Annotated in this window: 47 protein-coding genes and 2 pseudogenes (1 of these 49 running past the window's edge); 22 read left to right on the top strand and 27 right to left on the bottom strand. The window is 72.4% G+C overall.

The features are described from left to right. Window positions 1-116: 116 nt before the first annotated feature. Both ACIQU3_RS23025 and ACIQU3_RS23020 read right to left on the bottom strand, forming a co-directional pair. Window positions 117-353 carry a hypothetical protein gene (locus ACIQU3_RS23025; protein ID WP_234845778.1) on the bottom strand — a complete coding sequence of 79 codons (237 nt, stop codon included), beginning with the start codon at window positions 351-353 and terminating at the stop codon, window positions 117-119. A gap of 63 nt (window positions 354-416) precedes the next feature. After that, window positions 417-1,226 carry an SDR family oxidoreductase gene (locus ACIQU3_RS23020; protein WP_403927500.1) on the bottom strand — a complete coding sequence of 270 codons (810 nt, stop codon included), beginning with the start codon at window positions 1,224-1,226 and terminating at the stop codon, window positions 417-419. 122 nt (window positions 1,227-1,348) lie between these two features. On the opposite strand from ACIQU3_RS23020, the gene ACIQU3_RS23015 reads away from it, so the two are divergent. From ACIQU3_RS23015 to ACIQU3_RS23000, 4 genes are all read left to right on the top strand, one after another. Continuing rightward, on the top strand, window positions 1,349-2,392 hold the full coding sequence (locus ACIQU3_RS23015) for a PHP domain-containing protein (RefSeq protein ID WP_403735320.1): 1,044 nt from the start codon (window positions 1,349-1,351) through the stop codon (window positions 2,390-2,392). Between the two features lie 39 nt (window positions 2,393-2,431). Beyond that, window positions 2,432-3,097: an HAD family hydrolase gene (locus ACIQU3_RS23010; RefSeq protein ID WP_403735327.1), complete on the top strand. Its 666-nt coding sequence runs from the start codon at window positions 2,432-2,434 to the stop codon at window positions 3,095-3,097. Between the two features lie 109 nt (window positions 3,098-3,206). After that, the gene (locus ACIQU3_RS23005; protein WP_403735330.1) at window positions 3,207-4,454 is read left to right on the top strand and encodes an aromatic acid exporter family protein; all 1,248 of its coding nucleotides are present in this window, start codon (window positions 3,207-3,209) and stop codon (window positions 4,452-4,454) included. Window positions 4,455-4,539: 85 nt separating this feature from the next. Further along, window positions 4,540-5,568 (top strand): SDR family oxidoreductase, encoded by a 1,029-nt coding sequence (locus ACIQU3_RS23000; RefSeq protein ID WP_403927497.1) that lies wholly within the window; start codon window positions 4,540-4,542, stop codon window positions 5,566-5,568. A 99-nt stretch (window positions 5,569-5,667) separates the two neighbouring features. On the opposite strand, the gene ACIQU3_RS22995 is transcribed toward ACIQU3_RS23000, so the two are convergent. The 4 genes from ACIQU3_RS22995 to ACIQU3_RS22980 form a co-directional block, all read right to left on the bottom strand. Beyond that, window positions 5,668-5,943: a hypothetical protein gene (locus ACIQU3_RS22995; RefSeq protein WP_403927494.1), complete on the bottom strand. Its 276-nt coding sequence runs from the start codon at window positions 5,941-5,943 to the stop codon at window positions 5,668-5,670. Between the two features lie 61 nt (window positions 5,944-6,004). After that, complete coding sequence (locus tag ACIQU3_RS22990) at window positions 6,005-7,294, bottom strand: ROK family protein (RefSeq protein WP_403927491.1); 1,290 nt, start codon at window positions 7,292-7,294, stop codon at window positions 6,005-6,007. 141 nt (window positions 7,295-7,435) lie between these two features. Continuing rightward, window positions 7,436-8,398, bottom strand: coding sequence for a phosphotransferase family protein (locus ACIQU3_RS22985; protein WP_403927488.1), 963 nt, complete (start codon window positions 8,396-8,398; stop codon window positions 7,436-7,438). A 30-nt stretch (window positions 8,399-8,428) separates the two neighbouring features. After that, complete coding sequence (locus ACIQU3_RS22980) at window positions 8,429-11,611, bottom strand: cytochrome P450 (protein WP_403927485.1); 3,183 nt, start codon at window positions 11,609-11,611, stop codon at window positions 8,429-8,431. A 153-nt stretch (window positions 11,612-11,764) separates the two neighbouring features. On the opposite strand from ACIQU3_RS22980, the gene ACIQU3_RS22975 reads away from it, so the two are divergent. From ACIQU3_RS22975 to ACIQU3_RS22955, 5 genes are all read left to right on the top strand, one after another. Continuing rightward, complete coding sequence (locus tag ACIQU3_RS22975; protein WP_403735345.1) at window positions 11,765-12,466, top strand: PAS domain-containing protein; 702 nt, start codon at window positions 11,765-11,767, stop codon at window positions 12,464-12,466. A gap of 158 nt (window positions 12,467-12,624) precedes the next feature. After that, the gene (locus ACIQU3_RS22970) at window positions 12,625-13,119 is read left to right on the top strand and encodes an FBP domain-containing protein (RefSeq protein WP_403927483.1); all 495 of its coding nucleotides are present in this window, start codon (window positions 12,625-12,627) and stop codon (window positions 13,117-13,119) included. A gap of 119 nt (window positions 13,120-13,238) precedes the next feature. Continuing rightward, the gene (locus ACIQU3_RS22965; RefSeq protein WP_403735352.1) at window positions 13,239-14,492 is read left to right on the top strand and encodes an FUSC family protein; all 1,254 of its coding nucleotides are present in this window, start codon (window positions 13,239-13,241) and stop codon (window positions 14,490-14,492) included. A gap of 46 nt (window positions 14,493-14,538) precedes the next feature. Beyond that, on the top strand, window positions 14,539-15,732 hold the full coding sequence (locus ACIQU3_RS22960) for a hypothetical protein (RefSeq protein ID WP_403735354.1): 1,194 nt from the start codon (window positions 14,539-14,541) through the stop codon (window positions 15,730-15,732). Between the two features lie 109 nt (window positions 15,733-15,841). Continuing rightward, window positions 15,842-17,035: a lactonase family protein gene (locus ACIQU3_RS22955; protein WP_403927522.1), complete on the top strand. Its 1,194-nt coding sequence runs from the start codon at window positions 15,842-15,844 to the stop codon at window positions 17,033-17,035. On the opposite strand, the gene ACIQU3_RS22950 is transcribed toward ACIQU3_RS22955, so the two are convergent. Together ACIQU3_RS22950 and ACIQU3_RS22945 are read right to left on the bottom strand one after the other, a co-directional pair. Then, window positions 17,003-17,731 carry a DUF2470 domain-containing protein gene (locus ACIQU3_RS22950; protein ID WP_403927480.1) on the bottom strand — a complete coding sequence of 243 codons (729 nt, stop codon included), beginning with the start codon at window positions 17,729-17,731 and terminating at the stop codon, window positions 17,003-17,005. The genes ACIQU3_RS22955 and ACIQU3_RS22950 overlap by 33 nt on opposite strands. 84 nt (window positions 17,732-17,815) lie before the next feature. After that, a complete protein-coding gene (locus tag ACIQU3_RS22945) occupies window positions 17,816-18,424 on the bottom strand; it encodes a TetR/AcrR family transcriptional regulator (RefSeq protein ID WP_403735364.1) in 609 nt (202 codons plus the stop codon). Between the two features lie 109 nt (window positions 18,425-18,533). Between ACIQU3_RS22945 and ACIQU3_RS22940 the strand changes: the two genes are divergently transcribed. Beyond that, window positions 18,534-20,030, top strand: a complete 1,497-nt coding sequence (locus tag ACIQU3_RS22940) for a cytochrome P450 (protein WP_403735368.1) — start codon at window positions 18,534-18,536, stop codon at window positions 20,028-20,030. Here the strand turns inward: ACIQU3_RS22940 and ACIQU3_RS22935 are convergent. From ACIQU3_RS22935 to ACIQU3_RS22885, 11 genes are all read right to left on the bottom strand, one after another. After that, window positions 19,992-20,834: a pentapeptide repeat-containing protein gene (locus ACIQU3_RS22935; protein ID WP_403735371.1), complete on the bottom strand. Its 843-nt coding sequence runs from the start codon at window positions 20,832-20,834 to the stop codon at window positions 19,992-19,994. The two genes, ACIQU3_RS22940 and ACIQU3_RS22935, sit on opposite strands and share 39 nt — an antisense overlap. Before the next feature lie 30 nt (window positions 20,835-20,864). After that, window positions 20,865-21,776 carry an RNA polymerase sigma factor SigJ gene (gene sigJ, locus ACIQU3_RS22930; protein ID WP_403735374.1) on the bottom strand — a complete coding sequence of 304 codons (912 nt, stop codon included), beginning with the start codon at window positions 21,774-21,776 and terminating at the stop codon, window positions 20,865-20,867. 33 nt (window positions 21,777-21,809) lie between these two features. Next, complete coding sequence (locus tag ACIQU3_RS22925; RefSeq protein ID WP_403735377.1) at window positions 21,810-22,544, bottom strand: PIG-L deacetylase family protein; 735 nt, start codon at window positions 22,542-22,544, stop codon at window positions 21,810-21,812. A 50-nt stretch (window positions 22,545-22,594) separates the two neighbouring features. Beyond that, a complete protein-coding gene (locus tag ACIQU3_RS22920) occupies window positions 22,595-23,896 on the bottom strand; it encodes an alpha/beta fold hydrolase (protein ID WP_403927477.1) in 1,302 nt (433 codons plus the stop codon). Window positions 23,897-24,004: 108 nt separating this feature from the next. Next, window positions 24,005-25,030 carry a LacI family DNA-binding transcriptional regulator gene (locus tag ACIQU3_RS22915; protein WP_403927474.1) on the bottom strand — a complete coding sequence of 342 codons (1,026 nt, stop codon included), beginning with the start codon at window positions 25,028-25,030 and terminating at the stop codon, window positions 24,005-24,007. Between the two features lie 88 nt (window positions 25,031-25,118). Beyond that, entirely contained in the window at window positions 25,119-26,543 is a 1,425-nt protein-coding gene (locus ACIQU3_RS22910) for a BNR repeat-containing protein (protein WP_403927472.1), read from the bottom strand. Between the two features lie 16 nt (window positions 26,544-26,559). After that, window positions 26,560-26,880 carry an L-rhamnose mutarotase gene (locus tag ACIQU3_RS22905; RefSeq protein WP_403735388.1) on the bottom strand — a complete coding sequence of 107 codons (321 nt, stop codon included), beginning with the start codon at window positions 26,878-26,880 and terminating at the stop codon, window positions 26,560-26,562. A 16-nt stretch (window positions 26,881-26,896) separates the two neighbouring features. Then, the gene (rhaS, locus tag ACIQU3_RS22900) at window positions 26,897-27,979 is read right to left on the bottom strand and encodes a rhamnose ABC transporter substrate-binding protein (RefSeq protein ID WP_403735391.1); all 1,083 of its coding nucleotides are present in this window, start codon (window positions 27,977-27,979) and stop codon (window positions 26,897-26,899) included. A 78-nt stretch (window positions 27,980-28,057) separates the two neighbouring features. Next, window positions 28,058-29,032, bottom strand: coding sequence for an ABC transporter permease (locus ACIQU3_RS22895; RefSeq protein ID WP_403927470.1), 975 nt, complete (start codon window positions 29,030-29,032; stop codon window positions 28,058-28,060). Then, on the bottom strand, window positions 29,025-30,065 hold the full coding sequence (locus tag ACIQU3_RS22890; protein ID WP_403927467.1) for an ABC transporter permease: 1,041 nt from the start codon (window positions 30,063-30,065) through the stop codon (window positions 29,025-29,027). The genes ACIQU3_RS22895 and ACIQU3_RS22890 overlap by 8 nt, the downstream gene beginning before the upstream one ends. Then, window positions 30,062-31,579 carry a sugar ABC transporter ATP-binding protein gene (locus ACIQU3_RS22885; protein ID WP_403927464.1) on the bottom strand — a complete coding sequence of 506 codons (1,518 nt, stop codon included), beginning with the start codon at window positions 31,577-31,579 and terminating at the stop codon, window positions 30,062-30,064. Before ACIQU3_RS22885 ends, ACIQU3_RS22890 begins: the two co-directional genes overlap by 4 nt. Before the next feature lie 272 nt (window positions 31,580-31,851). Here ACIQU3_RS22885 and rhaI point away from each other — a divergent pair, with 272 nt between their 5' ends. The 6 genes from rhaI (at window position 31,852) to ACIQU3_RS22855 (ending at window position 39,595) form a co-directional block, all read left to right on the top strand. Beyond that, window positions 31,852-33,012 carry an L-rhamnose isomerase gene (gene rhaI / locus ACIQU3_RS22880; protein WP_403927461.1) on the top strand — a complete coding sequence of 387 codons (1,161 nt, stop codon included), beginning with the start codon at window positions 31,852-31,854 and terminating at the stop codon, window positions 33,010-33,012. A 116-nt stretch (window positions 33,013-33,128) separates the two neighbouring features. Continuing rightward, on the top strand, window positions 33,129-35,168 hold the full coding sequence (locus ACIQU3_RS22875; RefSeq protein ID WP_403735408.1) for a bifunctional aldolase/short-chain dehydrogenase: 2,040 nt from the start codon (window positions 33,129-33,131) through the stop codon (window positions 35,166-35,168). Continuing rightward, the gene (locus ACIQU3_RS22870) at window positions 35,165-36,613 is read left to right on the top strand and encodes a rhamnulokinase family protein (protein ID WP_403927458.1); all 1,449 of its coding nucleotides are present in this window, start codon (window positions 35,165-35,167) and stop codon (window positions 36,611-36,613) included. The genes ACIQU3_RS22875 and ACIQU3_RS22870 overlap by 4 nt, the downstream gene beginning before the upstream one ends. A 104-nt stretch (window positions 36,614-36,717) precedes the next feature. Beyond that, window positions 36,718-37,473 carry a (Fe-S)-binding protein gene (locus tag ACIQU3_RS22865; protein ID WP_403927455.1) on the top strand — a complete coding sequence of 252 codons (756 nt, stop codon included), beginning with the start codon at window positions 36,718-36,720 and terminating at the stop codon, window positions 37,471-37,473. Further along, entirely contained in the window at window positions 37,470-38,948 is a 1,479-nt protein-coding gene (locus ACIQU3_RS22860) for a LutB/LldF family L-lactate oxidation iron-sulfur protein (RefSeq protein WP_403927452.1), read from the top strand. The genes ACIQU3_RS22865 and ACIQU3_RS22860 overlap by 4 nt, the downstream gene beginning before the upstream one ends. Then, on the top strand, window positions 38,945-39,595 hold the full coding sequence (locus tag ACIQU3_RS22855; protein WP_403735421.1) for a lactate utilization protein C: 651 nt from the start codon (window positions 38,945-38,947) through the stop codon (window positions 39,593-39,595). The genes ACIQU3_RS22860 and ACIQU3_RS22855 overlap by 4 nt, the downstream gene beginning before the upstream one ends. On the opposite strand, the pseudogene ACIQU3_RS22850 reads toward ACIQU3_RS22855, so the two are convergent. Continuing rightward, window positions 39,571-39,681, bottom strand: a pseudogene (locus tag ACIQU3_RS22850) (oxidoreductase); the annotation flags it as partial. The gene ACIQU3_RS22855 and the pseudogene ACIQU3_RS22850 sit on opposite strands and share 25 nt — an antisense overlap. A 97-nt stretch (window positions 39,682-39,778) precedes the next feature. Further along, window positions 39,779-40,351, bottom strand: coding sequence for a TetR/AcrR family transcriptional regulator (locus ACIQU3_RS22845; RefSeq protein ID WP_403735424.1), 573 nt, complete (start codon window positions 40,349-40,351; stop codon window positions 39,779-39,781). A gap of 147 nt (window positions 40,352-40,498) precedes the next feature. On the opposite strand from ACIQU3_RS22845, the gene ACIQU3_RS22840 reads away from it, so the two are divergent. Continuing rightward, window positions 40,499-41,356, top strand: a complete 858-nt coding sequence (locus tag ACIQU3_RS22840) for an AAA family ATPase (RefSeq protein ID WP_403735427.1) — start codon at window positions 40,499-40,501, stop codon at window positions 41,354-41,356. Continuing rightward, window positions 41,353-42,711 carry a VWA domain-containing protein gene (locus tag ACIQU3_RS22835; protein ID WP_403927449.1) on the top strand — a complete coding sequence of 453 codons (1,359 nt, stop codon included), beginning with the start codon at window positions 41,353-41,355 and terminating at the stop codon, window positions 42,709-42,711. Before ACIQU3_RS22840 ends, ACIQU3_RS22835 begins: the two co-directional genes overlap by 4 nt. Here the strand turns inward: ACIQU3_RS22835 and ACIQU3_RS22830 are convergent, their stop codons facing one another. The 4 genes from ACIQU3_RS22830 to ACIQU3_RS22815 all read right to left on the bottom strand — a co-directional run bounded on the left by ACIQU3_RS22830 (window position 42,712) and on the right by ACIQU3_RS22815 (window position 45,655). After that, complete coding sequence (locus tag ACIQU3_RS22830) at window positions 42,712-43,413, bottom strand: SDR family oxidoreductase (protein ID WP_403927446.1); 702 nt, start codon at window positions 43,411-43,413, stop codon at window positions 42,712-42,714. Between the two features lie 164 nt (window positions 43,414-43,577). Further along, window positions 43,578-43,937: a cupin domain-containing protein gene (locus ACIQU3_RS22825; protein WP_366716075.1), complete on the bottom strand. Its 360-nt coding sequence runs from the start codon at window positions 43,935-43,937 to the stop codon at window positions 43,578-43,580. 60 nt (window positions 43,938-43,997) lie between these two features. Beyond that, a complete protein-coding gene (locus ACIQU3_RS22820; protein ID WP_403927443.1) occupies window positions 43,998-44,978 on the bottom strand; it encodes a pyridoxal-phosphate dependent enzyme in 981 nt (326 codons plus the stop codon). Further along, window positions 44,975-45,655, bottom strand: a complete 681-nt coding sequence (locus ACIQU3_RS22815) for a transcriptional regulator (protein WP_403927441.1) — start codon at window positions 45,653-45,655, stop codon at window positions 44,975-44,977. Before ACIQU3_RS22815 ends, ACIQU3_RS22820 begins: the two co-directional genes overlap by 4 nt. Before the next feature lie 184 nt (window positions 45,656-45,839). On the opposite strand from ACIQU3_RS22815, the gene ACIQU3_RS22810 reads away from it, so the two are divergent. Genes ACIQU3_RS22810 through ACIQU3_RS22800 form a run of 3 tightly spaced genes read left to right on the top strand, consistent with a single transcriptional unit; the run spans window position 45,840 to window position 48,507 of the window. Continuing rightward, a complete protein-coding gene (locus ACIQU3_RS22810) occupies window positions 45,840-46,760 on the top strand; it encodes a metal ABC transporter solute-binding protein, Zn/Mn family (protein ID WP_403735442.1) in 921 nt (306 codons plus the stop codon). Then, the gene (locus ACIQU3_RS22805; RefSeq protein WP_403927438.1) at window positions 46,757-47,629 is read left to right on the top strand and encodes a metal ABC transporter ATP-binding protein; all 873 of its coding nucleotides are present in this window, start codon (window positions 46,757-46,759) and stop codon (window positions 47,627-47,629) included. The genes ACIQU3_RS22810 and ACIQU3_RS22805 overlap by 4 nt, the downstream gene beginning before the upstream one ends. After that, window positions 47,626-48,507, top strand: a complete 882-nt coding sequence (locus ACIQU3_RS22800; protein WP_403927435.1) for a metal ABC transporter permease — start codon at window positions 47,626-47,628, stop codon at window positions 48,505-48,507. Before ACIQU3_RS22805 ends, ACIQU3_RS22800 begins: the two co-directional genes overlap by 4 nt. Before the next feature lie 10 nt (window positions 48,508-48,517). Here ACIQU3_RS22800 and ACIQU3_RS22795 read toward each other — a convergent pair whose 3' ends face one another. Continuing rightward, complete coding sequence (locus ACIQU3_RS22795) at window positions 48,518-48,913, bottom strand: amidohydrolase family protein (RefSeq protein WP_403927519.1); 396 nt, start codon at window positions 48,911-48,913, stop codon at window positions 48,518-48,520. A gap of 21 nt (window positions 48,914-48,934) precedes the next feature. On the opposite strand from ACIQU3_RS22795, the pseudogene ACIQU3_RS22790 reads away from it, so the two are divergent. After that, a pseudogene (locus ACIQU3_RS22790) lies at window positions 48,935-49,150 on the top strand (cytochrome P450); the annotation flags it as partial. Between the two features lie 117 nt (window positions 49,151-49,267). Here the strand turns inward: ACIQU3_RS22790 and ACIQU3_RS22785 are convergent. After that, on the bottom strand, window positions 49,268-49,464 hold the final stretch of the coding sequence (locus tag ACIQU3_RS22785; RefSeq protein WP_403735454.1) for a sigma-70 family RNA polymerase sigma factor. 439 nt of this gene lie beyond the right edge of the window; the window shows 197 of its 636 coding nt (coding positions 440-636); its start codon lies beyond the right edge, outside the window — the gene reads right to left on this strand; its stop codon occupies window positions 49,268-49,270.

The raw sequence follows: 49,464 nt of genomic DNA, 5'->3' as shown, positions 1-49,464 counted from the left end.
GCTGGACTGGTACAACTACCACCGACCCCACACCGGAATCAGCGGCCACACCCCAGCCAGCCGCGTCACCAACCTGTCCGGTCAGCACACCTAGGTCGTGTCCGCGCGCGACGGTCTCAGTGCAGGGTCCAGGTGAACTTGTCCCCGCCCACCCAGCGGACCACGTCCGGATCGTCCATGTCGTGCACGGGGATGCCGTACGCGGCCGCGGCCGCCAGGACGTCGGTGACGGCCCGGGCCTCCCCGACCACCTGGCCGTCGATCTGGACGATCCGGAACGGCGGTGTGCCCGGCTGGACCCCGAGCACCAGGATCCGCGGGTGGGATATGTACGGGCTCGCGCTTTCGGTCATGCATCGAGCGTAGAACGCAACCGGCCCTGGCGCGGGTCCAGGATCCGGAGGACCGGCGGCCGCTCAGGGGCGGCGCCAGTCGTGACCGGTCAGGTGGGAACCGGCCTGCGGACCCATCCGCAGCATGCCGCCGTCGACGCTCCACGAGGCGCCGGTGACGTACGAGGCGTCCGGACCGGCGAGGAAGGCGACGACCGCGGCGACCTCTCGGGCGTCACCCGGACGGCCGAGCGGGATGCCGGGGCGGCTCTCGGTGTGCGGGTCGGTGTCCTCCTGCCCGGTCATGGGCGTGGAGATCTCCCCGGGCGCGACCGCGTTGACGGTGATCCGGTGCTCGGCCAGTTCGAGGGCCATGACCTGGGTCAGCAGCCCGAGCCCCCCTTTGGCGGCACAGTACGGTGCGGCACCCACACGCGGCTGGTGCTCGTGGACGGACGTGACGTTGATGATCCGGCCCCCCTCACCGTGCCCGATCATGTGCCGGGCCGCCTTCTGCCCGCACAGGAACGGCCCGACGAGATCCACGTCGAGGACCTCGCGCACATCGGTCGGTTCCAGGTCGAGGAAGGGCGTCATGGTGCCGGTACCGGCGTTGTTGACCAGCACGTCGATGCGGCCCAGCCGCTCGCACAGCTCGTCGACGGTGTCCGCCGCGTCGGGCAGCCGGGTGAGGTCCATCCGGGCGACCTCGGCGCGCCGCCCGTGCGCGCGCACCTCGTCGGCCGTCTCCTCCGCGCCCCTGCGGTCGGTGTGATAGGTGATGCCGACGTCCATGCCGGCCCGCGCCAGGTGGACGGCGGTGGCACGGCCGATGCCGGAGTCGGCGCCGGTGATCACGGCGACCTTGCCCGTGGGCGCGGTGGGGTCGGACATGGCGGGCCTCCTCGTCGAGGGATGGGGGCGAGGCATCGCAGTACCCGGGGGCCCACCGGGCAAACCGCGCGCCCGTCGTGCGGCCCGCCGGGCGCTGGGGAACCCTTGAGGTGGAGGTGGCGATGGATCCCGTCGAGGCACTGGACCGGATCGCCTTCCTGCTGGAGCGGTCCCTGGCACCGACCTACCGCGTGCGCGCCTTCCGTACGGCGGCCCGCGTACTGAAGGACCTGGGCGGGGACGAGGTGCGCCGGCGGACGGCGGACGGTTCGCTGGAGAGGCTCAAGGGCGTCGGTCCGAAGACCGCCCAGGTCGTGCGGGAGGCGCTGGCCGGCGAGGTCCCCGGCTATCTGGACAAGCTGGAGGGCGAGGCCGAGAACGCACGCCCGGTCGTCCGGGGCGGGGAGAAGCTGCGGGCGCTGCTGCGCGGGGACTGCCATCTGCACTCCGACTGGTCGGACGGCGGCAGCCCGATCGAGGAGATGGGCAAGGCGGCCGCCGAGCTGGGCCACGACTGGGCGGCGCTGACCGACCACTCGCCACGGCTGACGGTGGCTCGCGGGCTGTCCCCCGAGCGGCTGCGGGAGCAACTGGACGTGGTGGCGGAGCTCAACGAGACCTGGGCGCCGTTCCGGCTGCTGACCGGCATCGAGTGCGACATCCTCGAGGACGGCGCGCTCGACCAGGAGCCCGAGCTGCTGGACCGGCTCGACGTGGTGGTGGTGTCGGTGCACTCCAAGCTGCGCATGGACGCGCGGTCGATGACCCGGCGGATGGTGGCCGCCGTGCGGGATCCGCACTCGGACGTGCTCGGGCACTGCACGGGGCGGCTGGTGACCGGGCGGGGGCGGCCGGAGTCGGAGTTCGACGCGGACGAGGTGTTCGCCGCGCTCGCGGAGACGGGCACGGCCCTGGAGATCAACAGCAGGCCGGAGCGGCTGGACCCGCCGCGGCGGCTGCTGCGCCGCGCCGTGGACGCCGGGGTGCTGTTCTCCATCGACACCGACGCACACGCGCCGGGGCAGCTGGACTGGCAGATCAACGGGTGCGCGCGGGCCGAGGAGTGCGGGGTGCCACCCGAGCGGGTGGTGACGACCTGGTCCCTCGAGGAGCTGCTGGCCTGGACCCGTGAGCGGCGGGTGCCGTCCGGCGTGGCGGGCGGCTGACGTGGTACCCGCGCGGCCGGAGAGAAAGGGACTGTACCTATGGGACGCGCGGAACGGGCGGCCGTGTTCGATGTCGACGGCACGCTGGTCGATACCAACCATCTGCATGTCGTGACCTGGTGGGAGGCCTTCCGGCAGGCGGGCCACCAAGTGCCGATGCACGCCATCCACCGGGCCGTGGGCCTGCCGTCGACCGACCTGGTCGCCCATCTGCTGGGCGACGACCGGGACACGGACCAGGACGCGGACATCAGTGCCGGGCACAAGGCGCTGTACGGGCAGTACTTCGACCGGCTGCCCGCGCTGCCGGAGGCCGGGGCACTGCTGCGGCGGCTGCACCGGGACGGCTGGACGGTGGTGCTGGCCACCTCGGCGGGGGGCGCGGAGCTGAGCGCGCTGCGCCGGGCGATCGACGCGGACGAGGCCATCGCCGCCACCGCCAGCGCCGACGACGTCAACGAGGGCAAACCCGCCCCGGAGCCGGTCGAGCACGCCCTGGAGCTGGCCGGGGTGCCGGCCCGGCGGGCGGTGTTCGTCGGCGACACCGTGTGGGACATGCAGGCGGGCAGCAGGGCCGGGGTGCGCTGTGTGGGCGTCCTGTGCGGCGGCATCCCGCGCGCCGACCTCGCGGAGTCCGGCGCGGACGCGGTCTACGCCGACCCCGCGCACCTGCTGTCCGCCCTCGGCGACAGCCCACTGGCATGAAGGGACGTGAAACCGCCGGTCAGACGGATACCCGCTGCGTATGACGCGTGTGACGCGTGTGACGAGTGCGATACGGCGGAGGGCGGGCGCCTTCCGCCGGGGGAGGGACATGAACGGAGAGACGGGGGCGGCCCCGGACGCGCGGCCCCGGGGAACAGCCGGGGACCAGGGGCGGATCGGACAACTGCAGCAGGGCACACGAAGGGTGCGGCCGGTGGACGCCGTGCGGCGGGACTCGCGGTCGGCCCGGGAGGCCGTGCGGGCGGCGTGGCGCGGGCCGGGGCGGGAGCGGGACCTGGTCGTTCAGTCGCTGAAGGCGGCCGGGGCTGCCGTGCTCGCCTGGGTGGTGGGCGGCGTCTGGATGGGCGACCCGCTGGCGCTGATGGCGCCCTGGGTGGCGCTGGTGCTGGTGCAGGCCACCGTCTTCAGCTCCCTGGTGCAGGGGGCGCGGCAGTTCGGGGCGATCTGCGTCGGCACGCTCGTGGCCTCGGGGGCCCAGGCGATCACCGACGACACGCTCGGCGCGATCGCGCTGTCCGTACCGGTACTGATGCTGCTGGCGAACTGGCCGCGCTTCGGCGACCAGGGCATCTACGCGGCGACCACGGCGCTGTTCACCATTTCCTCGGGCATGGTGAGCCTGTCGGCCGTCGGGCACCGGGTGGGCCAGGCTGCGATCGGCGCCGTCATCGGCGTCGCCGTCAACGCGCTCGTCCTGCCCCCGATCCACCTGCGGGACGTACGGGAGAACCTGGCGGCGCTCGCCCGGGAGGCGGGGGAGGTGCTGCACACCGTCGCCGGCGATCTGCACGAGGGCGAGTGGGACGCGCAGACCGCCGCCGGCTGGGTGAGTGCCTCGAACCGGCTGGACCACCGGCTGAAGGCGTTGCGTTCGGCGCGCCGATGGAGCCAGGAGAGCCTGCGCCTGACCTACGGACCGCTGCGCGCCCTGCACCGCGTACCGCACCGCGGTGTACTGCCGGCGGTGGACGAGGACGAGCGGCTCGCCCGGGTCACCGGACATGTCGCGACGCTCACCCGGGCCCTCGCTGTGTCCGTGGACGACAACCGGTCCCCCGCCCCGCCGGAGGGCCCGGCCCTGCGCTCGTACGCGCGGCTGCTGGAGCTGATCGGAGACGCCTTGTGCGCCGAGGCCGACAGTCTGCTCGACGGCAGCGTGATCGCCCGTCCGGACGACGAGACGCAGAAGGCGATGCGGGAACTGCAGGAGGAGTTGCAGGAGAAGCTGCGCCGGCACGCCGGGGAGGGCGCCGCCCACACGGCGGTCCTGGGCACCCTGTTGCTCCAGGCGGAGAACCTCTGGGCGGAGACGGTCCCGGGCGACGAGGACCGGTGAGTACCCCGGTGGTCAGGGGTCCGGGACATGGAACCCGGGTACTCGGTCACCTCTCGTGGAACCAGGTGGCCGAGAGGAGCTCGCAGTGAGCAGCGGAACGGGCAAGAGGATCGTCGTCACGGGGGCCACCGGCAACGTCGGCACGAGCGTGGTGCGTCTGCTGTCGGAGGACCCGCGGATCGCCTCCGTGCTGGGGCTGGCCCGGCGGATCCCCGACTGGTCGCCGCCGAAGACGGACTGGGCCGCCGTCGATCTGGCCGCCGAGGGGTCCGGCCTCGCGGAGCAGTTCTCCGGCGCCGACGCGGTGGTCCATCTGGCCTGGGCGTTCCAGCCGACGCACGACCCGGCGGCGACCTGGCGCACCAACGTGCTCGGTAGCATGCGGGTCTTCGAGGCGGTGGCCACCACCGGCGTACCGGTGCTGGTGCACGCCTCGTCGGTCGGCGCGTACTCGCCCGGCCCGAAGGACGAGGCGGTGGACGAGTCCTGGCCGACGCACGGGTGGCCGGATGCCGCGTACTGCCGGGAGAAGGCCTATCTGGAGCGGGCGCTGGACACCTTCGAGCGCGACCACCCCGCAACGCGCGTGGTGCGGATGCGGCCCGCCTTCCTGTTCCAACGGGAGTCCGCGAGCGAACAGCGCCGCATCTTCGGCGGCAGGTTCCTGCCCGGCCCGGCGGCGCGCCCCGAGCTGCTGCCCGTGCTGCCCGACATCCCGGGGCTGCGGATGCAGGCCCTGCACACGGACGACGCGGCGAACGCCTACCGGCTCGCGCTGCACTCCGATGTCCGGGGCGCCTTCAACCTGGCGGCGGACCCGCCGGTCGACGTGCGGCTGCTGGGCGAGATGTTCGACGCGCGTCCGGTGCGGCTGTCGCGCACCGTGGCCCGGTCGGCGATCGCCGCCGCCTGGGGTCTGCATCTGCTGCCCGCCTCACCGCATCTGTTCGACGCGGTCCTGCGGCTGCCGCTCATGGACTGCACGCGGGCGCGTACGGAGCTGGGCTGGCGGCCGGAGCACACGGCTCCAGAGGTGCTGGAGGAGTTCCTGCTGGGCCTGCGGCAGGGTGCGGGAGCGCGGACGGAGCCGCTGCGCGGACGCAAGGTGGGCTGAAGCGGCAGGCTGCACCTGGCCAGGGCCCGCCCCAGGACATGCCCGAGGGCCGCAGCCGACCCCCACAGCCGGCTGCGGCCCTCGGTTGGGATGCCCTCCTCAGGCGGAGGGCTCGTCCGGCACCGGGTGATCGGTCTGCACCGTCCCCGAGCGCGGTGCTCCTTGCCGGCCCGTCCCCGCTTCGTCCGTGTCGGGGACGTCACCGGCGGGCTCGTCGGACTGGTCGTCTCCTTGGCGCTCTTCCTTCTCGCCGGTGCCCGTGAAGCGCGGGGCGACCTCCCACGGGTCCTCGCCGTCGTCGGCCTGCTGGTCCGGCATGTCCCGCGGGATGGGCTCACCGTTCTCGCCGGGTCCTTCGAGGCGGTGGTCGGTCACGGCGTGCTCCCTTCTGTGGTCCGGGCGCCACGCGAGTACCTCCGCGCCGATCGCCGAAACCTCAGCGCGGGGTCCGCTCCTGGAGTGCCGTGCGCCACGCGGGGAGCGGATACTCCGGTGCCGGTTCGGGGCGCCGTCCGCCGCGGGCGAAGAAGTCTGCGAGCGGCAGGATCGCGGCACCGACGGTGACCGCGTCGGGCCCGAGCCGCCCCAGGTCGACGGTCACCTTCCCGGCCGGGTGACGCAGCGCGTACGACATGGCGTGGCGGCGCACGGCGGGCAGGAAGCGCGCGCCGAGGGCCAGACCCGCCCAGCCGCCGATGAGGATGCGCTCGGGCTGGAAGAGGTTGATCAGGTCGGACAGGCCCGCTCCGAGGTATTCGGCGGTCTCCTCCAGGACGGCCAGCGCGACCGGGTCGGCCGCCGTCCCCCCGGGCGGATGGGCCGCGGCGAGCATCGTGGTGAGGGCGGTCTCCTCGTCGGCGCCCTCGGGGACCCGGCCGCCCTCCTCCTGCCAGCGAGCGAGCAGCGATTCGGCGCCCGCGTACGCCTCCAGGCAGCCGAGCGCCCCGCACCGGCAGCGGCGGCCCCGCACCCGTACGGTCAGATGTCCCCACTCGACCGCGCGGCCCTGCTCCACGTCGGGGGTGACGAGGCTGGCGCCGACACCGGAGCCGAACAGGACCACGACGGCGTTGCGGGCGCCGCGGCCGGCGCCGAACCACATCTCCGCCTGGCCGAGCGTCTTGGCGCCGTTGTCGATGAAGTACGGGACGGTGTCCGGCAGTGGGGAGCCGGCCCGGAGCAGGGCCTCCAGCGGGACGGCGTCCCAGCCGATGGTCTGCCCGTGCACGAGCGCGCCGCGCTCAGGGGTGCGTTCGACGATGCCGGGGACGCCGATGCCGACGCCGAGGAGCCGTTCGGGCGCGGGACCGGCGGTGTCCAGCACCTCGGCGATGCCGTGGCGGACGTGGTCGACGATGGCCTCGACCTCGTAGCGTTGGGGTGACAGCGGGCGCTCGGCGCGGGCGAGTTCGGTGAGGGTGAGGTCGAAGAGTTCGATCCGGACCCGCGTCTCGCCGACGTCGACGCCGATCATGTGGCCGCTGCCGGGCGCGACGCGCAGCAGGGTGCGGGGGCGGCCGCCGTCGGAGTCGACGCTGCCGGCCTCCTCGACCAGCCCGTCGGCCACCAGGTCGGCGACGACGTTGCTGACGGAACCGGAGCTCAGGCCGGTCGCCGGGCCGAGCTCGAAGCGGCTGAGCGGGCCGTCGAAGTAGAGCCTCTGGAGCACGGCCGTGCGGTTGGCCCGCCTGAGATCGCGTACCGTGCGCCCGTTCCGCGCAGCCATGTGGCTCCCTTCGCATCCCCTGCCCGACCTGCAACATACCGTCGGGGGCAGGCTCGGCGCGATATTCCCCCACCCCTTATTTCACGATGTGAGCTAACCGGTCGTCCGGTACGGCGGGGTCAGCCGTCCGGTACGGCGGAGTCAGGAGGTCTCCGCGATCTCGTCCAGGGCGGCGACGAGTTCGGGGGCGACCGTCTCCTGGACCCAGCGCCGCTGCTCCTCCCCGGCCTCACGGGGAACCGTCTCGGTCAGCATGATCAGGTACAGGTAGGCCCGGTACAGGGCCAGGCGCTGCCGGGCCGGCGTGTCGAAGCGGGCCCGGCCGCCGGCCTCCCGGTAGCCGGCCAGGAACTCCTCGTCCTTCCTGATGTCCCCGAGCAGCGCCAGGGAGACGAAGTCGGCCAGGGGGTCGCCCCAGAACATGCGCTCCCCGTCGATGAGGCCGCCGACGCGGGCCCGGCCGTCCGCACGGTCGACGAGGATGTTGCCCCGCCACAGGTCGAAGTGGACGAGGCGGGGGCGGGTCACCTCGTCCAGGGCGCCGTACGCGGACGCGGCGATGCGGGCCACCGCGTCGACGGGACGGGGCAGCCGGGCCCCGTAGCGCCTTGCGTCGTCGAGGACGGCGTCGAACATCGCCGTGAACGCGGTCCGCCAGTCGGGGGCGAGCGGGCCGAGCGCGCCGGACGGGTAACCGTGGCCGGGGCCGGTCACCTCGTGCAGCCGGGCCACGTGGCGCCCCAGCTCGGTGCGCAGGGCGGTCTGTTCCGGGTCGGTGAGGGTGCCGTCCCAGGGGGCGCCCGGCACGGCCGTCATCAGCAGGAAGTCGTCTCCCGCGAGCACTGTCCGCGGCGCGGGGACCCCGGCGTGGGCGGCCCGGCGGCAGAACTCGGCCTCCGAGACGAGCAGCCGCCTCTCGTGCCGCAGACCGGGCACGGCCGCGGCGGGCGGGATCTTCAGCACGTAGCGGCTGCCGTCGGTGAGGCGGAGTTCCTCGACGGAGTTGTAGGTGCCGCCGGTGAGGGGGGTGAGGCGGGCGAGGCGGCCGGGGTCCAGGCCCGCCGCCGCCAGGACGTGCCGGGCCCGTTCCCAGGAGTCCACCACCGTGTGCCCACCCCTCCCCCGCCGCGCCGGTCAGCCGGCCGCGTACACGTCCTCGACGTAACGCCCCTGCGCGACCAGTGCGTCGAGCCACTGCTCGGCGGCCGTCTCGTCGGCGGCCGGCGTGTGCTTTCGGTACAGGGTACGGAACGCCTCCCGCACCCCGGGCGCCATCCGGGAACCGTCACCGCAGACGTACACCCGCGCCCCGGAGTCCAGCAGGGCCCAGACCTCCTCGGCCTCGGCGGCGATGCGGTGCTGCACGAACCGCACCTCGCCCTCGGGCGCCTCGCTGAAAGCGGGGCGGAGGGAGACGGCGCCGGCGGTTTCGGCGGCGCGCAGCTCCTCGGCGTGCAGGAAGTCCGCGTCGGGGGCGTCGCAGCCGAAGTAGCAGAGAGCCGGGGCGGGTTCGGCACCGGACGCGAGGGCCGCCGTACGGTCGGCGACGGCGCCGCGGAACGGGGCGAGGCCGGTGCCCGCCGCGACCATGACGACCGGCGCCGGGTCGCCGGTGGCGTCGATGCGGAAGGCCTCGCGGCACGGCTGCACACGGGCGTACAGGGTGTCGCCGGGCCGGACGGCGGCGAGGTGGCCGGAGCCGGTGCCCCGGTAGACGCCCTTGCCGGAACGAGCGGGTGCCTCCAGCACCGAGACCATCAGGTCGACATGACCGGGGTCGACCGCGGGCGAGGAGGAGATGGAGTAGTGACGCGGGCGCAGCGGGGTGAGGAGCTCGAGCAGCTGTGGCCAGTCCAGGGCGCCGCGCAGGGCCGGGTGGTCCTCCAGGATCTCCACGAGGGTGCGGGGGTCGTCGTTGAGGGCCGCCAGGGCCGTGCGCTCCGGCGGGCACGGGTTGGCGGCGGCGAGGGCGGCCAGCTGCCCGGGACCCGGGCGCTCCTGCAGCTCCACGTGGTGGGTGAGGAGCTGCCGTACCGTCACGGGCCGGTCCACGGCGATGCCGTCGCGGCGCGGGCGGGTGGCGCGGATGTCCAGCACGGTGTCGAGGTCGGTGCCGAGCGCGGCGGCGGCGCGGTGGACGAGCTCGGGGGCGTTGGCGGGCAGCACGGTGAGGTGGTCGGCCGTGCGGTAGGTGACGCCGTCGGGAAGGGCGACACGCAGGAACCGCTTGCGGCGCGCGTAGCCGGGGGCGGTGAGGTCGCGGGCCTCGGTGACCCGCATGGGGAGGAGGCCGTGCCGTTCGGCGAGGGCGTCCAGCGGGCCGCGGGTCAGCGTGCGGACCTCGTAGGCGGTCGTGGGCTCCGGGTCCGGCGTCGTGGAGTCCGGGTCGCCGTGGCGCTCCAGGAGGGCGGTGCGCAGGGACGCCGCGAAGGCGCGGACGGTGCCGGCGAGGTCTCCGGAGGCGTCGGCGGCGGCACGATCCAGCAGCCGGTCGGCGCCGCACTCCGCGAGCCGCTCGTCGATGCGGGTGGGGACGTGCTGGTAGGTGGCGGCCCAGTTGCGGTCGCCGACGCCGAGGACGGCGTAGGTGACGCCCGCCAGGTCGTGGGTCTCCTCAAGCCGGGCGGCGAAGGCGGTGGCGTCGTCGGTGGGGCGGCCGTTGTAGGAGGCGGCGGTGATGACGACGGGCCGGTCGGTGGGCAGGCCACCCGCACAGGCGTCGAGGGGTGCCACCTCGGTCGCGCAGCCGAGGGCGGCGGCCTCGTCGGCGAGCCGGGCCGCGAAGTCGCGGCAGGTGCCGTAGTTGCTGCCGTGCAGGAAGAGGGCGGCGGTGCCGGGACGGACGCGGGCGGGCAGGTCCTGCGGCTCGGCCGTGGCGGTGTCCTGGGCCGGGGCGGCCCCGGGCAGCGGGCCGTGGACGCGGTCGGCAGGGGTGCGAGGGGTGAGCGCGAGGGTGAAGCCCTCGGGCTTGAGGGTGAGGGTCTCCTTGACGTCGAGCCGGTAGTCGGCGTGGTCGCCCATCCGGTAGCGGTGGACGAGCATGGCCAGCAGCATGGTCGCCTCGTGCAGCGCGAACTGCCGTCCGATGCAGGCCCGCTCACCCGTGCCGAACGGTTTGAAGGCGTGCACCGGCCGCTCGGCTTCCGCCTCGGCCGTGAAGCGGGAGGGGTCGAACAGCTCGGGGTTGTCGCCCCATACGGGCTGCCGGTGCAGCATCGGCGCGAGGACCAGGACGCCCTGCCCGGCACGCAGCGGGATGCGGCCCCCGAGCAGGGTGTCCTCGCGGGCCTCCCGGGAGAACACGGCGGCCGTGGGCCACAGCCGGAGCGCCTCGTTGAGGACCTGACGGGTGTAGGTCAGCCGGCCGACCTCCTCGTACGTCGGCTCGACGTCGGCCCGGTCGCCCCACAGCGCGTCGACCTCGCGCTGCACCAGGCGGAGCGTGGTCGGGTGCTTGGCGAGGTAGTACAGCGCGAAGGACATCGCGCCGGAGGTGGTCTCGTGACCGGCGATCAGGAACGTGATGACCTGGTTGCGGATGTTCGCGGTGTCGAGCGTGGTGCCGTCGTCCGGGTGCTCGGCGGTGAGCATCAGGCCGAGGAGGTCGCCGGTGTCGCTCTGGCCGGTGCCGGTGCGGGCGGCGATGACGTCGTCGACGACCTCGGCGAGGTAGGCGGAGTCCGCACGGAAGGCCGCGTCCTGCTCGGTGTAGTCCTTCCCGGGCACGCGCGCCAGGCGGGTCATGCTCCACTCCAGGCAGCGGACCATCGACTGGACGAAGGGGTGCGGCTCGGACCGTTCGAAGGAGCCGAAGTCGTAGCCGAAGCCGGCGAGTCCGATGGTGTCGAGCGTCATCCGGGTCATGTCGTCGGGCACGTTCACCGGCCGGCCGGCGCGGGCGTCGCGGTCCCAGGACGCGATGAGCCGCTGCGCCACCTCCAGCATCACGGGGTGGTACGTGCGCATCGAGCCCAGCGCGAAGGCGGGCATGAGGATGTCGTGCGCCTTGGCCCAGTTGGGCTCGTCGTTGTACGCGGTGAACAGGCCGTCGGCGGCGAACTCGCGGACGTTCTCCAGGCCGGGCCCGATGTGCTTGGCGAACCGCTGCTCGTCGGCGAGTTCGGCCACGAGGTCCAGGTCGCTCACGAACAGGGTGTCCCGCCCGTACAGCCGCCGCACGAGGACCGGCCCGTGCTCGCGCATCAGATCCATGACCTGCTGGATGGGCGCACCACCGGGTCCGGTGGCGGAGATGTCGGCGACGGGGACGCCGGGGAGGTCGTCGGCGGTCAGGGGAGTCTGTCCGGTGGGGGGCATGACGCGGCAACTGCCTTTCGCGGTACGGAAGTACTGCGATCCAGCGTGATCCACCGGGCCCGGGAGGCGGACCGGCGGCCCTACATGATTGTGTAGTGCGTGCGGCCGCGCCGCTCTTGCGCGGGAGCGGTCCGGCGTGGAAGGAGCCGATGCGTGGACCTGGCCCGACAGGAGGCCGTGACGTGGCGCAACCGCGCGCTGCTGCTGTTCGACCGGGTCGCGATGCCGGTCGCGGTGTGCGACGTGTACGGGGCGGTGCTGCTGGCCAATCCGGCGATGGCGGCGGAGTGCGGCAGGACGCCGGGGCAGCTGCGCGGACGCGATGTGCTGGACCTGTTCAGCCCGCGTGAGGCGACCCAGGTCGAGCGGATCGCCGAGGCCCTGCGCCTGCGCCGCCGCTCCCGCTATCAGGTGTCGGTGTGCTGGCGGGCCCCCGGCGGCGCGGACCGCTACGGCGAACTGACGGCGGATCCGGTCAGCGACACGGCGGAGGACACCCCGGCCCTGCTCGTGATGCTCCGGGTGGAGCCCGAGCGCGGCCCCGCCCCCGCCCCACCCGTCGATCAGGCCCGGGTCACACCGATGGAGGCCCGCGTCCTGGCGCTCCTGGCCGCCGGCGCCACCACGGCCCGGGCAGCCCGCGAGACGGGCCTCAGCACGGACGGCGTCACCTACCACCTGCGCCGCCTGTCGTCCCGCTGGGGTGCGTCCAACCGCACGGAACTGGTGGCCCGGGCGTACGCGCTGGGGGTGCTGGCGCCCGGGGTGTGGCCGCCGCAGACCGCGGGCGGCCAGGCGGATTCCGACGGATCCGCGGCGACGCCACGGGGATCCGCCGGAAGCCCTCGGGCCTGACGGACGTCCGGCCGCCCTCGGCGGCGCGACTGTCTCCGTCGGAAGCCCTCGGGCCTGACGGAAATCCGGTCGCCCCTGGGCGGCGCGACTGTCTAGTCTGGCCCGGCCCCCAAAACCTAGGACCCCTAGGTTTGCGAAGACGACTCCCTGGAGTTCCCATGCAGCCGCTCACCGAGCAGGACGTCCGCGCCTCCTTCATCAACTGCTCGAAGGGCGAGGCCAAGCGTCTGGCCGTGCCCCGGGACCTCGACGAGCGGCCCTGGGACGATCTCGACTTCCTCGGGTGGCGGGACCCGGGGGCACCCGACCGCAGCTATCTGGTGACGGAGCGGGGAGGTAGGCTCGTCGGCCTCTCGATGCGGTTCCAGGCCGCGCAGCGCGGCTTCCTGCACCGCAGCATGTGTTCGCTGTGCCTGACGACGCATCCGCGCGGCGGGGTCTCGCTGATGACCGCGCGCAAGGCGGGGCCGGCCGGCCGTGAGGGCAACTCCGTGGGCGCGTACATGTGCACCGACCTCGCCTGCTCCCTGTACGTGCGCGGGAAGAAGGCGCCTGAGGCGGGGTCCCGGTTCGAGGAGAGCCTCACCGTGGACGAACAGATCGCGCGGACCAGGAGCCTGCTGTCCGCCTTCCTCGACAAGGTGTCCGCCTGAGCCCTCGGTCGCCCGCGCTTTGCCCCGGCACTAACGTCCTTCGTGAGCGTCCTTCATGGAAGTGATGGATGCCTGCGACGGATCCGTTCGATACGCCGGGGAAGGGGAACAGCCCGAGGATGCGAGAGGTACGTGAGTGGACGGCGCACGCCGAGCGGATCGTGAGGAAGCGTCGTGATCCCGTGGTCGTCCAGACGGTGCGGTCCGCGACCGCTGCGACGATCGCGTACGTCATCGCGCTGCGGCTGAGCCCCGAGCCGGCCCCGCTCACCGCTCCCCTGACGGCACTGCTGGTCGTCCAGGTGACCCTGTACGCCACGATCACCAACGGCTTCCGCCGGGTGAACGCCGTGGTGACCGGTGTGCTCGTCGCCATCGCGTTCAGCCTGCTGGTGGGGCTCACCTGGTGGAGCCTGGCACTGCTCCTGGTGGCCTCCCTGGCGGTGGGACGGCTGGTCCGGGTGGAGGAGTACGTGCCCGAGGTCGCGATCAGCGCGATGCTCGTCCTCGGTGTCACCACCGTCGGGGACACCGCCTGGGCCCGCGTGGTGGAGACCCTGATCGGCGCCTCCGTGGGTCTGGCCTGCAACCTGCTGCTGGCTCCGCCGGTGTGGGTGGAGGAGGCCGGCGAGTCCATCGAGGGCCTCTCCCGTCGGTTGCGGCAGCTGATGCTGCGCATGGGCGAGGAGGCCGCGGGCGGCACACCCGTGGACCGCGCGGAGAGCCAGTTGCACGAGGCGCGCCGGCTGGACCACGACATCGTCGAGGTGGACGCGGCGCTGCGGCAGGCGGAGGACAGTCTGCGGCTCAACCCGCGCGTGCAGGACAGCGTGCTGCACCGGGTCGTGATGCGCACGGGCCTGGACACGCTGGAGATCTGCACGGTGGTCCTGCGTGTGCTCGCCCGCTCCCTCACCGACCTCGCGAAGGAGCGCGAGCCCGAGCCGCTGTTCGAGGCCGAGACGGGCGCCGCCCTGGAGCAGGTGCTGTCCGAGATCGCCGACGCCGTGGTGAGTTTCGCGGTGCTGGTCACCACCCATCTGAGCGCGAGCGCCGAGTCGGCGGAGGAACGTCTGGCCGCCGAACTGCGCACCGCCGCGGGCACCCGCGACAAGCTGGCCCTGCTGCTGCGCGAGGAGGCCGAGCGCTCCCCCGGGCACTGGCAGCTTCCGGGGGCCGTACTGACGGAGGTCAACCGCATCCTCGACGAGCTCGACACCGAGCACCGCACCCGCCGCCTGTTCGAGGAACTGGACCGCGTGTCGCGCGAGCAGCGGGCCCGGATGCCCCGTCTGACACGGCTGCGGGAGCGGCTGGGCGTGACGGAGCAGCTGTGGCGGAACCGCGCGGGGTTCGGTGGGCGTTCTCGCTGAGGGAAGCGCCGGCAGGGGGCCGGCGCCTGATGCGAGGGGCGGGCCGATGGCCGACGTGCGGATCGACGGGAACACTCTGCGGCTGCCGGGCGGGGTCGCCGTGCGGTTCATCCGCACACTGCGTCTGCCGGAGACGGGCACTCATCCGCTGCCGCCGGGCCTCGGCGAGTTCCCGGTGCGGCGCGTCGCGGACTACGCGGACCGGGTCCCCGGCGAGTGGCGGGCCCGCGGCGGAGTGATGCTGCCGGTGTATCTGCGCGAGGCGATGTGGCTGAGCTTCGCGGGCACCTCCGAGCCCGCCGCGCTGCAGGTCGGCGTCGGCAAGGTGTGCGCGGTCTCCGGCCGGCCCTGGAGCGACCGGCCGGCCCGCGACCCGCAGAACTACGTGGTGCTCCCCCGCCAGCCCTGGCTGGACGGCATCAACTCCGGCACGGGCACGGTCCGGCAGTTCGTGGCCGTTCCGCTCGGTCTGGGCGCCACCGTCGAGGGTCAGGTCACCGGCGAGGAGGTGTGGGGCGGCGTACAACTGCAGTCCTTCGCGCTGAACGACCGGGAGCTGGCGCGGTGGCGTGCCGAGGAGCGGCTGCGCGCGGAGCGGGAGCGCTCCGCTCCGCCGGCGAGCGGCTACGGCGCCCCGATGCCGGGCGGCCTGCCCGCGGCCGGGTCCGGTGGCTTCGGCGCCCCCATGCCCCTCGCCGCCCCGCCCGCATCCGGCGGCTACGGCGCGCCGATGCCCCCGACCGCCCCGCCCGCGCCCGGCGGCTACGGCGCGCCGATGCCCCAGGCGGCTCCGGCCGCGCCCGGGGCGGTTCCGGCGCCCGCCGGCGGTGCCGTTCCGGCGAGCCCGCCGCGTGCGGCCGCCGCGATGGGTCTGGGTGTCGGCGGCTCCCTGCGGCAGGAGGTCTACCAGGACGAACGGCCTCTCACCGACTGGTCGCGGGAACCGGCCGGGCGGGTGTTCGTGCACCTGGTGACACCGCCGGAGTGGCGCCGCATCACCGGGGAGGCCGCGCCGCCGTCGCCGGTGGACCGGGCCGCGTACACCCGGGCCGGCCTGCCCTGGTTCGACTACTTCGACCAGGACGCGGAGGACCTCGCCCCCACGGACACCCTCCAGTCCGTCAAGCCGGTCGGCGACTGGCTCGGCGACGACCACGAGCCCTGGCAGCCGCCCACGCCGGGACAGACGCAACAGCTCAAGGACGCGCCGGGCACCCCGGTCCAGGACGGCGACTGGTAGCCGGCCCGTCGCGCAACGCGCGGCACCGGCTGCCGTTGTTTGCACCCGACGGGCGGGAAACGCCAAGGTGGCTGTCACGACCGGGACGAGTGACGACCTGAGGGGCAATATGGGCAGTGGCGGCTGGAGCAGGCGCCGGTTCGTCGGCGCACTGGCGGGCGGGGCGGCCGTGGCAGCGTTGCCGTCCTGCGACGACGCACCCGCCCCGGCGACCGATCCGGCCACGGCCCCTGAGGCGAGTGCGAGCCCGTCCGGCGGGGATCGCCGCCCCTCCGGGCCCCGCCCGCTGCACCTGGGCACCTACACCTCCGCCGAGGGCGGCGGCAAAGGCATCGGCCTGGCGACGTACGACCCGGGGACGGGCCGGATCACCGGCGCCGGCACGATCGGCGGTGTCGGCGACCCGTCGTACCTGGCGGTCCACCCGGACCGCCGCACGCTGTACGCGGTGGACGAGCGCGACGACGGTGCCGTGACCGCCGTCCGGCTGTCCGACCGGAAGGTGCTGGGCAGCCGGAGCACCGGCGGGGCCGCCCCGTGTCATCTGTCGGTGCATCCGGGCGGCCGCTGGCTGCTGAGCGCGAACTACGGCTCGGGCAGCGTGGCCGTGCATCCCATCGACGCGTCGGGCGCCCTCGGTGAACGCACCGACCTCGTACGGCACTCCGCTCCGCCGCCCGGGCCGGGCCAGGAGGGCCCGCACGCCCACCAGGTCGTCACGAGCCCGGACGGCGGCCATGTGCTCGCCGTCGACCTGGGGACGGACAGCGTCCACACGTACCGGCTGGACGAGAAGGCGGGCAGGCTCACCGAGGTGGCACGGGCCCGGACCCGGCCGGGCGCGGGGCCGCGCCACCTCACGTTCCATCCCGGCGGTCGGTACGCCTACCTCGCCAACGAGGTCGACAACACCGTGGCGGTCTGCTCGTACGACAAGGCCTCCGGCCGGGTCGCCGTCGGCGAGGCGCAGTCCACGGGCACGGGCCGGGGCAGCAACTACCCGGCGCAGATCCTGGTGACCGCGAACGGCCGCTACGCCTATCTCGCCAACCGCGGCCACAACAGCCTCACCCGCTACGCCGTCGAGGCGCAGGGCGCCCGGCTGCGGCTGCTCGACACGGTGCCGGTGGGCGGGGACTTCCCCCGGCAGATCGCCTTCTCACCGGAAGGCACGCTGCTGTTCGCCGCCAACCAGAAGTCCTCCACCGTCACCGTCTTCCACGTGGACGAGACCGACGGCGGACTCCGGCGCACAGGAGAATCGTTCCCCTCACCCGTCGCCGTCTGTGCGCTGCCGCTGTAGGGTCCGCGGACACGACGCGGCGGCGGCCTGGCCCAGCAGGGCGTGCATGCGCTCGGTGAGCTGCGCGACGTCGTCGGCGGGCGTGTGGAAGGCGAGGCGCACGTCGCCGTGGGCGCGGACCCGTTCGATGCGCAGTGTCAGACCGTGCCGGTCGACGGCGAGCGGCTGGACGCGGACCGCGCCGTGCAGGCTGTCGGGACCGACGAGCCGGGTGAGCCGTTCCACGGCGTCGGCGTGGCAGTCGGCGAGGTGCGTCAGCAGCCGCGCCTCCGCCGTGGTGAGCGGGTCGGGCACGGCGGAGGCGAACTCGTCGAGGTCCACGACCACGGAGCCGGACGGCTGCCGCAGCACGACACGGGTGGGCGTGAAGGCGAGCCGCTCGCCCTCGACGGCGAACCAGCCCGCGAGCCACAGCCGGGCGCGGATCCGGTCCCGGACCGGAACGGGTGCGGCGTCGGCGAACTCCAGCACCGCGGACGGCTCACCGCGGGGCGCGCAGATCGCGGCCGCGAGCAGGGCGCTGTCCTCGGGCACGTGCACGAGCACACGGCCGTCCTCGCCCACGGTGTGCGCGCCGACCAGTTCCTCCCGTGTGCCCTCCGCGGTCACGGAGCAGGACCACGCGGCGGCGAGCACCGAGCGCGCCCGCTCCGCCGCGGCGGGAGCCGCCGTCCAGCTGTGGCTGTCGTCACCCATCCCAGACCTCCTTAGGTAAGCCTCACCTAACCTATCGAAGATCCGGGTGTGCGCCAACCACGGCAGGTCCCCTTTGCGACACCCTCAGGGTGTGAGCACGCCCAGCAGGGCGCGTGCGCAGAGCTCGCGCACCTGCGCACGGTCCAACTCGGCGCCGCGCAGCCACTCCAGGCAGACACTCGTGGTGAACGCCAGCCAGCCGCGTACGGCCAGCCGGACCTCCGGCCGCTCCTCGAAGGCGGGGCCGAATTCGGGATCGGCGGCGAGCGCGGCGAGGATCTGCTGCTCCTGCGCGCCCAGGGCCCGCTGATAGACCCTCCGCACCGCCTGGTCCCCGGCCGCGTCGGCGCGGTGGAAGGCGCGGTAGCCGTGCGCGTGCGCCTGTACGTACTCCAGGAACGTCTCAAGACCCGCGGCGAGTTGCTCGCGGACCGGAACGCCGGGCACCGCCGCCGTCATGCGCAGCATGCGCTCGCTCTCACGCTCGACGACCGCCGCGAAGAAGTCCCGCTTCGTCGGGAAGTAGTGGTACAGCAGCCCGCGCGACACTCCGGCGATCTCGGCCACCTGCTCGATCCACACGTCGTCGTAGGGGCTCTCCGAGAACAGCCTCGCACCGACGGACAGGAGCTGCTCCCGGCGCTCCTCGGTGCTGAGCCGACGGCGCGTGCGCCCGCCCTGGTTCGCGGCCATGCCCGCACTTTACTTGACGCCGGTTCAACAACGGGCCCAGACTGAACCGCGCTATTGAACTCACGTACAACACGTGCGAACCCGCTGCCGGATCAAGGGAGATCGCGTCATGACGGAGGCGCCGACACGGACCGGGGAGCCCAAGGGGTTCCGCAGTGCCGAGCTGGGCTGGCCGGATCTGGACCGCATCCCGCACCCGCCGCGCCGGATCCCGCTGCTCGGTGACGTCCTGGGTGTCGACCGGCACACTCCGATCCAGGACTCACTGCGCTACGCCCGTCAGCTGGGCCCGGTGTTCCGGCGCAAGGCGTTCGGCAAGGAGTTCGTCTTCGTGTGGGGTGCCCGGCACGCGGCCGACCTCGCGGACGAGTCCCGGTTCGCCAAGCACGTGGGGCTCGGCGTGGCCAACCTGCGGCCGGTCGCCGGAGACGGCCTGTTCACGGCCTACAACCACGAGCCCAACTGGCAACTGGCCCACGATGTGCTCGCCCCGGGGTTCAGCCGCGACGCCATGGCCGGCTACCACCCGATGATGCTGTCGGTCGCGCGGCGGCTGACGGAACACTGGGACCGGGCGGCGGAGACGGGCCGGGTGGTGGACGTGCCCGGCGACATGACCAAGCTGACGCTGGAGACGATCGCGCGCACCGGCTTCGGCCACGACTTCGGCTCGTTCGAGCGCTCCCGGCCGCATCCCTTCGTGTCCGCGATGGTGGGCACGCTGACGTACGCCCAGCGGCTCAACACCGTGCCCTTGCCGCTGGCCCCCCTGCTGCTGCGCGGCGCGAGCCGCCGCAACGCGGCCGACATCGCCCACCTCAACCACACGGTCGACGAACTGGTCCGCGCCCGGCGCGCCACCGGCGGCGGCGACGGCGATCTGCTGGACCGCATGCTGGAGACGTCCCACCCCGACACCGGGGAACGGCTGGCGCCGCAGAACGTCCGCCGCCAGGTCATCACGTTCCTCGTGGCCGGGCACGAGACGACCTCGGGCGCGCTCTCCTTCGCCCTGCACTACCTCGCCCGCCACCCCGAGATCGCCGCCCGCGCCCGCGCCGAGGTGGACCGGGTGTGGGCGGACACCGCGGAGCCGGCCTACGAGCAGGTGGCCCGGCTGCGCTACGTCCGCCGCGTGCTGGACGAGTCGCTGCGGCTGTGGCCCACCGCGCCCGCGTTCGCCCGCGAGGCCCGGGAGGACACCGTGCTGGCCGGGGAGCACCCCATGCGGCGGGGCGCCTGGGCACTGGTGCTGACGCCGATGCTGCACCGGGACCCCGAGGTGTGGGGCGAGGACGCCGAGCGGTTCGACCCCGACCGCTTCGACGCCCGGGCCGTACGGTCCCGGCCCCCGCACACCTTCAAGCCGTTCGGGACGGGCGCACGGGCGTGCATCGGGCGGCAGTTCGCGTTGCACGAGGCCACGCTGGTGCTCGGACTGCTGCTGCGGCGCTACGAGCTGCGGGCCGACCCGGGCTACCGGCTGCGCGTGACGGAACGGCTGACGATGATGCCGGAGGGCCTGCGACTGCACCCCGAGCGCCGCACCCCGGTGCCCGAGCCGGCCTCAGACCTGCGCAGTCCAGTGCCCGGGGCGGGTGACTGACCCGGGCAGCCGCGTCCCGGCGCTGCCCCGGGCCGCGTTGAGCTGCGGCTGGGTGAGGAAGAACGCCCCGGTCAGGTCGGCGTCCGTGAGGTCCGCGTCACGCAGGTCGGCACCGATCAGGTCGGCTCCCCGCAGGTCCGCCCCGGTGAGGTCCGCGGCGATGAGGTAGGCACCGCGCAGATTCGCACCGCGCAGATCGGCGCCCTTGAGCCGGGCTCCCATGAGGTCCGCACCCCGGCGGTTCTTCCGGCGGCCCTTGAAGCCGGCCCGGGCCAGTTCACTCGACCTCAGCAGCAGGACGTTGACTTCCTGCCGGTGGGCCGCCACGTCGAGCCCGGCGAGCTCCTCGGGGCTCCCGCCGGTCAGCTCCCGGGTCTTCTCCAGGGCCTCGCGCAGCTCGGGGTGGACGGGGCGGGCCGCCTGCAGGGTGAGCGCCTCCGTCAGGTACCAGAGCAGTTCGTGCAGCTGCCGGACCACCGGGAACACCTCGAACATGCGGCGGGCGTCCTCCGGTGGCCCGGTACGCCAGTCCCGCGCGCCGAAGGTGATCTGCGAGACCTGCTGCCCCGCACCGAAGCAGTCGTACACCGTGCAGCCGGTGAATCCCTTCTGCCGGAGCCCGGCGTGGATGCCGCAGCGGTGGTCCTCACGGAGGTTGCGGCACGGTGTGCCGGCGGCCTTGTCGACCGCGAAGTCGGCCGAGGCCGCGAAGGGCAGGGCGACGCAGCACAGCCCGAAGCACCGCTCGCAGTCGCCGCGCAGCTCCGCCGGCCCGGCCTGGTGATCTCGCATGCCGTTCAGCATACGAAACGAGCGGTGACAGCCGAGTCGCGGTCATACCGTCGGCCCGGGCACCTCCAGGAGCTCCAGCCGGCCGGGGTCGGCCAGGATGTACATGCCGGTGATCCGGCCGTCGGCGATCGTGACCCCCATGACCGACTGCACCCGGCCCTCGGACACATCGATCATCCCTACCGAGCCGTTGATCAGGACCAGCTGCGCGGAGCGCACGAACGGGGCGAACATGAGCGCCTGTTCCGCCACGGCCTTGGCGCCCTGGACGACCTTGGACGCGGCCGCGCCCCGCATCAGCGTCCCCGAATCGGCCCGCAGCACCACGTCCGGGTGCAGCAGACCCAGCAGCGCCTCGAAGTCACCGCCGCGCGAGGCGGCCAGGAAGGCGTCCAGCACCTGCTGCTGCCGGCCGAGGTCCGGCTCGGGCGAGGGGGTGGCGCCCCGCACCCGGCGCCGGGCGCGGCTCGCGAGCTGCCGGGTCGCTGCGGGGCTGCGCTCCACGATCGGCGCGATGTCGTCGAACGGCACGGCGAACATGTCGTGCAGCACGAACGCCAGCCGCTCGTCGGGCGTCAGGTTCTCCAGCACGACGAGGAGGGCCAGGCCCACGGAATCGGCCTGGAGCACCTCCTCCGCCGGGTCGAGGTGCGACAGCGGCCGGAGCACCGGGTCGGGGACGAAGACGCGCGCGGTGTCCTGGGTGTCGCCCATCGGTTCCTCGCGCCGCGCGGTGCGCGAGCGCAGCAGGTCCAGGCAGACCCGGCCGGTCACCGTGGTGAGCCAGCCGCCGAGGTTGCCGATGTCGTCCACGTCGGTGCGGCCGAGCCTCAGCCAGGCCTCCTGGACGGCGTCCTCCGCCTCGGCGAGCGATCCGAGCATGCGGTAGGCCACCGCTCTGAGATGCCCCCGGTGTTCCTCGAACCGCCCGGCCAGTTCCTCGCTGTCCGTCATGCTCTCCCCCGTCGTCCGCCGGTCAACCGCTGGTCATCTGCTGAACAGTTCGAACGCCACCGCCGGCCTGCCACCGAACCGCTCCCCCGTCGCCTCGGCGTTGCGGGCCAGGAAGCCGCGTGCGTACGTCTCCGGATCCTCGCCGGTCAGCACCTCGATGTACGTGCGGTGCTCCAGCAGGGAGCGCACCGCCCGTTCCATCCCGGCCGTCGCGTCGACCGCGTGCGTGGGCGTGCTGGAGCCGGCGACCGCGACCCAGCGCACGCCGTCCCAGGGGTCGAGGCCCTGCTCGATCAGCTCGGGGAAGATCCACCGGTTGCCGGCGTCGCCGGCCGCGTCGAGTGTGGCCCGGCCGACGGCCACGTGGTCCGGGGTGTTCCAGGCGACACCGCCCCAGGTGTCCCGGTGGTTGAGCGTGATGACCAGCTCGGGCCGGTGCCGGCGGATGGCGGCGGCGATGTCGCGGCGCAGGGCGGTGCCGTACTCGATGACGCCGTCCTTGTGGTCGAGGAACTCCACCTCCGACACGCCGACCACGGCCGCGCTCGCCCGCTGCTCCTGCTCGCGCAGCGGCCCGCACCGAGCGGGGTCCAGTGTGTCGATGCCCGCCTCGCCCCGGGTCGCGAGGACGTAGGCGACCTCGCGGCCCTCGTCGGTCCAGGCGGCGATCGCCGCCGAGCAGCCGTACTCGAGGTCGTCCGGATGCGCCACGACCGCGAGGGCACGCCGCCAGTCGCCGGGCATGGGCTGCAGTTGAGTGGTCGTCATGTCAGCACACTAGTCCGCGCCACCGGCATCACCGGGTCCGCGGCACGAGATCACGCCTCGCCCCGGACGAGAGCCAGCAGCCGGTCGAGGACGCGGGGGCCGCCGGCGCGGATGCCGTCGTGCTCGAACTCGTCCGTGACCCAGGTGCGCAGACCCCGGATCGCGCGGGCGGTGCGCAGCGAATGGGCCGTGTCGACGTACATGTCGTCGTGGTAGACGGCGGCCACGACCGGCACCGTGTTGGCGGCGAGACGGGCCGGGTCGTACAGAGGCGTCCAGTCGGTGCGGGCGGCGAGCAGGTCGGCGGTCTCGCGCAGCGGGCGCAGCGCGGGGTCGCAGTCGAACATCCAGGGGTGAATCGATTCCCCGGTGAACAGCAGGGGCTCGTCGCCCGCGAGGGCCTTGGCGGCGTCGAACTGCGGGAATTCGGCGCGGACCCGCTCGGCCGACCAGGCCGTGGGCCGGGCGTCCTGGCCGTAGATCGACTCGTGGACCAGGGCGTACAGCGGGTGGCGGGCGTAGGAGAGCATGCCCTGCACCTGCTCCTGGAACGCGTCGGAGAGCGCGTGGCCCTGCGGGGTGCGGACGAAGGCGTTCTCGAGGAGGTAGTGGAGGCGGTGGCTGCCGTCGCCGGTGCCGAGGGCGATGCCGAGGGACTGGAAGGCCTCGACGGTGAGCCGGTAGCCGTTCGGCAGGACCACGTCGTGGTCGAGGAGGTGGCCGGCGATGCGCCGGGCGCGCTCGGCGTCCTCGGGGTAGCGGGCGTAGTGGGCGGTGACCTTGCGTTCGATGCGCGGGAAGGCGGCCCGGTACACGTCGTCCGCGTGCGCGTCCAGTGCGGGCAGTCCGCCGGTGATGACGGCGGTGGCCAGGCCTTCGGGGGCGAGGGACAGGTAGGAGGTCGCGCAGAAACCGCCGAAGCTCTGGCCGAGCACGGTCCAGGGCCTGCCGCCGGTGAGCTGGGTGCGGATGGCCTCGCAGTCGCGGACGATCGAGTCGGCGCGGAAGTGCGTGAGGTAGTCGGCCTGCTCGGCCGGGCCGCCGCGCAGCGGGAGCGTCTGGCGGTTCGCGGGCGTGCTGTGACCGGTGCCGCGCTGGTCGAGGAGCAGGACGCGGTACTCCTTGAGGGCCCTGCCGAGCCAGCCCGGCCTGCCGACGGAGCGGTCCGCGCCGAAGCCCGGCCCGCCCTGGAGGTAGAGGAGCCAGGGGAGGTCCTGGTGCGTCTTGTCGCTGGCGACGACCTCGCGGGCGTACAGCTCGATCGTCTCGCCGTCGGGGCGGCCGTGGTCGAGGGGGACGGTGAAGCGTCGGTCGGTGAGGACGACTCCGGGCTGGCGGTAGCTGACGGTCAACAGGGCTCCCGGGACGGACGGATTTTCGGACCGCGTCCCAGTTCATCACAGGGATCACCGGTGAGTGAGCCCTTCGATCATGAAATCTTGCTGAACCGCCGTTCAGGCTCAGCGGGCGGACAGGCTGGAGCGGCGGACCACCAGCTCGGGCTGCAGGACGACCCTGCGGTGTTCGTGTGCGCGCGCCGCGTCCTCCTCCTCCGTCTCCTCCAGCAGCAGCTCGGCGGCCATGGCGCCCATGGTGACGGCGGGCTGCCGTACCGAGGTGAGCGGGACGGCAGCGGCGGCGGCGAACTCGATGTCGTCGTAGCCGACGATGGCGAGGTCGTCGGGGACACCGACACCGGCCGCGTACATGGCTTGCAGGACACCGAGGGCGAGGAGGTCGTTGGCGCAGAACACGGCTGTGGGCCGGTCCGCCAGCCCGAGCAGCCGGGCCCCGGCGTCCCGCCCCGCGGCGACGTCCAGCCGTTCGGTCGGCAGCTCCCGCAGCGCGTCGGGGCCGAGCCCGGCCTCGGCGAGCGCTTCGAGGGCGCCGGTGCGGCGGTCGCGGACCTGGTTGAGGCCGGGCGGGCCGCTGACGTAGGCGATCGAGCGGTGCCCGGCGTCGACGAGGTGGCGTACCGCGAGCGCGCCGCCCGCGACGTCGTCGACGGATACCGAGCACTCGGTGGTGCCCTCGGCGACCCGGTCGACCAGGACGAACGGGATGCCGTGCCGGCGGAACGTCTCGATGTTGCGGCCGGTCGCGTCGGCCGGGGTGAGCAGCACGCCCCGTACCCGCTGCTCGGCGAAGAGCGACAGGTACTCGGCCTCCTCCCCGGGGTTCTGGGCGCTGTTGCAGACCATGACGCCGAGTCCGGCCTGCCGGGCGGCACGCTCGGCGCCGCGCGCGACGTCGACGAAGAAGGGGTTGCCCATGTCGAGGACGAGCAGCCCCATGATGCGGCTGCGTCCCGCGCGCAGCTGGCGCGCGGACTCGCTGCGGACGTACCCGAGCCGGTCTATCGCGGACAGCACCCGGGCCCGGGTCTCGGTCGCGACCGTGTCCGGGCGGTTGATCACGTTCGAGACCGTGCCGACGGAGACTCCGGCGACGCGGGCGACGTCCTTGATACCCACCGACTGGGCCATCGGGCAGGGACCTCCAGAGGGAGACGAGGGGGCGGCGGCCCGGAGCGGCTTCACACTACCGGCATGCCGCCCCGGGAACCGGTCGCGGTCAGGCGGGGAGCCGGAAGTCGACGACGTGCAGCGCCGAGGGGGTCGTCCCGCTGGACCTCTCCTGGTACATGAACGACAGCACCCCGTCCTGCGCGATGCGCGTCTCGTCGATGACGACCTCGCCGAAGGCGTTGAGTCCGCTGCCGTCGAAGAGGATCTTCCAGTCGGTGTGTCCGGAGGCCGCGGAGGCCCCGGCGATCCGGCCGAAGGGGAAGACCGCGTACGCGTTGTCGTACTTGTCCAGGATCAGCTTGGTGCGCTGGCTGGAGTTCAGCGGGACCGGTATCTCGGTCTTCTGCCAGGTGCCGGAGGCGTTCTTGCGGACGTGGAAGGCACGTCCGTTGGCCGTGCGGTCGGCGACGTAGTTCGTGGTGCACTGCCCGAAGCGGCCGGGCACGTAGGAGATGAGCGCGTGCGGCCGGCCCACGGAGTCGGTGAACTGGCTCTCCTGGTTCATCAGGGAGTGGTCGGGGTTGAGCGGGTCGATCACCAGGCCGGCGTCGCTCACGGACACCTTCTCGGAGCCGCCCGTCACACCCACGACGGTCCCGGCGTTGTTGCGCCAGGTGCGGCCGCGGTCGTCGGAGTAGACGTAGCCGGTGTCGTGGTTGGTGATGCCGCCACCGTTGCACATCACGGCGCCGTTCTGCTCACGCCAGGTGAAGAAGGAGTGCAGCCGGCCGCCCCGGTCGTAGTCCATGCCGTGCAGGTACATGTTGCGGGCCGTCGAGGAGCCGTGCTCGCTGGTGTACGTGCCGGTGGAGCTGGTCCACTCGCCGAGGTCGGTCCATGTGGTTCCGTCGTACTCGGCGAGGGCGTTGCGGCCGTTGCCGGAGACGGCGACGCGGTAGCTCAGCTGGAGTCTGCCGTCGGGCGTGGAGACGAACTGCGGGTAGGTGAACTGCGAGGTGAGCGCGACGCCGTCCAGGGTCGACTGGGGCGCCCCGAAGCGGCTCGCGGTCCAGCTCAGCCCCGCGGGGTTGTCCATGAGCCCGGCGACGGACTTGACGTAGGTGAAGCCGTCGCTGTGGGAGTCCATGTTGAGGTGCAGGCGGCCGTCGAGCTTGGAGACGCCCATGGAGATGACGTTGTGGGAGTCGTCGGCCTTGAGGGTGTGGCCGACCTTGACCGTGGACCAGGTGCTTCCGCCGAGGACCCGGCGGCCGACGACGGCGTTCCGGTCGGCGGTGTACCAGGCGGCGTACTGGTGGCCCTGGTAGGTCAGAAGGCCGTTCTTCTGGAAGGCGTTGTTGTTGACCAGCCCGTCGTACGAGACGAAGAAGATGGCCCGGCCGTCGAGGGTGGTGGTGCCCGTCCGGGTGACCGAGGGGCCCGGGTTCGCGGCCTGTGCGGTGCCGGAGGCCAGGGCGGGGGTCACCACGGCTCCCGTGAGGGCGGCGGCCAGCAAGGTACGTCTGTGCATCTCGTGGACTCCATCGTCATGCGAGGTGGAACACTTCGGTGAGCGGTTTCATCGCCTCGTCGGGCCGCGCGCCGTCCGGCGACTCGAAGAACGGCGCCATCTCCGCCTGCCAGCGGGCGTTGACGTCGGTGGCTTCCATGCCGGCCCGGGCTGCGGCGAAGTCCTCGGTCTCCAGGTAGCCGACGAGCAGTCCGTCCTCGCGCAGGAAGAGCGAGTAGTTGTGCCAGCCGGTCTCCGAGAGTGCCTTCAGCATCTCCGGCCACACCGCGGCGTGCCGCTCGCGGTACTCGTCGAGGCGGTCCGCCCGGACCTTCAGCAGGAAGCACACGCGCTGCATCAACGATTCTCCAGGATCAGAAGTTGAACTGGTCGATGTTCCCGGCGTCGAACACGGTGGGCTTGCCGAGGCTGATGACGCCGTCCTTGCCGATGGTGTACTCGCCCATGGAGCCGGCCTTGAAGGTCTCCCCCTCCTTGCCGGTGATCTGCCCAGAGGACAGGGCGACGGCGGTGCGGGCGGCCAGTTCGCCGAGCTTCGCCGGGTCCCACAGCTCGAACGCCTCGACGGTGCCGTTCTTGACGTACTTGCGCATGTCGTTCGGGGTGCCGAGGCCGGTCAGCTTGACCTTCCCCTTGTATTTGGAGCCCGACAGGTACTGGGCGGCGGCCTTGATGCCGACGGTGGTCGGGGAGATGATCCCCTTGAGGTTCGGGTACTCCTGGAGCAGGCCCTGGGTCTGCTGGAAGGACTGCTGGGCGTCGTCGTTGCCGTACGCGGTCCTGACCAGCTTGATGTTCTTGTACTCGGGTTTCTTCAGCTCGTCCTTCATGAAGTCGATCCAGGTGTTCTGGTTCGTCGCGGTCTGCGCGGCGGACAGGATCGCGATCTCGCCCTTGTAGTCGATCTGCTTGGCGAGCAGCTGCACCTCGGTACGGCCGAGGTCCTCGGCGGAGGCCTGCGAGACGAAGGCGTTGCGGCAGCCGGCCGTGGTGTCGGAGTCGTAGGTGACGACCTTGATGCCGTTCTTCATTGCCTGCTTGAGCGCCGTGCACAGCGCGCCCGGGTCCTGCGCGGACACGGCCATCGCGTCAACTTGCTGCTGGGTGAGCGTGTTGACGTAACTGACCTGCCCGGCGGTGTCGGTCGCGCTGGACGGCCCGACCTCCTTGTAGCTGGACCCCAGCTCCTTCAGCGCCTTCTCGCCACCCTTGTCGGCGGAGGTGAAGTACGGGTTGTTGACCTGCTTGGGCAGGAACCCGACGGTCAGGCCCTTCTTGGTGGCCGCCTTCGGATCGGCCTTGCCGGCGGTGGCGGCGCTGCCGCCCTCGTTCGCGACGTCCTTCTTGGTGGTGCCACCGCAGGCGGTGATCGCGAGGGCGAGCGAGGTGGCGGTGGCGAGAGCCGCACAGCTGCGGCGGAGAGTCGACTTACGCATGACGGATTCCTTTGAAAGAGGTTGGGGAAGCGCCGCTCAGGGGCGCGGGGAACTGCGCGACCAGCCACGAACAACGGGTCAGCCGGATGATTGAGCACGCACCACCCGGGGCCCGAGCACGGAAAGCACCAACAACACACCTGTGACGACGATCTGCGACTGCGCCGAGACGTCCTGGAGACTCATCACGTTCTGCAGCGCCCCCAGCAGGAGCACCCCCGCGATCGCGCCACCCAACGTCCCCTTTCCGCCGTCGAAGTCGATACCGCCGAGCAACACGGCCGCCACAACGGACAGTTCGAGGCCAGTGGCGTTGTCATAGCGGGCGCTGGCGTAGTGCAACGCCCAGAAGATGCCAGTGAGGGATGCCATCAACCCCGTCAGCGTGAAAAGGATCAGCTTCTGCCGCTTGACCCGGATCCCGGCGAACCGTGCGGCCTCCTCACTCGCGCCGATCGCGAACAGCGCCCGCCCGAACGGTGTGGCGTGCAGCGCGACCACGGCGATGGCGAGCAGCACGAGGAACGGCAGGAAGGCGTACGGGACGAACGATTCACCGAGCCGCCCGGACGCGAAGTCCAGGTACTGCGTGGGGAAGTCGGTCACCGCGTCGGACCCGAGCACGATCTGCGCGATGCCCCGGTAGGCCGCGAGCGTGCCGATGGTCACGGCGAGGGACGGCAGCCCCAGCCTGGTCACCAGCAGCCCGTTGACCAGCCCGCACACCACGCCCAGCAGCAGGCAGATCGGAATGATCGTCTCGATGGCCATGCCCTGGTTCCACAGGGCGCCCATGACGGCACCGGACAGACCCGCCGTGGACGCGACCGACAGGTCGATCTCCCCGGACACCACCAGCAGCGTCATCGGCAGCGCGATCAGCGCGATCGGCAGGGTGTTGCCGATCAGGAAGGACAGGTTGAGCGCGTTGCCGAAACCGTCGACGAAGCCGAAGGAGAACAGCAGGACGACCACGAGGAGTGCGCCGACGGCGGAGTCCCACCTCTTCAGGCCGGACCGGCCCGGCGCCGGACGCAGGGAGATGTCAGCCATGGCGGGCGTTCCTCTTCTTCAGTGCGGAGGCCACGCGCAGCGCGACCATCCGGTCGACCGCGATCGCGAGGATGAGCAGGATGCCGTTGATCGCGAGCACCCAGACCGAGCTGACGCCGAGGGCGGGCAGCACACTGTTGACGGAGGTCAGCAGCAGCGCGCCGAGGGCCGCGCCGTAGACACTGCCGGAGCCGCCGGTGAAGACGACGCCGCCGACCACGACCGCGCTGACGACGGTGAGTTCGTAGCCGTTGCCGGTGCCGGAGTCGACGTTGCCGAAGCGGGCCAGGTACATCGCGCCGGCGAGTCCGGCGAGGGCGCCGCAGAAGGTGTACGCGGCGAGGATCCGCCTGCGGACGGGGATGCCGGCGAGGCGGGCGGCCTCGGGGTTGGAGCCGAGCGCGTACAGTTCGCGGCCGCTGGCGAAGTGCTTGAGGTAGTAGGCGGTGGCGACGAGGACGGCCAGCGCGATCAGCGCCAGGTACGGCACCGCCGAGATGCCGCCGGAGCCGAAGTCGACGAATCCCCCGGGCAGATCGGCCGCGGTGATCTGGCGGGAGCCGACCCAGATGGAGTCGATGCCGCGGATGATGTACAGCGTGCCGAGGGTGACGACGAGCGCGGGCACCTGGCCGAGGCTGACGAGCAGTCCGTTGAGCAGTCCGAAGCCGATGCCGAGCACCACGGCAAGCGCGACCGCCACGACGGGATTTCCGCCGCCCTGGAGGTAGATTCCCGCGGCGAACGCGCTGATGCCGAGCGTGGATCCGACGGACAGGTCGACGTTGCGGGTGATGACGACGAGGGACTGGCCGGTGGCGACCAGGACCAGGATCGTCGCGTTCAGCAGCAGGTCCTTGATGCCCTGTTCGGACAGGAACTCGCTGTTGCCGGCCTGGGTGACGGCGATCATCACCAGGAAGACGACCAGGATGGCGAGTTCGCGCATCCTGAAGACGCGGTCGACCAGCCGGGTGCCGCTCGACCTGGGCACGTCGGCCACGGGGGTATCTTGCGGGGTCACGACCGTCATGCGGCGACCCTCCCGGTGGCTGCGGCCATCACGGTTTCCTCGGTGGCGTCGGAGCGCGGGATCTCGGCGGTGAGCCGGCCCTCGTGCATCACCAGCACGCGGTCGGCCATGCCGAGGATCTCGGGCAGGTCGGAGGAGATCATCAGGACGGCCACGCCGTCGGCGGCCAGCTGCGACAGCAGCCGGTGCACCTCGGCCTTGGTGCCGACGTCGATGCCGCGGGTCGGCTCGTCGACGATCAGCACCTTCGGGCCGGTGGCCAGCCACTTGGCGAGTACGACCTTCTGCTGGTTGCCGCCGGAGAGCGTGTTGACCGTGTCGGCGATCCGGGCGTACTTCACCTGGAGCCTGACGGCCCAGTCGAGGGAGCGGCTGCGCTCGGCGCCGCGGTCCATCAGCCCGGCCTTGACGGTCGTGCGCAGCCCGGTGAGGCCGATGTTCCGCTCGATGGACATGTTCATCACCAGGCCCTGGGCGCGCCGGTCCTCCGGGACCAGGGCGAGTCCGGCGGCCATGGCGGTGGAGGGCGCGCCGTTGACCAGTGCCCTGCCACGCACCCACACCTCACCGGCGTCCCAGCGGTCGATGCCGAACACGGCCCGGGCGACCTCGGTGCGTCCGGCGCCGACGAGTCCGGCCAGTCCGACGATCTCGCCGTGCCGGACGTCGAACGACACGTCGGTGAACACCCCCTCGCGGGTCAGCCGGCGCACGCTCAGGGCGACTTCGCCCGGCTTCACGTCCTGCTTGGGGTAGAGCTCGTCGAGGTCGCGGCCGACCATGCGGCGCACCAGGTCGTCCTCGGTCATGCCCTCCAGGGGCTCGCTGGCGATCCGGGCGCCGTCGCGGAGGGTGGTGACCCGCCGGCAGATGTCGAAGATCTCCTCCAGCCGGTGGGAGATGAACAGCACGGCGGCGCCCTGGTCGCGCAGGGTGCGCACGACGCCGAAGAGGCGGGCGACCTCGCTGCCGGTGAGGGCGGCGGTCGGTTCGTCCATGATCAGGACGCGGGCGTCGAAGGAGAGGGCCTTGGCGATCTCGACGATCTGCTGGTCGGCGATGGACAGACCGCGGGCGGGCCGGTCGGGGTCGAGTTCGACGCCGAGGCGCTTCATCAGGGCGGCGGTCGCGTTGTGGGTGGCCTTGTGGTCGATCCGGCCGAGGGCGCGGCGCGGTCGGCGGCCCATGTAGATGTTCTCGGCGATCGACAGGTCGGGGAAGAGCGTGGGCTCCTGGTAGATCACGGCGATGCCGGCGTCGCGGGCGTCGCCGGGTCCGTGGAAGGTGACGGGCGCACCGTCGAGCAGCACCTGGCCGGTGTCCGGGCGGTGCACGCCGGCGAGGGTCTTGATGAGGGTGGACTTGCCGGCACCGTTCTCACCGGCGAGTGCGTGCACCTCCCCGGGGAAGAGCTCCAGGGAGACGTCCCGCAGTGCGCGGACCGCGCCGAAGGACTTGGAGACGTCCCTCAGCGCGAGAACCGGGGCCGGACCCGTGGTGGACGGGTGGGTCATGAGGGCTCCTCGACGACACCGGCGGGTCGGCCCTCCCGGCGTCGTGAAAGGTTTCAACTGGGTTGCCGGGACGTTAGGCGGGCCGCGCATGTCACGTCAATGGGTTCCGGTCGAAAAAGTTTCGGGGTCCGTTCGAGGACAGAAGGTCACGCACGGGTCACGGGAAACCGTCTGCACCGGAGGGGTTGACACCCCTTCGGGACACCCATAGCTTCGCGTCCTGAATCGTTTCATTCAGTGGTCGTCACGACCCGATGTCACAGGAGCCTGACGTGACCGAGCTCGCCGCGGTGAAGGCCGCTCTCAAGACACAGGCCGTCGAGACGCCGTCCTGGGCGTACGGGAACTCGGGCACGCGGTTCAAGGTCTTCGCGCAGGAGGGCGTGCCGCGCACCCCGTTCGAGAAGGTGGACGACGCGGCGAAGGTGCACGAGTTCACCGGCATCGCCCCGACGGTGGCCCTGCACATTCCGTGGGACGAGGTCGACGACTACGCGGCGCTGGCGAAGCATGCCGAGCAGCGGGGCGTGCGGCTCGGGGCGGTCAACTCCAACACGTTCCAGGACGACGCCTACAAGCTCGGGAGCATCTGCCATCCGGAGGCCTCCGTGCGGCGCAAGGCCGTCGACCACCTGCTGGAGTGCGTCGACATCATGGATGCGACGGGCTCGACGGATCTGAAGCTGTGGTTCGCCGACGGGACGAACTATCCCGGCCAGGACGACATCCGGGGGCGGCAGGACCGGCTGGCCGAAGGTCTGGCCGAGGTCTACGAGCGGCTCGGGGACGGGCAGCGGATGCTGCTGGAGTACAAGTTCTTCGAGCCGGCGTTCTACACGACCGACGTGCCGGACTGGGGCACCGCCTACGCGCACTGCCTGAGGCTCGGCCCGAAGGCGCAGGTCGTCGTCGACACGGGGCATCACGCCCCGGGGACCAACATCGAGTTCATCGTGGCGACGCTGCTGCGCGAGGGGAAGCTCGGCGGGTTCGACTTCAACTCGCGGTTCTACGCGGACGACGACCTGATGGTCGGGGCGGCGGATCCCTTCCAGCTGTTCCGGATCATGTACGAGGTCGTGCGGGGCGGTGGGTTCACGCCCGAGGTCGCGTTCATGCTCGACCAGTGCCACAACATCGAGGCGAAGATCCCGGCGATCATCCGGTCGGTGATGAACGTGCAGGAGGCCACGGCCAAGGCGCTGCTCGTCGATGGTGACGCGTTGGGGGCGGCGCAGCGCGGCGGTGATGTGCTGGAGGCGAACGCCGTGCTGATGGACGCGTACAACACGGATGTGCGGCCGTTGCTCCGTGAGGTGCGGGAGGAGATGGGGTTGGACCCCGAGCCTCTCGCTGCGTATCGGCGGTCCGGGTGGGGTGAGCGGATCGTTGCCGAGCGGGTCGGTGGGCAGCAGGCGGGGTGGGGTGCGTAAGCGTCTGCCGAGTTCTGTGATCTGCGGAGTGCGGGTGGTCTGTGGCTGATCGCGCAGTTCCCCGCGCCCCTGAAAAGAAGGCACCTCACCCGCCCCCTCTTGAGAAGGAACCGTTCATGCCCACCCATCCCGAAGCTGCCGCTCTGCTTGCCCGATCGCACCGGCTCGGCAGCGATCCCAGGAACACGAACTACGCCGGCGGCAACGCCTCCGCCAAGGGCACCGGGACCGACCCCGTGACCGGCGGGGACGTCGAGCTGATGTGGGTCAAGGGGTCCGGCGGTGATCTCGGGACGCTGACCGAGGCCGGGCTCGCAGTACTGCGGCTGGACCGGATGCGGGCGCTCGTCGACGTCTATCCCGGTGTCGAGCGCGAGGACGAGATGGTCGCCGCCTTCGACTACTGCCTGCACGGCAAGGGCGGGGCAGCTCCGTCCATCGACACCGCCATGCACGGGCTGGTCGAGGCCGCTCACGTCGATCATCTGCACCCGGACTCGGGGATCGCGCTGGCCTGCGCCGCCGATGGGGAGAAGCTGACCGCCGAGTGCTTCGGGGACAGGGTGGTGTGGGTGCCGTGGCGGCGGCCGGGATTCCAGCTGGGGCTGGACATCGCCGCCGTGAAGAAGGCCAACCCGCAGGCCGTCGGGTGCGTGCTCGGCGGGCACGGGATCACCGCCTGGGGCGACACCGCCGAGGAGTGCGAGCGCAATTCGCTGCACATCATCCGGACCGCCGAGAGGTTCCTCGCCGAGCGGGGCACGGCCGAGCCCTTCGGGCCCGTGATCGAGGGGTACACCGCGCTGGGCGCCGCGGAGCGGCGGGAGCGGGCCGCCGCGCTCGCCCCGTACGTGCGGGCCGTCGCGTCGCAGGACCGGCCCCAGGTGGGGCACTTCGACGACTCCGAGGTCGTGCTCGGCTTCCTCGCGAGCGCCGAGCACCCGCGGCTCGCCGCACTGGGGACCTCGTGCCCGGATCACTTCCTGCGCACCAAGGTCCGGCCGCTGGTCCTGGATCTGCCGCCGAGCGCCCCGCTGGAGGAGGCCGTCGCGCGGCTGAAGGAGCTGCACGCCGAGTACCGCGAGGAGTACGCCGCCTACTACGAGCGGCACGCCGAGCCCGGCTCCCCCGCCATGCGCGGCGCCGACCCGGCGATCGTGCTGGTGCCCGGCGTGGGCATGTTCTCCTTCGGCAAGGACAAGCAGACCGCCCGGGTCGCGGGCGAGTTCTACGTCAACGCCATCAACGTGATGCGCGGGGCCGAGGCCGTGTCCACGTACGCGCCCATCGAGGAGTCCGAGAAGTTCCGCATCGAGTACTGGGCGCTGGAGGAGGCCAAGCTCCGGCGGATGCCGAAGCCCAAGGCGCTGGCGACCCGGGTGGCGCTGGTGACGGGTGCCGGGAGCGGGATCGGCAAGGCCGTCGCGCACCGACTCGTGGCCGAGGGCGCGTGCGTGGTCGTCGCCGATCTAGACGCGCAGAACGCCGCCGCCGTCGCCGAGGAGCTGGGCGGACCCGACAAGGCCGTCGCCGTGACCGTGGACGTCACCTCCGAGGAGCAGATCGCCGAGGCGTTCCGCGAGGCCGTGCTGGCCTTCGGCGGAGTGGACCTCGTCGTCAACAACGCGGGGATCTCGATCTCCAAGCCGCTGCTGGAGACCTCGGCCAGGGACTGGGACCTCCAGCACGACATCATGGCGCGCGGGTCGTTCCTCGTGTCGCGGGAGGCGGCCCGGGTGATGACCGTCCAGGGGCTGGGCGGTGACATCGTCTACATCGCCTCGAAGAACGCCGTGTTCGCCGGTCCCAACAACATCGCCTACTCCGCCACCAAGGCCGACCAGGCCCACCAGGTGCGCCTGCTCGCCGCCGAGCTGGGCGAGTACGGCATCCGGGTCAACGGGATCAACCCGGACGGTGTCGTGCGCGGTTCGGGGATCTTCGCCGGCGGGTGGGGCGCCGAGAGGGCCGCCGTGTACGGGGTCGAGGAGGAGAAGCTGGGTGAGTTCTACGCGCAGCGGACCATCCTCAAGCGGGAGGTGCTCCCCGAGCACGTGGCCAACGCCGTCTTCGCGCTGACCGGTGGGGACCTCACCCACACGACCGGTCTGCACATCCCGGTCGACGCCGGCGTCGCCGCCGCCTTCCTGCGATGAGTGTGAGCGTGAAGTCGTACGCCGCGGTCGACCTCGGCGCGTCGAGCGGGCGCGTCATGACCGGCCGGGTCGGGCTCGACTCGCTGGAGCTGAGCGAGGCCCACCGCTTCCCCAACCGTCCGGTGCGGGTGCCCGAGGGGCTGCGCTGGGACGTGCTCGGCCTGTACGCCGGAGTCCTGGACGGGCTGCGGGCAGCGGGGCAGGTCGACTCCGTCGGCATCGACAGCTGGGCCGTGGACTACGGGCTGCTGGACGCGGACGGAGCGCTGCTCGGCAATCCCGTGCACTACCGGGACGCCCGGACGGAGGGTGTCGCGGAGAAGGTGTGGGCGACGGTGCCCCCCGCGGAACTGTACGCCGCGACCGGGTTGCAGTACGCGCCCTTCAACACCCTCTACCGGCTCACCGCCGCCCGCTCCACGGCGCAGCTCGCCGAGGCCCGGCGGCTGCTGCTGATGCCGGACCTGCTGACGTACTGGCTGACCGGCGAGCAGGGCACGGAACTCACCAACGCGTCCACGACCCAGCTGATCGACCCGCGCACCCGTGACTGGGCGTACGGCGTCGCGGAGCGTCTCGGTATCGACCTCGGGCTGTTCGCTCCCCTGCGGCAGCCCGGCGATCCGGCGGGGGTGCTGCGGCCGGAGGTGCTGGAGGAGACGGGGATGAGAGGTCCCGTGCCGGTGACGGCCGTCGGGTCCCACGACACCGCCTCGGCGGTCGCCGCCGTTCCCGCGTCGGACGAACGGTTCGCCTACATCTGCACGGGCACCTGGTCGCTGGCCGGCCTGGAGCTGGACGCGCCGGTGCTGAGCGAGGAGAGCCGGGCCGCCAACTTCACCAACGAGCTGGGGCTGGACGGCACCGTCCGCTACCTGCGCAACATCATGGGGCTGTGGCTGCTCCAGGAGTGCGTACGGGCCTGGGGCGACCCGGATCTCGGTGCGCTGCTGCTGGAGGCCTCCAAGGTGCCGGCGCTGCGGTCCGTCGTGGACGCGGGGGACGCGGCGTTCCTTCCGCCCGGGCGGATGCCCGAGCGGATCGCCGAGGCGTGCGGGACCTCGGGGCAGCCCGTGCCGGAGTCGCCGGCCGAGGTGACGCGCTGCATCCTCGACTCCCTCGCCCTCGCGCACCGCAAGGCCGTCCAGGACGCCCAGCGGCTCGCCGGGCACCCGGTCGACGTGGTGCACGTGGTCGGCGGCGGCACGCGCAACGCCCTGCTGTGCCAGCTCACCGCCGACGCGTGCGGTCTGCCGGTGGTGGCCGGGCCCACCGAGGCGGCGGCGCTGGGCAACGTCCTGGTCCAGGCGCGGGCGGACGGGCTGGTCGGTGACCTGGCCGGGATGCGGCGGCTGCTGGTCAACACGCAGCCGCTCACGCGCTATGAGCCCCGGGGCGGAACCGGGCGGTGGCACGCCGCGCAGGCCCGGCTCGCCGGGCACTGACGGCGTTTCCCCGGGCCGTGAACGCCTACTGCTCCCCCACTACGCTGAACGCGTGTGGGAGGGACCCCCAGGACTCGTCCGACGATCGACCACAAGGAGCCGCGATGCGTGTCGCACTGTTCCTGACCTGCGTCAACGACACGCTCTATCCGGCCACCGGGCGCGCCGTGGTGAAACTGCTGACCAGACTGGGTGTCGAGGTCGACTTCCCGATGGCGCAGACCTGCTGCGGGCAGGCGCACTACAATACCGGATACCGCCATGAGGCCGAGCCGCTCGCCCGGCACTTCTCCGATGTCTTCGGTGAGTACGAGGCGATCGTGACGCCCTCCGGGTCGTGCGGGGCGATGGTGCGGGAGCTGTATCCGCGGATGGGCGAGCGGGCCCGGGCCGAGGGACGGGGGGACACGCTCGCGGCCACGCTGGCGCCGGTGGTGCGCAAGACATACGAGCTGACCGAGTTCGTGGTCGACGTACTGGGCGTGACGGACGTCGGGGCGTACTACCCGCACAAGGTGACCTACCACCCGACCTGCCACGGGCTGCGCGGACTCGGGCTCGGCGAGCGGCCGCGGCGGCTGCTGCAGTCGGTGAAGGGGCTGGAGCTCGTCGAGCTGCCGGGCGCGGACGAGTGCTGCGGGTTCGGTGGCACGTTCGCGCTGAAGAACGCGGACGTCTCGGCGGCGATGGGCGCGGACAAGGTGCGCAACGCCGAGTCGACCGGCGCCGAGGTGCTCTGCGCGGCCGACAACTCCTGCCTGATGCACCTCGGCGGGACCATGACCCGGCTGCGGACCGGCATGCGGCCGGTGCACATCGCGGAGATCCTGGCGAGCACGGAGGAGGAACCGGCCGTATGAGCGGGACGTATCTCGGTATGCCGGCGTTCCCGGAGGCCGCACGGGAGGCCTTGGCGAACACCACCCTGCGCGGCAATCTGCGGCATGCCACGCACACCATCCGGGCCAAGCGGGCGAAGGCCGTCGCGGAGGTCTCCGACTGGGCCGCGCTGCGCGAGGCGGGCAAGCGGATCAAGGACCACACACTGCGTCATCTCGACCGCTACCTGGTGCAGTTGGAGGAATCGGTCACCGCTGCGGGCGGCATGGTGCACTGGGCCGCGGACGCGGACGAGGCCAACGAGATCGTCACGCGGCTCGTGAAGACGACCGGCGAATCCGAGGTCGTCAAGGTCAAGTCGATGGCCACGCAGGAGATCGGTCTCAACGAGGCACTGGAGGCGGAGGGCATCCACGCCTACGAGACCGATCTGGCCGAGCTGATCGTGCAGTTGGGCGGGGACCGGCCCTCGCACATCCTGGTGCCGGCCATCCACCGCAACCGGGGCGAGATCCGGGACATCTTCGCCCGCGAGATGAGCGAGTGGGGCCGCCCCGCCCCCGAGGGACTGACCGACACCCCGGCCGAGCTCGCCGAGGCCGCCCGGCTGCACCTGCGGGAGAAGTTCCTCCGAGCCAGGGTCGGCATCTCCGGGGCCAACTTCATGGTCGCCGAGACGGGCACGCTGGTGGTCGTGGAGTCCGAGGGCAACGGCCGGATGTGCCTGACCCTGCCCGAGACGCTGATCTCGGTCGTCGGCATCGAGAAGGTGGTGCCGACTTGGCAGGACCTGGAGGTCTTCCTGCAGACCCTGCCCCGCTCCTCGACCGCGGAGCGCATGAACCCGTACACGTCGACCTGGACCGGTACCGCCGACCAGGACGGCCCGAGCACCTTCCATCTGGTACTGCTGGACAACGGCCGCACCGACACCCTCGCCGACGAGGTGGGCCGGCAGGCACTGCGCTGCATCCGCTGCTCCGCCTGCCTCAACGTGTGCCCGGTGTACGAACGGGCCGGCGGCCACGCCTACGGCTCGGTGTACCCGGGTCCGATCGGCGCGATCCTCAGTCCCCAACTGCGGGGCACAGCAAGCGAGATCGACGCCTCGCTGCCCTACGCCTCGTCGCTGTGCGGGGCGTGTTACGAGGTCTGCCCCGTGGCCATCGACATCCCCGAGGTGCTGGTGCACCTGCGGGAGCGGGTGGTGCAGGGCGGCGAGGTCACGCGGGCGGGCAACAAGGTGGTGCTGCGGCCCGCGAAGGGGCATGCCGCCGAGCGTGCGGCGATGCGCGCGGCACGCTGGGCCTTGTCGCACGCGGGCGCACTGCGCACCGGCCAGCGCGCCGTCTCCCGGACCCGTCGCTTCCATCCCCGGACGCTGCCCGGCCCGGGCAGGGCCTGGAGCGGGACCCGGGACCTGCCCCCGGTGCCCGCCGAACCGTTCCGGGACTGGTGGCAGCGCACGCACGGCGGGAAGGACGGGGCCAGGTGAGCAGCAGGGAACGGATCCTGGGGCGGGTACGGCGCGCGCTGGCGGACGCGCCGGACGACGAGGCGCCGATCGCGCGGGACTATCTGCGTGAGCACGGGCAGCGGACCGTCGCGGAGACGGTGGAGCTGCTCGCCGTGAACCTGGCGGACTACCGGGCTCTCGTGCACCGCACCGACACCGGTGGGCTGGCCGCTGTGGTCGCGGGGCTGCTGGAGAAGCACGGGTCGGCGTCGGTGCTGGTGCCGCCCGGGCTGGACGAGGGGTGGCTCGGCGCGTCCGGGGTGGCGCGGGTGGCGGACCGGGCCGGGAGCACCCCGGCCGAACTGGACCGCGTCGACAGTGTGGTGACGGCCTGTGCGGTCGCGATCGCCGAGACCGGCACCATCGTGCTGGACGGCTCACCCGATCAGGGCCGCCGTCGGATCACCCTCGTCCCGGACCACCACATCTGTGTGGTGCGGGTGCCCGATCAGGTCGTGTCGTCCGTGCCTCAGGGTCTCGAACGCCTCGACCCGGCCCGCCCGTTGACGTGGATCTCGGGTCCGTCGGCGACCAGTGACATCGAGCTGGACCGGGTCGAGGGGGTGCATGGGCCGCGCACGCTCGAAGTGGTGCTGGTGAGTCAAGGCAGGATCGAGTCCTCGTAGCCGCCGTCGGCCCGCGGGGCACCGCCCGTGGTCGCCGGGGCGTGGCCGGAGGCGAGGTGGACGACCATGTTGGCGATCTCCTCCGGCGGGGGTGATCGGGTACCCCGCGGGCGCCGCCGAGTGCGTCCTGCGCCGCGTGTTCCGCGGCCCGTGTGGTCACGCCCCCGTCCCGGCGCCCGCCCGTCAGCGGGCGCCGGACGCGTCCAGCAACGCGGTCACGGTCGTCGTGGTCAGGCCGTCCAGCGTCTCGATCCCGGCACCGGCCCGGGCGCTGGCCCCGTCGAAGACCAGCATCAGCTGACGGGCCAGCAGCTCCGCGTCCCGCGCCCCGCCCTCCTCGGCCTGCGTGCGGAAGAAGCCCCGCAGCCAGTCCTTGGCCTCGCGGGCCACGGCACTCGCCGGGTGCTCGGGGTCCTTCAGTTCGACCAGGGCGGCGAGATAGGGACAGCCCTGGTAGGCGGGCTCGGCGGAGGCCTTCTCCAGCCGTTCGAAGACGTCCAGGATCCGCTCGCGCGGGCTGCCGTCCTGTTCCCGGGGGCCCGGTGCCAGCCGCTGTTCGTACTCCGGGAGCCGCCGGGCCAGACTCGCCGCGAGGACCTCGTCCTTGCTTCCGAAGAGCTGGTACATGGACCGCTTCGAGACTCCGGCGCTGCGGCACAGCGCCTCGACACCGAGGGAGACACCCTCGCGGTAGAACAACTCGGCCGCCGCGTCGAGGAGCCGGTCCCGGGTGGACGCCTTGTCGGTTGTGGCCATACGGGCGAGGGTACCCCGCCCCGAACCCAGGGGAAACCGATCGGTTTCGACAATTGCCGGGGTCGCGATCCCGTGACAGCCTGGCTGAACAAGCGCTTAGATAGTGCCCTGTCCGTCACACCGACGCCGCCGCCCAGGAGGCCACCGTTGTTCACATCCGTCGACGACGTCTCCGTTCGCCTCGCCGAGGCCGGTTACCTCGCCTCCCGGGCCGTCGCCACGACCGTCTTCCTCGCCGACCGGCTCGGCAAGCCGCTCCTGGTGGAGGGCCCGGCCGGCGTCGGCAAGACGGAACTCGCCAAGGCCGTCGCCGAGGTCGCCGGGGCCCGGCTGGTCCGCCTCCAGTGTTACGAGGGGGTCGACGAGTCCCGCGCCCTGTACGAGTGGAACCACGCCAAGCAGCTCCTGCGTATCAGCGCGGGCCGCGACGAGACGTGGGACGAGGCCCGCACGGACATCTTCGGCGAGGAGTTCCTGCTCACCCGGCCGCTGCTGACGGCGATCCGGGGCGACGACCCCAAGGTGCTGCTGATCGACGAGACGGACAAGGCGGACGTCGAGGTGGAGGGTCTGCTGCTGGAGGTGCTCAGCGACTTCCAGGTGACCGTCCCCGAGCTGGGGACCATCACGGCGACGCGCCGCCCCTTCGTCGTCCTCACCTCCAACGCGAGCCGGGAGCTGTCCGAGGCGCTGCGCCGGCGCTGCCTCTTCCTGCACATCGGTTTCCCCGAGGAGGAGCTGGAGCGCCGGATCGTACGGCTGAAGGTGCCGGGCCTCGACGAGACGCTGGCCCGTTCGGTCGTCCGGGTCGTGGGCGCGCTGCGGGCGATGGACCTGCGCAAGGTGCCGTCGGTGGCCGAGACCGTCGACTGGGCGCACACCCTGCTGGCGCTCGGTGCCGAGTCGCTGGACGAGACCGTCGTGCGGGCCACGCTCGGCGTGCTCCTCAAGCACCAGGACGACGTCCTCAAGGCGTCCGCCAAGCTCGACCCGGACGCCCTGTGACCACGCCGTCGGGCCTCGCCGAGCGGCTGACGTCCCTGGTCGGGGCGTTGCGCGCGCACGGCGTGCGGATCGGCACCGGCGAGACGGTCGACGCGGCACGGGCCGTCGCGGAACTCGGCCTCGCCGACCGGGAGCTGCTGCGCGAGGGGCTCGCGGCGACGCTGCTGCACGGGCCCGCCCAACGGCAGGTGTTCGACTCGGTCTTCGACCTGTACTTCCCACGCGGGATCGGCGGCCCGGAGCAGCGGGCGGCGGGGCGCGAGGAACTGCGGGACCGGCTGGCCGACGCGCTGGCCGCCGACGACCGGGCGATGCTGGGCAGGCTGGCGATCGAGGCGGTCGACGGATTCGGCGGCTACGGTTCCTCGCCGGAGTCGGACGGCTGGTCGTCGTACCAGGCACTCGAACGGCTGCGGCCGCAGACGCTGCTGGCCCGCGTGCGGGACACCGTCCGGGGGCAGGGCGGCGACACGGGGTTCACGGACCGCCTGCTGGAGGACGAGATCCGGCGGCGCATCGACGCCTTCCGCGCGCTGGTGGCCGCCGAGGCACGGCGGCGGGTCGCCGAGCGGCGCGGCCGCGACGAGATCGCGCGGCGGGCGGTGGCCCCGACCGCGGACCGGGTCGACTTCCTGTTCGCCGGGCAGGACCGGCTCGCCGAGCTGCGCAGAACGGTGCAGCCCCTGGCCCGCAAGCTCGCGACCCGGCTGGCGGCCCGGCGCCGCCGTGCCGCTCGGGGCACGATCGATCTGCGGCGGACCCTGCGAGGTTCGCTGTCCACGGGCGGAGTGCCGATGAAGCCCGTGCTGCGCGCACGGCGTCCCGCCCGTCCCGAACTGGTGCTGCTGTGCGACGTGTCGGGGTCGGTCTCCGGTTTCTCCGATTTCACGATGCTGCTGGTGCAGGCGCTGCACGACCAGTTCAGCAAGGTGCGCGTGTTCGCCTTCGTCAACCGGATCGACGAGGTGACCGGGCTGCTGGAGCACGGGCGGGCCGACCCGGAAGGGCTGGGCGCCCGCATCCAGGCGGAGGCGGCGGTCACGGGCTACCACGGCAGCAGCGACTACGGGATGGCGCTGGGCGAGTTCGCGGAGCGGTACGCGGACGCGGCCGGTTCCCGCACGACGGTGTTCGTCCTCGGGGACGCCCGTACGAACCGGAGCGACCCGAATCTTCCCGCTCTGCGGCAGATCGCCGAGCGCGCCCGGCGCGTCCACTGGCTGAACCCCGAGCAGCGCGGTCGATGGGGCACGGGCGACTCCGTCGCACCCGCCTACGCCGAGCTGGTCGAGATGCACGAGTGCCGCACCGCACGGCAGTTGAGCGCGCTGGTGGCTCGGCTGCTGCCGGTGTGATCAGGCGGCGAGTTGCGGGTAGAGGGCGGCGGGGTCGGCCGCCAGTCCTGCCTTGACCTGCCGCGAGAGCTCGTCGGCCAGGACCTCGTAGGCGCCGGAGGCGATGCCGTCGAGGGCCTGGGCCGCCACCGAGCGGGCCGTGGACTTGGGCGCCTCGACCCCGGCGGCCATGTCCGTGTCGACGTAGCCGACGTGGAGGCCGGTGACGTCGATCCCGCGCGGCTTCAGGTCCAGACGCAGCGAGTTGGTCTGCGACCAGAACGCGGCTTTGGAGGCGCTGTAGGAGCCGGCCAGGCCGATCCAGGACAGCACGGAGTGGACGTTGAGGATGTGACCGCCGCCGTTGCGCTCGATGACGGGGACGAAGGCCCGGGTCACCAGGAGCGGCCCGTAGAAGTTGGTCTCGAACTCGCGGCGCACGTCCTCGACGGGCGAATCGAGGAAGTTCGCGTTCACCGACGCGCCGGCGTTGTTGATCAGCAGGGTGACGTCCTGCGCCCGCTCGGCCACCGCGGCGACGGACGCGGGGTCGGTCACCTCGAGCGCCAGCGGCACGGCGTCGGGGTGCGTGACGGTGCGCGGGTCGCGGGCCGTCGCGTACACCTTCCGTGCGCCCCGCTCGTACAGGGCTTCGACCAGCGCCCGGCCGATGCCGCGGCTGCCGCCGGTGACCAGGGCGACGGAACCTTCGATGGCGGTCATGGGAGTCTCCCTCATTGCTCACAGCCCGGAAACCGATCGGTTTCCCATGCCGGGAAGAGTAAACCGATCGGTTTCCAAGAGCAAGGGTGGGCTGGACGGCCGGCCGAGGACGCAGGCAGGCACTGCGGCCGGCCGAAGGGGTGGGAGACTCTCGCCGGTTCGCGCTAGTCCTTCTTGGCGTACTCCTTGGCCATGCTGCCGGCGAAGTCGTAGACCACGCACTGCTCGTCGCCGACGACCCAGGCGTCGTGGCCGGGCGGGCAGACGAACACGTCGCCCGGTCCCACCTCGCTCTCCGCGCCGTCGTCCATGCGGATGTGCATACGGCCCGAGACGACATAGCCGTTGTGGTGGATCCGGCAGCTGTCCGTCCCGGCGATCGGGGCCACCGACTCGGACCAGCGCCAGCCCGGCTCGAAGGTGGCCACGGCGAAGTCCAGCCCTGTCATGTGGACGGCTTCCAGGTGGCCTCGGGGGTAATCGCGTCGCTCGTCCGGCTTGTCGAGCGTCTTCACTTCAAGCATGACGCTCCTCCTCGTTGAGGGTTTGCCTCCATCGTCCGTCCGCCCTCGGGGCGGCGCCATTCAGGGGGTGACGCCGCCGCAGAGCTCCGCGAAGCGCCCGGCGTCGATGTTCCCGCCGGAGACGACGACACCGACGCGCGGGGGAAGCGGACCCAGCCGCCCGGTGAGCAGCGCGGCCAGCGGGGTGGCTCCGCTCGGCTCGACGACGATCTTCAGGCGTTCGAAGGCGAACCGCATCGCGTCCCGGATCTCGTCGTCGGTGACCAGGACGACCTCGTCGAGGAGCCGCCTGTTGACCGAGAACGTCAGCTCTCCCGGGGTGTGCAGGGCCTGACCGTCGGCGATGGTGCGCGGGACGGGAATGCTGACGCGCCGGCCCGCGTCCAGCGAGCGCTTCGTGTCGTCCCCGGCCTCCGGCTCGACGCCGACGGTCCGGATGCCGGGGTTCAGCGCCTTGGCCGCCGTGGCGCTGCCCGCCATCAGCCCGCCGCCGCCGACCGGTGTCAGCAGCGCGCCCAGCTCCCCGGCTTCCTCCAGCAGTTCGAGTGCGGCCGTGCCCTGCCCGGCCATAACGTGCGGGTGTTCGTACGGCGGAATGAGCGCCAGGCCCCGCTCGGCGGCGAGGGCCTCGCCGATCGCGACGCGGTCCTCGGTGTAACGGTCGTACGTGACGATCTCGGCGCCGTAGCCGGCGGTGGCGGCCCGCTTCGACGGCGGGGCGTCCTCCGGCATGACGATGACGGCGGTCGTGCCCAGCTCCCGCGAGGCCAGGGCGACGGCCTGCGCGTGATTGCCCGACGAGTAGGCGGCGACACCACGGGACAGCTGCTCGGGGGCGAGGCGGGAGACGGCGTTGTAGGCGCCGCGGAACTTGAAGGCGCCCGCACGCTGGAAATTCTCGCACTTGAGGAGGACCTCCGCTCCGGCGAGCGCGTCCAGGGTGCGGGAGCGCAGCACGGGCGTGCGGTGGGCGACGCCCTTGAGTCTTGCCGCTGCGTCCCGGACGTCGTCGAGGGTGACCGGTGGGGTCGTGGTCGTCACGTGGAGCCTCCGGTGGGAGTGTCGTGCGCGGCCCTGGCGCGGGACAGGTAGTTGTAGGCGGAGGCGCGGGAGATGCCGAGCCGGGCAGCGACCTGTTCGACGGCGCCGCGCACGGCGAACACCCCACGGGTGTCCAGCCCGTCGAACAGCTCCACGCGTTCCGCGCGGTCGAGCTCCGCCCAGCTGCCCCGTTGCTGGGACTGGTGGGCGTCGACCAGGGCGTCGACCACGGAATCGATGTCGTTGCCGAAGGTGGTGGTCGGCGGCTCCGCCGGGGCGGCGCCCAGTCCGGCGAGCGCGCCGAGCAGGCCGTGGACGCGGGTGACGGCGCCGACGTCCACGTTGACGCACAGGGCACCGAACACGGCGCAGGTGGAGTCCCGGAGCACCATCGTGGAGGACTTCACCAGCGTCCCGTCGCGGGTGCGCGTGACGTAGTTCAGCTCGTCGGACGCTGCGCCGCCGCGGGCGAGGACCCGCAGACCGATCTCGCTCATGGCACCGCCGACCTGCCGCCCGGTCACCGCCCCGGCCACGGCGACCACCGACTTCTCCGGGGTCCGGTAGTCGTGCAGCACGACGTCGCAAACCGGCCCGAAGGTCGCGGCGATTCCTTCGACGACCGGCTTCAGCGCGGCGAGGATCGCGTCCCGCTCGGCGTCCGGACCGTTGTCCATGCCTGGCCTCCTTTCACCCCACCACCTTAGACCATCAGTCCAGCACTTGGATAGACAGTCCAGAGTTCTCAACAGTCGGCAACGGTTATCGCATGACTTCGGCCCGAATCCGCTTTTGACATTCATTCCCATCTAGCGTGGTGCCCGCCGATCACCCCCGTGCATTGCCCGTCCTGGAGGAGCCATGCCCCTGCCCCCGTCCCGCCGCGTCGCGCTGCTGACCGGCGCGTCACTGACCCTGCTCACGGGCTGCGGCAGCTCCTCGGACTCCCCCGGCGGCACGAGCGCACCGCACCGCGTCGCCGTGGTCGCCTCCACGAACGTCTGGGGCGACATCGCCCGGCGCATGGGCGGCGACCGGGTGGACGTCACCTCGGTCATCGGCGACCCCGACCAGAACCCGCATTCCTACGAGGCCGACCCCCGGAACCAACTGGCCCTGTCCCAGGCGAAGGTCGTCGTCGAGAACGGCGGCGGCTACGACGACTTCGTCGACCACATGCTCAAGAGCGGGCACAACGATGCCGCCGAGGTGATCAACGCGGTCGACGTGTCCGGCAGGACCGCGCCCGAAAGCGGCGAACTCAATGAGCACGTCTGGTACGACCTCCCCACCGTCGCCAGGGTCGCCGACCGGATCTCCGGCGCCCTCGCCAAGGCCGACCCGGACGATGCCGCCGCCTTCGAGAAGAACGCCACCGCCTTCAAGGCGAAGCTCGCGCCGCTGGAGGCCCAGGAGGCCCGGATCAAGAAGGCGCACGGCGGTGACGGCATCGTCGTCACCGAGCCGGTGCCGCTGTACATGACCGAGGCGAGCGGCCTGGTGAACAGGACGCCCGCACCGTTCAGCGAGGCGATCGAGGAGGGCGACGACGTCTCCCCGCGCGTTCTCCGGCAGTGCCTCGCGCTGTTCAGCGACAAGAGGGTGAAGGCCCTCGTCTACAACGAGCAGACCTCGGGGCCGCAGACCGAGAAGGCCGAGGCGGCGGCCGAGGCGGCCGGCGTCCCCGTCGTGCCCGTGACCGAGACCCTGCCCAAGGGCGAGGACTACCTCCGCTGGATGACCGCCAACCTCGACGCGCTCGCGAGCGCGCTGAACAAGTGACCACCGTCCCCCGGCAGGACGGCACGCCGGTCGTCGCCCTGCGCGCGGCCGCCCTGTCGTACGGCGACCGCGAGGTGTGGAGCGGCCTCGATCTCGAGGTGCGGCCCGGGGAGTTCCTGGCGGTGCTGGGGCCCAACGGCGCGGGCAAGACCAGCTTCGTCCGGGCCCTGCTGGGCCGCCGGCCGCTGTCCGCCGGCACCCTGACCGTCCTCGGCCGGCCGGCGCGCGAGGCCTCCCGGCACATCGGCTACGTCCCGCAGCAGGCGGCACTGTCCGCGCAGGCCGTGCTGCGCGCCCGCGACCTGGTCCGGTTCGGCATCGACGGCCACCGCTTCGGCCCGCGGCTCTTCACCGGCGGGGTCCGCCGCCAGGTGGACGAGATCCTCGAGTCGGTGGGCGCCTCGGCCTACGCCGACGTCCCGCTCGGGATGCTGTCCGGCGGCGAACGGCAGCGGGTACGCATCGGACAGGCCCTGGCGACCGACCCCCGCCTCCTGCTGTGCGACGAACCGCTGCTCTCACTCGACCTGCACCACCAGCGGGCCGTCACCGAACTGATCGACGCCCGGCGCCACTCCCACGGCACGGCGGTGGTGTTCGTGACGCACGAGATCAACCCGGTGCTGGGCATGGCCGACCGGGTGCTGTACCTCGCCCGGGGCGGACACCGGGTCGGCACACCGGACGAGGTGCTGACCTCCGAGTCGCTGTCCCGTCTCTACGGCACACAGGTCGACGTGGTGCGTGTCCGGGGCCGGGTGGTGGTCGCGGGAGCACCCGACGAGACGGCCGCACCGCCGCACCACCCCGAAGGGCGTCACGAGCGGTCTCGTCGGCGGCCTCACACGACGGACGGAGTGCGCGCATGACACTCGCCGAGGGGATCCGGCATCAGATCTTCGACTTCACCGACTACGGCGAACTCCTCGCGCTGGTCCGCAACTCACTCATCGCGGGTGTCGCCCTCGGCCTGGTGGGCGGGCTGGCGGGGGTGTTCGTCCTGATGCGGGACCTGCCGTTCGCGGTGCACGGCATCAGCGAGCTGTCGTTCGCCGGCGCGTCGGCGGCGCTGCTGCTGGACGCGAACGTCGTGGCGGGCTCCATCGCCGGTTCGCTCCTCGCGGCCGGTGCCATCGGCGTCCTCGGGACCCGGGCGCGGGACCGCAACCCGGTGATCGGCATCATCATGCCGTTCGGCCTGGGACTCGGCGTGCTCTTCCTCGCCCTCTACAAGGGCCGGGCGGCCAACAGGTTCGGGCTGCTCACCGGGCAGATCGTGGCCGTGGACACCCCGCGGATGTCATGGCTGCTCGGCACGTCCGTCCTGGTGCTTGCCGCCCTGGCGGTGATGTGGCGCCCGCTGGTCTTCGCCGGCGCGGATCCGGACGTGGCTGAGGCCCGCGGGGTGCCGGTGCGCGGGCTGTCCTTCGCCTTCATGCTGGTGCTCGGGCTCGCGGTCGCCCTGTCGGTGCAGATCGTCGGTGCGCTGCTGGTGCTCTCCCTGGTCGTCACCCCGGCGGCGGCCGCCGCCCGCGTCACCGCGTCGCCGGTGCTGCTGCCCACGTTGAGCGTGCTCTTCGCGGTGCTCTCCATCGAGGGCGGCACCCTGCTCGCCCTGGGCGGCAGCATCCCGATCAGCCCCTACGTCACGACGATCTCCTTCACCTTCTACGCGGTGTGCCGGGCGGCCGGGTGGTATCGGCTCCGGCGGTGGGGGGCGCGGCGCTCGCCGGTGCGCGCGGCCTGAGCGGAGTGCTTCACCGTTCGAAGACGACCCGCCCGTCGAACACGGTGAGGTCCACCTGCACCCGGGTGATCTCGTGCGGATCGAGATCCAGCAGGGGCCGGTCCAGGGCGCACAGGTCCGCGGCCCGTTCCGGTTCGAGGGTGCCCTTGAAGTCGTCGGCGAAGCCCTGCCCGGCGGCCGTGGAGGTGCAGGCGCGCAGGGCGTCGGCGAGGGGCACGCACCGCTCGGGGCCGCTGGTGCGGCCGCGGGCCTTGGACTCGCGCAGTGTCATCGAGGCCACGCCCGGGCGCCAGTCGGGCTCGGTGATGGGTGCGTCGGAACTGGCGCAGACCCGTGCCCCGGCGTCCAGCGCGGAGCGCACCGGCCACTGATACGCGGACCGTACGGGTCCCACGACGACGTCCATCAGGTCGGAGACGGTCCACTTGACGGCGTCGCGCGCCGCGACAACGACCACGTCACCTTCGGTGAGGGCAGCCCCCACCTGTGCCTGGGCGCCCTGCTCGCCCGCACCGAGATCCGCATCATGTGTGAGGAACCGATCCCGCGCCTGGCGGACATCCGGCTGACCGGTGACGTCCCGAGGGTCCGCTCCCACTTCGTCAACGGCATCAAGAAGCTGCCGGTGGAGGTCACCCTGGCCCTCGCTGCTGCACCTCTGCCCGATCAAGGGCAGGGGTGCGCGGTGCCCGCGGCAGGAGCGGCGGGCACCGGCGGCCTCCCTGTGTCAGGCCGTGACGAGCACGGGCCTCGCCACGTGTCAGGCCGCGACGAGGGCCGGGCCCGGTTCCTCCGCCTCGGCGAGCAGGGCGAGGAGTGTGGCCCGGGCGCGGGCCACACGGGAACGGACGGTGCCGATCGGGCAGTTGCTCAGCTCGGCGGCTTCCGCGTAGGGCAGGCCGAGCAGTTGCGTGAGGACGAACGCCTCGCGGCGTTCGTCCGGCAGACCGGCCAGCA

Origin of the sequence: Streptomyces sp. NPDC101110 (assembly GCF_044759525.1) — a bacterium.
In the GTDB taxonomy this organism is placed as follows: domain Bacteria; phylum Actinomycetota; class Actinomycetes; order Streptomycetales; family Streptomycetaceae; genus Streptomyces.
This window is presented reverse-complemented; position numbering and strand designations above follow the sequence as displayed.

What these genes read in the sequence shown, in the direction of transcription:
- ACIQU3_RS23025 (WP_234845778.1), bottom strand. Translation starts at nt 353, where the DNA reads ATGACCGAAAGCGCGAGCCCGTACATATCCCACCCGCGGATCCTGGTG.
- ACIQU3_RS23020 (WP_403927500.1), bottom strand. Translation starts at nt 1,226, where the DNA reads ATGTCCGACCCCACCGCGCCCACGGGCAAGGTCGCCGTGATCACCGGC.
- ACIQU3_RS23015 (WP_403735320.1), top strand. Translation starts at nt 1,349, where the DNA reads ATGGATCCCGTCGAGGCACTGGACCGGATCGCCTTCCTGCTGGAGCGG.
- ACIQU3_RS23010 (WP_403735327.1), top strand. Translation starts at nt 2,432, where the DNA reads ATGGGACGCGCGGAACGGGCGGCCGTGTTCGATGTCGACGGCACGCTG.
- ACIQU3_RS23005 (WP_403735330.1), top strand. Translation starts at nt 3,207, where the DNA reads ATGAACGGAGAGACGGGGGCGGCCCCGGACGCGCGGCCCCGGGGAACA.
- ACIQU3_RS22990 (WP_403927491.1), bottom strand. Translation starts at nt 7,294, where the DNA reads ATGGCTGCGCGGAACGGGCGCACGGTACGCGATCTCAGGCGGGCCAAC.
- ACIQU3_RS22980 (WP_403927485.1), bottom strand. Translation starts at nt 11,611, where the DNA reads ATGCCCCCCACCGGACAGACTCCCCTGACCGCCGACGACCTCCCCGGC.
- ACIQU3_RS22970 (WP_403927483.1), top strand. Translation starts at nt 12,625, where the DNA reads ATGCAGCCGCTCACCGAGCAGGACGTCCGCGCCTCCTTCATCAACTGC.
- ACIQU3_RS22965 (WP_403735352.1), top strand. Translation starts at nt 13,239, where the DNA reads ATGCGAGAGGTACGTGAGTGGACGGCGCACGCCGAGCGGATCGTGAGG.
- ACIQU3_RS22960 (WP_403735354.1), top strand. Translation starts at nt 14,539, where the DNA reads ATGGCCGACGTGCGGATCGACGGGAACACTCTGCGGCTGCCGGGCGGG.
- ACIQU3_RS22955 (WP_403927522.1), top strand. Translation starts at nt 15,842, where the DNA reads ATGGGCAGTGGCGGCTGGAGCAGGCGCCGGTTCGTCGGCGCACTGGCG.
- ACIQU3_RS22950 (WP_403927480.1), bottom strand. Translation starts at nt 17,731, where the DNA reads ATGGGTGACGACAGCCACAGCTGGACGGCGGCTCCCGCCGCGGCGGAG.
- ACIQU3_RS22945 (WP_403735364.1), bottom strand. Translation starts at nt 18,424, where the DNA reads ATGGCCGCGAACCAGGGCGGGCGCACGCGCCGTCGGCTCAGCACCGAG.
- ACIQU3_RS22940 (WP_403735368.1), top strand. Translation starts at nt 18,534, where the DNA reads ATGACGGAGGCGCCGACACGGACCGGGGAGCCCAAGGGGTTCCGCAGT.
- ACIQU3_RS22935 (WP_403735371.1), bottom strand. Translation starts at nt 20,834, where the DNA reads ATGCTGAACGGCATGCGAGATCACCAGGCCGGGCCGGCGGAGCTGCGC.
- sigJ (WP_403735374.1), bottom strand. Translation starts at nt 21,776, where the DNA reads ATGACGGACAGCGAGGAACTGGCCGGGCGGTTCGAGGAACACCGGGGG.
- ACIQU3_RS22925 (WP_403735377.1), bottom strand. Translation starts at nt 22,544, where the DNA reads ATGACGACCACTCAACTGCAGCCCATGCCCGGCGACTGGCGGCGTGCC.
- ACIQU3_RS22915 (WP_403927474.1), bottom strand. Translation starts at nt 25,030, where the DNA reads ATGGCCCAGTCGGTGGGTATCAAGGACGTCGCCCGCGTCGCCGGAGTC.
- ACIQU3_RS22910 (WP_403927472.1), bottom strand. Translation starts at nt 26,543, where the DNA reads ATGCACAGACGTACCTTGCTGGCCGCCGCCCTCACGGGAGCCGTGGTG.
- ACIQU3_RS22905 (WP_403735388.1), bottom strand. Translation starts at nt 26,880, where the DNA reads ATGCAGCGCGTGTGCTTCCTGCTGAAGGTCCGGGCGGACCGCCTCGAC.
- rhaS (WP_403735391.1), bottom strand. Translation starts at nt 27,979, where the DNA reads ATGCGTAAGTCGACTCTCCGCCGCAGCTGTGCGGCTCTCGCCACCGCC.
- ACIQU3_RS22895 (WP_403927470.1), bottom strand. Translation starts at nt 29,032, where the DNA reads ATGGCTGACATCTCCCTGCGTCCGGCGCCGGGCCGGTCCGGCCTGAAG.
- ACIQU3_RS22890 (WP_403927467.1), bottom strand. Translation starts at nt 30,065, where the DNA reads ATGACGGTCGTGACCCCGCAAGATACCCCCGTGGCCGACGTGCCCAGG.
- ACIQU3_RS22885 (WP_403927464.1), bottom strand. Translation starts at nt 31,579, where the DNA reads ATGACCCACCCGTCCACCACGGGTCCGGCCCCGGTTCTCGCGCTGAGG.
- ACIQU3_RS22875 (WP_403735408.1), top strand. Translation starts at nt 33,129, where the DNA reads ATGCCCACCCATCCCGAAGCTGCCGCTCTGCTTGCCCGATCGCACCGG.
- ACIQU3_RS22870 (WP_403927458.1), top strand. Translation starts at nt 35,165, where the DNA reads ATGAGTGTGAGCGTGAAGTCGTACGCCGCGGTCGACCTCGGCGCGTCG.
- ACIQU3_RS22865 (WP_403927455.1), top strand. Translation starts at nt 36,718, where the DNA reads ATGCGTGTCGCACTGTTCCTGACCTGCGTCAACGACACGCTCTATCCG.
- ACIQU3_RS22860 (WP_403927452.1), top strand. Translation starts at nt 37,470, where the DNA reads ATGAGCGGGACGTATCTCGGTATGCCGGCGTTCCCGGAGGCCGCACGG.
- ACIQU3_RS22845 (WP_403735424.1), bottom strand. Translation starts at nt 40,351, where the DNA reads ATGGCCACAACCGACAAGGCGTCCACCCGGGACCGGCTCCTCGACGCG.
- ACIQU3_RS22830 (WP_403927446.1), bottom strand. Translation starts at nt 43,413, where the DNA reads ATGACCGCCATCGAAGGTTCCGTCGCCCTGGTCACCGGCGGCAGCCGC.
- ACIQU3_RS22825 (WP_366716075.1), bottom strand. Translation starts at nt 43,937, where the DNA reads ATGCTTGAAGTGAAGACGCTCGACAAGCCGGACGAGCGACGCGATTAC.
- ACIQU3_RS22815 (WP_403927441.1), bottom strand. Translation starts at nt 45,655, where the DNA reads ATGGACAACGGTCCGGACGCCGAGCGGGACGCGATCCTCGCCGCGCTG.
- ACIQU3_RS22810 (WP_403735442.1), top strand. Translation starts at nt 45,840, where the DNA reads ATGCCCCTGCCCCCGTCCCGCCGCGTCGCGCTGCTGACCGGCGCGTCA.
- ACIQU3_RS22800 (WP_403927435.1), top strand. Translation starts at nt 47,626, where the DNA reads ATGACACTCGCCGAGGGGATCCGGCATCAGATCTTCGACTTCACCGAC.
- ACIQU3_RS22795 (WP_403927519.1), bottom strand. Translation starts at nt 48,913, where the DNA reads ATGGACGTCGTCGTGGGACCCGTACGGTCCGCGTATCAGTGGCCGGTG.